The 57671-nt window shown below is 73.0% G+C and carries 50 protein-coding genes and 1 pseudogene (1 of these 51 running past the window's edge); 30 read left to right on the top strand and 21 right to left on the bottom strand.

Translation table 11 applies throughout. The features are described 5' to 3' along the window. Positions 1–177: the 3' portion of an FAD-binding oxidoreductase gene (locus tag AB0H57_RS21480; protein WP_357509028.1), read on the top strand. Its footprint begins 1176 nt before the window's first position; 177 of the gene's 1353 nt are visible here — the last part of the coding sequence; its start codon lies off the left edge, out of view; it ends in the stop codon at positions 175–177. Positions 178–219: 42 nt separating this feature from the next. Here the strand turns inward: AB0H57_RS21480 and AB0H57_RS21475 are convergent, their stop codons facing one another. Together AB0H57_RS21475 and AB0H57_RS21470 are read right to left on the bottom strand one after the other, a co-directional pair. Then, the gene (locus AB0H57_RS21475; RefSeq protein ID WP_357509026.1) at positions 220–807 is read right to left on the bottom strand and encodes a carboxymuconolactone decarboxylase family protein; all 588 of its coding nucleotides are present in this window, start codon (positions 805–807) and stop codon (positions 220–222) included. Between the two features lie 132 nt (positions 808–939). After that, positions 940–1644, bottom strand: coding sequence for a hypothetical protein (locus tag AB0H57_RS21470; RefSeq protein WP_357509024.1), 705 nt, complete (start codon positions 1642–1644; stop codon positions 940–942). Positions 1645–1804: 160 nt separating this feature from the next. Between AB0H57_RS21470 and AB0H57_RS21465 the strand changes: the two genes are divergently transcribed. From AB0H57_RS21465 to AB0H57_RS21450, 4 genes are all read left to right on the top strand, one after another. Next, on the top strand, positions 1805–2275 hold the full coding sequence (locus AB0H57_RS21465; protein WP_357509022.1) for a hypothetical protein: 471 nt from the start codon (positions 1805–1807) through the stop codon (positions 2273–2275). Positions 2276–2421: 146 nt separating this feature from the next. After that, on the top strand, positions 2422–2892 hold the full coding sequence (locus AB0H57_RS21460) for a hypothetical protein (protein WP_357509020.1): 471 nt from the start codon (positions 2422–2424) through the stop codon (positions 2890–2892). A 318-nt stretch (positions 2893–3210) separates the two neighbouring features. After that, positions 3211–3387, top strand: a complete 177-nt coding sequence (locus AB0H57_RS21455) for a hypothetical protein (RefSeq protein ID WP_357509018.1) — start codon at positions 3211–3213, stop codon at positions 3385–3387. 64 nt (positions 3388–3451) lie between these two features. Continuing rightward, positions 3452–4327: an alpha/beta hydrolase gene (locus AB0H57_RS21450; RefSeq protein ID WP_357509016.1), complete on the top strand. Its 876-nt coding sequence runs from the start codon at positions 3452–3454 to the stop codon at positions 4325–4327. Positions 4328–4370: 43 nt separating this feature from the next. Here AB0H57_RS21450 and AB0H57_RS21445 read toward each other — a convergent pair whose 3' ends face one another. From AB0H57_RS21445 to AB0H57_RS21425, 5 genes are all read right to left on the bottom strand, one after another. Continuing rightward, a complete protein-coding gene (locus AB0H57_RS21445; protein ID WP_357509014.1) occupies positions 4371–5159 on the bottom strand; it encodes an SDR family oxidoreductase in 789 nt (262 codons plus the stop codon). Beyond that, a complete protein-coding gene (locus AB0H57_RS21440) occupies positions 5156–6136 on the bottom strand; it encodes an LLM class F420-dependent oxidoreductase (protein WP_357509064.1) in 981 nt (326 codons plus the stop codon). The genes AB0H57_RS21445 and AB0H57_RS21440 overlap by 4 nt, the downstream gene beginning before the upstream one ends. 580 nt (positions 6137–6716) lie before the next feature. Next, positions 6717–7625 carry an alpha/beta hydrolase gene (locus AB0H57_RS21435; RefSeq protein ID WP_357509012.1) on the bottom strand — a complete coding sequence of 303 codons (909 nt, stop codon included), beginning with the start codon at positions 7623–7625 and terminating at the stop codon, positions 6717–6719. Further along, positions 7618–8085 carry a hypothetical protein gene (locus AB0H57_RS21430; protein ID WP_357509010.1) on the bottom strand — a complete coding sequence of 156 codons (468 nt, stop codon included), beginning with the start codon at positions 8083–8085 and terminating at the stop codon, positions 7618–7620. Before AB0H57_RS21430 ends, AB0H57_RS21435 begins: the two co-directional genes overlap by 8 nt. Before the next feature lie 128 nt (positions 8086–8213). Further along, positions 8214–9167, bottom strand: coding sequence for an AraC family transcriptional regulator (locus AB0H57_RS21425; RefSeq protein ID WP_357509062.1), 954 nt, complete (start codon positions 9165–9167; stop codon positions 8214–8216). Between the two features lie 90 nt (positions 9168–9257). On the opposite strand from AB0H57_RS21425, the gene AB0H57_RS21420 reads away from it, so the two are divergent. Further along, a complete protein-coding gene (locus AB0H57_RS21420; RefSeq protein WP_357509008.1) occupies positions 9258–10127 on the top strand; it encodes an NAD(P)H-binding protein in 870 nt (289 codons plus the stop codon). Between the two features lie 52 nt (positions 10128–10179). Here the strand turns inward: AB0H57_RS21420 and AB0H57_RS21415 are convergent, their stop codons facing one another. Further along, on the bottom strand, positions 10180–10851 hold the full coding sequence (locus AB0H57_RS21415; protein ID WP_357509006.1) for a maleylpyruvate isomerase N-terminal domain-containing protein: 672 nt from the start codon (positions 10849–10851) through the stop codon (positions 10180–10182). 120 nt (positions 10852–10971) lie between these two features. Here AB0H57_RS21415 and AB0H57_RS21410 point away from each other — a divergent pair, with 120 nt between their 5' ends. Continuing rightward, entirely contained in the window at positions 10972–11424 is a 453-nt protein-coding gene (locus tag AB0H57_RS21410) for a YbhB/YbcL family Raf kinase inhibitor-like protein (protein WP_357509004.1), read from the top strand. 7 nt (positions 11425–11431) lie between these two features. On the opposite strand, the gene AB0H57_RS21405 is transcribed toward AB0H57_RS21410, so the two are convergent. Beyond that, positions 11432–12319, bottom strand: a complete 888-nt coding sequence (locus tag AB0H57_RS21405; protein ID WP_357509002.1) for a phosphatase PAP2 family protein — start codon at positions 12317–12319, stop codon at positions 11432–11434. 203 nt (positions 12320–12522) lie between these two features. Here AB0H57_RS21405 and AB0H57_RS21400 point away from each other — a divergent pair, with 203 nt between their 5' ends. Beyond that, complete coding sequence (locus AB0H57_RS21400) at positions 12523–13245, top strand: DUF3159 domain-containing protein (protein ID WP_357509000.1); 723 nt, start codon at positions 12523–12525, stop codon at positions 13243–13245. A gap of 285 nt (positions 13246–13530) precedes the next feature. Here the strand turns inward: AB0H57_RS21400 and AB0H57_RS21395 are convergent, their stop codons facing one another. Beyond that, the gene (locus AB0H57_RS21395; protein ID WP_357508998.1) at positions 13531–16437 is read right to left on the bottom strand and encodes a glycoside hydrolase family 48 protein; all 2907 of its coding nucleotides are present in this window, start codon (positions 16435–16437) and stop codon (positions 13531–13533) included. Positions 16438–17319: 882 nt separating this feature from the next. On the opposite strand from AB0H57_RS21395, the gene AB0H57_RS21390 reads away from it, so the two are divergent. Further along, a complete protein-coding gene (locus AB0H57_RS21390; RefSeq protein WP_357508996.1) occupies positions 17320–18822 on the top strand; it encodes a GH1 family beta-glucosidase in 1503 nt (500 codons plus the stop codon). 114 nt (positions 18823–18936) lie between these two features. On the opposite strand, the gene AB0H57_RS21385 is transcribed toward AB0H57_RS21390, so the two are convergent. The 3 genes from AB0H57_RS21385 to AB0H57_RS21375 all read right to left on the bottom strand — a co-directional run bounded on the left by AB0H57_RS21385 (position 18937) and on the right by AB0H57_RS21375 (position 23597). Further along, a complete protein-coding gene (locus AB0H57_RS21385) occupies positions 18937–19350 on the bottom strand; it encodes a roadblock/LC7 domain-containing protein (protein ID WP_357509060.1) in 414 nt (137 codons plus the stop codon). A gap of 5 nt (positions 19351–19355) precedes the next feature. Continuing rightward, on the bottom strand, positions 19356–22097 hold the full coding sequence (locus AB0H57_RS21380) for a nitrate- and nitrite sensing domain-containing protein (protein WP_357508994.1): 2742 nt from the start codon (positions 22095–22097) through the stop codon (positions 19356–19358). A gap of 96 nt (positions 22098–22193) precedes the next feature. Then, positions 22194–23597, bottom strand: coding sequence for an FGGY family carbohydrate kinase (locus tag AB0H57_RS21375; protein WP_357508992.1), 1404 nt, complete (start codon positions 23595–23597; stop codon positions 22194–22196). A 243-nt stretch (positions 23598–23840) separates the two neighbouring features. Between AB0H57_RS21375 and AB0H57_RS21370 the strand changes: the two genes are divergently transcribed. Then, positions 23841–25823, top strand: coding sequence for an anthranilate synthase family protein (locus tag AB0H57_RS21370; RefSeq protein WP_357508990.1), 1983 nt, complete (start codon positions 23841–23843; stop codon positions 25821–25823). Positions 25824–25895: 72 nt separating this feature from the next. On the opposite strand, the gene wrbA is transcribed toward AB0H57_RS21370, so the two are convergent. Beyond that, positions 25896–26516 carry an NAD(P)H:quinone oxidoreductase gene (wrbA, locus tag AB0H57_RS21365; RefSeq protein WP_357508988.1) on the bottom strand — a complete coding sequence of 207 codons (621 nt, stop codon included), beginning with the start codon at positions 26514–26516 and terminating at the stop codon, positions 25896–25898. 97 nt (positions 26517–26613) lie between these two features. Between wrbA and AB0H57_RS21360 the strand changes: the two genes are divergently transcribed. Further along, positions 26614–27102, top strand: a complete 489-nt coding sequence (locus AB0H57_RS21360; protein WP_357508986.1) for a GNAT family N-acetyltransferase — start codon at positions 26614–26616, stop codon at positions 27100–27102. Between the two features lie 278 nt (positions 27103–27380). Further along, positions 27381–28439 carry a winged helix DNA-binding domain-containing protein gene (locus AB0H57_RS21355; protein WP_357509058.1) on the top strand — a complete coding sequence of 353 codons (1059 nt, stop codon included), beginning with the start codon at positions 27381–27383 and terminating at the stop codon, positions 28437–28439. Between the two features lie 240 nt (positions 28440–28679). Here the strand turns inward: AB0H57_RS21355 and ugpC are convergent, their stop codons facing one another. The 4 genes from ugpC to AB0H57_RS21335 form a co-directional block, all read right to left on the bottom strand. Next, positions 28680–29888: a sn-glycerol-3-phosphate ABC transporter ATP-binding protein UgpC gene (gene ugpC, locus AB0H57_RS21350; protein WP_357508984.1), complete on the bottom strand. Its 1209-nt coding sequence runs from the start codon at positions 29886–29888 to the stop codon at positions 28680–28682. A gap of 9 nt (positions 29889–29897) precedes the next feature. Continuing rightward, positions 29898–30734: a carbohydrate ABC transporter permease gene (locus tag AB0H57_RS21345; protein WP_357508982.1), complete on the bottom strand. Its 837-nt coding sequence runs from the start codon at positions 30732–30734 to the stop codon at positions 29898–29900. A gap of 1 nt (position 30735) precedes the next feature. Continuing rightward, positions 30736–31731, bottom strand: a complete 996-nt coding sequence (locus AB0H57_RS21340) for a sugar ABC transporter permease (protein WP_357508980.1) — start codon at positions 31729–31731, stop codon at positions 30736–30738. 76 nt (positions 31732–31807) lie between these two features. Next, positions 31808–33097: an ABC transporter substrate-binding protein gene (locus AB0H57_RS21335; RefSeq protein ID WP_357508978.1), complete on the bottom strand. Its 1290-nt coding sequence runs from the start codon at positions 33095–33097 to the stop codon at positions 31808–31810. 232 nt (positions 33098–33329) lie between these two features. Here AB0H57_RS21335 and AB0H57_RS21330 point away from each other — a divergent pair, with 232 nt between their 5' ends. The 4 genes from AB0H57_RS21330 (at position 33330) to AB0H57_RS21315 (ending at position 35873) form a co-directional block, all read left to right on the top strand. Further along, positions 33330–33908 carry a DsbA family protein gene (locus tag AB0H57_RS21330; protein WP_357508976.1) on the top strand — a complete coding sequence of 193 codons (579 nt, stop codon included), beginning with the start codon at positions 33330–33332 and terminating at the stop codon, positions 33906–33908. A 257-nt stretch (positions 33909–34165) separates the two neighbouring features. Then, positions 34166–34870, top strand: a complete 705-nt coding sequence (locus AB0H57_RS21325; RefSeq protein ID WP_357508974.1) for a VOC family protein — start codon at positions 34166–34168, stop codon at positions 34868–34870. A 247-nt stretch (positions 34871–35117) separates the two neighbouring features. Beyond that, on the top strand, positions 35118–35549 hold the full coding sequence (locus tag AB0H57_RS21320) for a hypothetical protein (protein ID WP_357508972.1): 432 nt from the start codon (positions 35118–35120) through the stop codon (positions 35547–35549). Positions 35550–35597: 48 nt separating this feature from the next. Further along, the gene (locus AB0H57_RS21315) at positions 35598–35873 is read left to right on the top strand and encodes a hypothetical protein (protein ID WP_357508970.1); all 276 of its coding nucleotides are present in this window, start codon (positions 35598–35600) and stop codon (positions 35871–35873) included. Between the two features lie 354 nt (positions 35874–36227). Here the strand turns inward: AB0H57_RS21315 and AB0H57_RS21310 are convergent, their stop codons facing one another. From AB0H57_RS21310 to AB0H57_RS21300, 3 genes are all read right to left on the bottom strand, one after another. Beyond that, positions 36228–37016: a DUF4184 family protein gene (locus AB0H57_RS21310; RefSeq protein ID WP_357508968.1), complete on the bottom strand. Its 789-nt coding sequence runs from the start codon at positions 37014–37016 to the stop codon at positions 36228–36230. Positions 37017–37026: 10 nt separating this feature from the next. Continuing rightward, on the bottom strand, positions 37027–37743 hold the full coding sequence (locus tag AB0H57_RS21305) for an HAD family hydrolase (protein ID WP_357508966.1): 717 nt from the start codon (positions 37741–37743) through the stop codon (positions 37027–37029). Between the two features lie 67 nt (positions 37744–37810). Then, a complete protein-coding gene (locus AB0H57_RS21300) occupies positions 37811–40543 on the bottom strand; it encodes a glucosidase (RefSeq protein WP_357508964.1) in 2733 nt (910 codons plus the stop codon). Between the two features lie 42 nt (positions 40544–40585). Between AB0H57_RS21300 and AB0H57_RS21295 the strand changes: the two genes are divergently transcribed. The 14 genes and pseudogenes from AB0H57_RS21295 to AB0H57_RS21230 all read left to right on the top strand — a co-directional run bounded on the left by AB0H57_RS21295 (position 40586) and on the right by AB0H57_RS21230 (position 57516). Next, positions 40586–42526, top strand: a complete 1941-nt coding sequence (locus tag AB0H57_RS21295; RefSeq protein ID WP_357508962.1) for an amylo-alpha-1,6-glucosidase — start codon at positions 40586–40588, stop codon at positions 42524–42526. A 148-nt stretch (positions 42527–42674) separates the two neighbouring features. Continuing rightward, positions 42675–43001: pseudogene (locus AB0H57_RS21290) on the top strand (glycogen/starch synthase); the annotation flags it as partial. 561 nt (positions 43002–43562) lie between these two features. Next, entirely contained in the window at positions 43563–44141 is a 579-nt protein-coding gene (locus AB0H57_RS21285; protein ID WP_357508960.1) for a DUF1707 domain-containing protein, read from the top strand. A 154-nt stretch (positions 44142–44295) separates the two neighbouring features. Further along, a complete protein-coding gene (locus AB0H57_RS21280; RefSeq protein ID WP_357508958.1) occupies positions 44296–46374 on the top strand; it encodes a protein kinase in 2079 nt (692 codons plus the stop codon). 236 nt (positions 46375–46610) lie between these two features. Then, positions 46611–47420, top strand: a complete 810-nt coding sequence (locus AB0H57_RS21275) for a metal-dependent hydrolase (RefSeq protein WP_357509056.1) — start codon at positions 46611–46613, stop codon at positions 47418–47420. Positions 47421–47435: 15 nt separating this feature from the next. Further along, on the top strand, positions 47436–48341 hold the full coding sequence (locus tag AB0H57_RS21270) for an amidohydrolase family protein (RefSeq protein ID WP_357508956.1): 906 nt from the start codon (positions 47436–47438) through the stop codon (positions 48339–48341). A gap of 156 nt (positions 48342–48497) precedes the next feature. Then, entirely contained in the window at positions 48498–49673 is a 1176-nt protein-coding gene (locus AB0H57_RS21265; protein ID WP_357508954.1) for a LacI family DNA-binding transcriptional regulator, read from the top strand. Next, positions 49597–50901 (top strand): extracellular solute-binding protein, encoded by a 1305-nt coding sequence (locus tag AB0H57_RS21260; RefSeq protein ID WP_357508952.1) that lies wholly within the window; start codon positions 49597–49599, stop codon positions 50899–50901. The genes AB0H57_RS21265 and AB0H57_RS21260 overlap by 77 nt, the downstream gene beginning before the upstream one ends. 55 nt (positions 50902–50956) lie before the next feature. After that, complete coding sequence (locus AB0H57_RS21255) at positions 50957–51916, top strand: sugar ABC transporter permease (protein ID WP_357508950.1); 960 nt, start codon at positions 50957–50959, stop codon at positions 51914–51916. A 1-nt stretch (position 51917) separates the two neighbouring features. Continuing rightward, a complete protein-coding gene (locus tag AB0H57_RS21250; RefSeq protein WP_357508948.1) occupies positions 51918–52793 on the top strand; it encodes a carbohydrate ABC transporter permease in 876 nt (291 codons plus the stop codon). Continuing rightward, positions 52790–55027, top strand: coding sequence for an alpha-xylosidase (gene yicI / locus AB0H57_RS21245; RefSeq protein ID WP_357508946.1), 2238 nt, complete (start codon positions 52790–52792; stop codon positions 55025–55027). Before AB0H57_RS21250 ends, yicI begins: the two co-directional genes overlap by 4 nt. Further along, complete coding sequence (locus AB0H57_RS21240) at positions 55024–56418, top strand: GH1 family beta-glucosidase (RefSeq protein WP_357508944.1); 1395 nt, start codon at positions 55024–55026, stop codon at positions 56416–56418. Before yicI ends, AB0H57_RS21240 begins: the two co-directional genes overlap by 4 nt. Before the next feature lie 56 nt (positions 56419–56474). Next, positions 56475–57035, top strand: a complete 561-nt coding sequence (locus tag AB0H57_RS21235; protein ID WP_357508942.1) for an isochorismatase family protein — start codon at positions 56475–56477, stop codon at positions 57033–57035. A gap of 43 nt (positions 57036–57078) precedes the next feature. Further along, on the top strand, positions 57079–57516 hold the full coding sequence (locus AB0H57_RS21230) for a hypothetical protein (RefSeq protein WP_357508940.1): 438 nt from the start codon (positions 57079–57081) through the stop codon (positions 57514–57516). Positions 57517–57671: the final 155 nt, after the last annotated feature.

The raw sequence follows: 57671 nt of genomic DNA, 5'->3' as shown, positions 1-57671 counted from the left end.
CTCGACCCGTACGCCAATGGCGTCTACGTCAACTCACTCGCCATCGACGAGCAGCAACGCGGGGTACGCCGTGCCTACCCACCCGCCAAACTCGCCAGGCTCGCGGCGCTCAAGACCGTCTGGGACCCACACAACGTCTTCCGCCTCAACCACAACATCCGGCCCAGCCACGCCTGAGCCGACACCCTGCCGCCAGACCGGCGACGAAGGGCTCCTCGCTCACGACGCGGACGCCACTTTCGGTCGCTCGGCCAGCGGCTTCAAGCCGCACGCGGCGGCGAAGCCGTCGGACTCGATGCCGAGCGCTACGTTGCCACGCGTGGTCATGTTCGCGAACGCGATCACCGAGGTGAGCTCGACGAGGGCGGGAGATCCCAGCGCGGCGTGCAGCCGGTCCACCAGCTCGTCGGTCACGGTCGGCGGTGTCTGGCTCATCGCCTCGGCGTACTCCAGGACGTCCCGCTCCAGCGCAGTGAAGACGTCCACCTCCCGCCACCGCGGGATCTCGCGTGCCTTCTCCACGTCGAGCCCCTTGTTGCGGGCTTCGAAGTAGTTGAAGTCCAGGCACCACGTGCAGCCGACCAGGGACGCGACCGCCATGTGGGCGAACGACTTCAGGTTCTCGTCACAGGCGTCCCACTTCTGCAGCTTGCCGCCGAGGCCGGAACTGGCGAACAGGACCTTGGGGTTGTGCCAGAAGACGCCCAGCGCCGTCGGCACCCTGCCCAGCCTTTTCTGGACCATCCGCTTGATCAGTGCTCCCTTGACGCCGGTGATCTCGGCCGGGGGGATGCGGGTGGTGTGCATGTCTCCTCCTGTGTCGGTGGTTCCGCCCACGGGTTGGTAGGTCGTCACGCCATGAAGACACCGGCCGCGCCTCGGCTGTGACACCGAGCGGGGGAACGCGAGTGCAGCCCGTCCGGTCACCCCACGTCGGGCTCACGCGCCGAGCACGGTGAGCCACTCGGCGCCCCGGGGGCGGTAACCATGCCGGTCCGCGAGTCCCCGCACGATCGCTGGCACGTGACCGGCACCGTAGACGACCGCGACGTCGATCCGTTCCGACGAACGCGTACGGATCAGCTCGGACAGCGTGGCAAGCAACCGCTCGTCCCGTTCGCCGCCGAACGTGCGCTCGAAGTGCTCCACGAACTCATCGTCCGAGTACATCTCGTCCTTCGCGCTGGGCAGGTCGTTCACCTCGACCTCAGGCGAGAGCAGCCATCGGGTACCCCCGAAGAATTGGGCTATAGCCACGATCGGAATGAGACACCACATGAACAGCCGGTATCGCAGCGGCATGGCCCGCCAGCCCTCAGCGAACTCCGTTGTCGTCACGTCCGGGTTGATCAGCTCGACGCCGAGCGACCGGTAGGGGATGTTGTCGACCACGAGTCCGGAACGCTTGTTGGCTGGCATGACCCGGTAGGTGAGCGTGATGGCCCACATGATGACCGAACGCCCGCTGACGCCTTCGACGACGAGCAGGTCACACCGCCGCAGCCGCTGCGCCACCGCCGCGTAGAACTCCGGGCTCGCCACATGAAGCATGGGAAACAGCACGAACTGCAACTGGCTGCCGGGGCGCCGCAGGCGCAGCACCGCAGAGCGGGTCCCGATGATGCTGTGCTCGATGATCTGCATGCCCGACCACCTGGCGTCCGCCGGCTGAACTTCTTCACAAGGTATGCCTGGAGAGCAACCGGACGACCCGCCGACATCGCGGCAGGAGTTCCTGAAGCCTGCCGGTGGCGAGGGTCGTTGGCAGGTCGACATCAGTTGATCGCCGATCCAGACTTGGTGCGTGGCAGCCGATGGGTCTGAGCGGTCCGACCGATCCCGCGCGGGTTCGGTGGTGCCCGGCTGGTCATACGACCGAGTCGGGCGTCTTGTCTTCACGGGTGAGTCGGGAATTCCCGACGCGCCGCTCGCCACGGCGTTGCGCGCTGCCATCTCCTCCTCGCTGGTCGGCGTCCTCGTCGGTGTGGTGGTCGTCTTCACGGCCGTTGGCATCGGGTGGGAAGAACCCGCTATTGGCGTGGCCGCCCTCGGCGCCCTCGGAATGCCACCGGTCCGACGGGGTTACCGGCTGCGAGCAGCTCTCGCCCTGACGGTCACCGCCGTCGGTTGCCTGGTGGCTGGCATCTTTCTCGATCGCTGGCTGGCAAGTCCGTGGGACTTCTTCGTCCCGCTGGCCCTCGCCCTGACCATCGGCAGTCTGGCGGGGACCGCCGTCGCCTACCTGCCGTGGCAGTCTGACGAACGGAGAGGTTGAAGGGATTCCAACCGGGGGCGGATGCCGGTGCGCGCAGCCGCCGCAGGTCAACAATTCGACGAACGTGGCGTGCCATTGATGAGCTGGGCGGCCGAGCACGGTCTACGACTGCAGACCGAAGGCTCCGATCAGGCCCAAGGAGACTCATGACCGCCGCAGCTCTACCCCCCGTTGTGGACGCCGACACGTGGCGGCGCGAGCTCGACGCATTGCGCGCACGGTTGATCGCCTCCGACCAGGCCGCGGGCGTCGTGGTCACCACCGATCTGGGCGGCTGGCCGACATTGGAAAGCGTCCTCCTCGGCGCCGATGCCGGCGCCGCCACGCGAACGGTGGTGGAGGTCGGCGTGGCCGTCGGGCGGCTGCACGCCGGCACTCGCGCAGCGGGTGAGGGATACCGGCTGGCGCTGGCCGGGCTCGGCGCGCCGGAGGCGGATGCCGGCCCCGGACTGCCCTGGCCCGGCGTGGACAGGTGGCGCAACGTCGAGGTCGCCTGCGCCGATCTGGGCCCGCCGGACGCGCACATTGCGGCTGGCGACGCCGCGTTCGTCCAGGACCGGATCGCCGCCCCCCTGCCCGTTCGCGGCACTAACGCACACCGACCTCAATCCGGGTAACGCGCTGGTGACGCCGCACGGCTTACGGATCGTGGACTTCGAAAGCGCAATCTTCGGGCATCTCGGCTTCGACGCATCGTTCCTGTCGTTCCCCTTCCCCACCTACAGCGCCCACTGGACGACGCTGCCCGACAGCGTGGTGACCGAGGCCGATCGTGCCTACCGCCGCGAACTTGCCGAGGCCATGCCCGGTGACATCCTCGGACGCCTTGACCAGGCGCTCGCGGTCGGTGCTGCGGCGGCCCTTGCCGTTCGGGTACAGCGGCTGCCGCTGCTGGCCGCCCCGGCCAGCCCGCGCACACCCGCTGGCGCCGTCGAGTGCAGCTCGGGCAACAGATCCGGGTGGTCACCCGGCTCGCCGAACGGGCCGCGACGCTGCCTGCGATGGTGGACTGGTATGCCCGGCTGGCCGACGCGATGTCCGCCCGGTGGCAGGACGCGACAACCCCGCCACCGGCAGCGTTCCCCGCCTTCCGGTCAGCCAGGGACCGGTGACGCCCGGGCCCGCGCACGGAGACCCATGGATGATCGTCGCCAACGACGCCAGGAGGAGGATGCCATGCGGGCGATCCAGAAGATCCGTCATCGACAGGCCCAGGTCGGCGGTCTGGAGGTGTTCTTCCGCGAGGCCGGGCGCCCCGGTCAGCCGACCGTGCTGCTGCTGCACGGATTTCCCAGCTCGTCGCACACATTCCGCGAGGTCATGCCCACCCTCGCTGACGCCGCGTACGTGATCGCGCCCGACCTGCCCGGCTTCGGGATGTCCTCGTCGCCGACCATCGGCACCTACGACTACACCTTCGAGAACCTCTCCCGAACGATCGAGAAGCTACTCGACCAGCTCGGCGTCGAGCGTTTCTTCGTCTACCTGCACGACTTCGGCGCACCGGTGGGATACCACCTGGCCACCCGCGCCCCGGCTCGCATCCGCGGCCTCATCGTCCAGAGCGGCAACGCGCACGACGACGGCCTCGGCGAGCAGTGGGACACCGCCAGGGCCTACTGGGCCGACCCGACCGACGACAGGCGCGCCGAACTGCCGGACTGGTTGAACTTCGCCGGCACCCGTGACCAGTACCTCGCCGGGCTGCCCGAACACCTGCGTACCCTGCACGCGCCCGAGTCGTGGCACCTCGACTGGGAGCGGATGAGGCGACCCGGCAACATCGACGCGCAGTTCGCGCTGTTCACCGACTACGCCAACCACGTCGCCCGCTTCGATGAGCTCGCCGAATACCACCGCGCTCACCAGCCGCCGGCGCTCGTGCTGTGGGGACGACACGACGGGTTCTTCGACGTCGACGAGGTCCTCGCCTACCACCGCGCCCTCGATCGCCTGGACGCGCACATCTACGACGGCGGGCACTTCCTGCTGGAGACGCACGCGGCCGAGTGCGCCGCGCTCATGCGGGCATTCGTGCTCGACAACGCCTGACCTGACTGCTGCGCAGGGACGGGGACCAGGCCGGCGGGCGAGGTCAGCTCAGCCGGCGGACCAGTTTGCGCAGCCCGGACTGCCAGCCGTCCGGGTCCTCGGCGCGCCGCCGGGCGTAGTCGGCCACCTCGGGGTGCGGCAGGATCAGGAACCGCTCGTCGGCCAGCCCGGCGACGGTGGCCTCGGCGACCTGGTCCGGGGTGAGGACCGCGCCGGAGGCGGCGATCACCCGGGCGCCCAGATGTCCCTCGGCCAGCCCCTCGGCGAGCATCGGCGTGTCCACTCCCTGCGGGCAGAGCGCGCTGACCCGCACCCCCCGGTCCCGGTAGGTGATCGACAGCCACTCGGCGAAGCCCACCGCGGCGTGTTTCGTCGCCGTGTACGGGGCGTCGCCCACCGCGGTCAGCACCCCCGCCGCCGAGCAGGTGAACAGCAGGTGCCCCCGCCCGCGGGCGAGCATCGCCGGCAGGACGGCCCGGGCCGCGTACACGTGGGACAGGACGTTGACCCGCCAGGCGCGGTCCCAGTCGACGTCGGCGGCGTCCAAGCCCCGCCCGACCGCGACGCCGGCGTTGGCGCAGAACAGGTCGATCCGCCCGTGCCGCCGCTCGGCGTCGGCCACCAGCGCGCGGACCTGCTGCTCGTCGGTGACGTCCAGCGCCTCCGCCCGGGCCACCGGGCCGATGCCGTCGGCCACCGCGCGGGCCCGGTCGACGTCGAGGTCGGCGACCACCACGGCGGCGGCGCCCTCGGCGGCGAACCGGCGGGCCAGCGCCGACCCGATGCCACCTGCCCCGCCGGTGATCACCGCGACCCGGTCGGTGAGGTTCACCGGTCCACCCCCTCGGTGTGGCCCAGCCGGGCGATCAGCGGGCCGAGCGCGGCGGCCCCACCGGTGGCCAGCTCGGGGGTGGGCAGCAGGGCCAGCACCGGCACGTCCACTCCGGCGTCGACGTACCGGCGGACCTGTTCGCGGCAGCGCTGCGGCGAACCGTGCAGCACCAGCGCGTCGACCACCTCGTCGGGCACCGCGGCGTTCGCGCCCCGCCGGTCGCCGGCGGCCCACGCCGTCCACATCGGGCCGAGCACCTCCGCGCGGCCCAGCCAGCGGTGGAACGCGGCGTACGCGGGCACGGTGAGGTAGCTGGTGATCAGCCGGCGGCCCAGCGCACGGGCGTGCCCGGCGTCCTCGGTGGGGCAGACGAAGATCCGGGCGGTGACCTCGAAGCCGGGCCGGCGCTCCCCCAGCTCGGCCAGCGCGCGGGGCACGTCGGCGGCGGCGAGCCAGTTGAGGATCACCCCGTCGGCCTCGGTGGCGGCCAGCCGCAGCATGCCGGGGCGCAGCGCGGCCAGCTGCACCGGTGGCGGCACCGCCGGCGGGCGTTCCAGCGCGAACCGGCGCACGGTGAAGGTGTCGTAGACCTCGTCGACGGTCTCCCCGCGCAGCGCCGCCCGCAGGAAGCGCAGCACGTCGCGGGTGCGCCGCAACGGCTCGTCGAACCGGGCCGCGTTCCAGTCCCGGACCACCACCGGCGAGGAGGCGCCGATGCCGAGGGTGAACCGGCCCGGCGCGGCCTCGGCGAGCGCGGCGGCGCTCATCGCCAGCAGCCCGGGACCCCGGGTGAAGACCGGCGCGATCGCGGTGCCCAGGCGCAGCCGGGGCGTCCAGGCCGCGGCGAGCGCCAGCGGGGTGAACGCGTCAGCCCCGTTGACCTCGGACGACCAGACGTCGGTGAAGCCGGCGCGGTCCAGTTCCGCGTACACCCCGGCGTGGTCGGCGAGCGGGATGCCGCTCATCGGCACGGTCATGGCCCATCGATGCGTCACCGGTCGATCGTGCCCGGCGTCGGCGACGCCGGCAAGATCCGGCCGGGCGCGCGGTCCGCCCGACACGACCGGGCGGGCGGTGTACGGCCGGAAATCGGCGATCCGCGCCGGAGCCCGCCGCGGGAGTGTTACGACTGCCAGGTGAGCTGTGGGGGCGGCGGGGGCCACCGGCGATGAGAGCCGGGGGTGGCGGGGGCGCGCCGCCGACGGGCGGGGGCTGGCAGCGGGCGACGTTCCCGGAAATCTTCTTCGACCTGGTGTACGTCTTCGCGCTGAGCCGGATCGGCACCCGCGCGTTCGAGGACCTGGCGCCGTGGCGTTCGCCGTCGCGGTCCTCACCTCGGTGCTGCTCTGGCGCATCTACGTGCAGCGGGCCGGGCAGCTTCTCGCCGAGGCGGTGACCAGGGCCGCGCACCCGGCGGAGATCGGCCGATCGGCCGCCGAAACGCGCCTGATGATGGTGATCGGTCTCGACGGGCGCCACACCTCGGTCTCTCCCATGGCCCTCATGACCGCAGGCAGGTCCGACCTTCGCCAGGAGGCGGGCTGCTGCGGGTCGCCCTCAGTCGTGAGGGCTGAGGAAGTCGGTGATGAGGGTGGCGAGTTCCTGTGGGCGTTCGGCGACCATCGCGTGGCTGGCGCCGGCGAGATGCCACACCCGCAGAGACGAGTTGTCCACCGTGGCAAGCCGTTCGGCGATGACCTTGCGGTACGCCTCGTACAGGCTGTGGAACGGCTGTTGTTCGGGCAGGTCCTCGGTGGCGAGAACGAGCAGCAGCGAGCAGCGGACGTCGCGGTAGGCGGGCATCAGGTCGAGGGAGTCCATGGCGTCCCGGAGCTGCCGGGTGAGGTCCGGGACGGGCCGCAGCCGCCTGCGGCCGTCGTCGCCGGGCACGAGGTTGCGTTCGAAGGCCGCCACCCAATCGTCGGGTGCGGCGCCGTAGCGCTGGGCCATGGCCCGCTGCCCCGCCAGCATCGCGGCCACCTGTTCGGCGGTTAGCGGTTCGGCCAGCATCGCGGCCATCCCGTCGAAGACGGCCCGCAGCTTGGCCAGGTCGGTCTCGGCCTGCTCCGGATCCAGCCCGGCGAGCTGGTCCGGACGGTTCAACGGCGGATTGCCGTCCAAGCTGACGGCACCGGGGCACTCCGGGTGACGCTGCGCCCACAGGGTGGCGAGCATGCCGCCGAGGGAGACGCCGACCACCGCTGGGGAGGTGAGGCCGAGGTGGTCGGTGACGGCGGCCAGGTCGGCCAGTACGTCGTCCCAGCGCCACGGGCCGTCTCCGGACCGGCCGTGACCGCGCAGGTCGACGGTGACCACCCGGTGGGTCGGGCGCAGGTACTCGGCGAGGGTGGTCATCTGGGCGAGGTTGCCGCCGGCGCCGTGAAGGAGCAGCAGCGGTTGTCCGGGTCCGCCGAAGTCGCGGATCGCGATGGGCACGGTCCCGGAGTCGATGATGGTCTCAGACACGTCGGGTTCCTTCCTTGAGCAGTCGGTCGCGTACGGAGGCGGAGCGCACGCCGCCTTCGGGGTGGCGGGCGAGCTTGCCGCGGGAGACCAGGTCGTGGACGCCCTGGCGGGTGATGCCGAGCATGGCGCCGGCCACCGCGTACGACACGGATTCGGCGGTCGGGTGGCCGACCCGTCGCGCGACGGCCTGGCCGAAAGGGCTGCGCCACCAGTCGAGGGGTGGGTCGAACGGCCCATCCCCCGGGTAGAGGGTGGAGATGGCGCGCATGACCACGCTGACGGCGGCCCGGTCGTCGCCGCTGACGATCGTGGTGGCCCAGGATCGGGCCCGCTCCTGGATGACGGCGCGCAGCGGGTCGATGGCGTCGTGGCCGTCGACCAGGATTTCGAGGGGGTCGAGCAGGCGGATGTCGATCAACCGGATGAGCTGCTCGGTCAGTTCCTCGTGGGTTGGCGACATGCCGCCTCCTCCGCTACTTGACACCCATCGTCAAGTACTTGACGTCGAGTGTCAAGCACGATGGCGCGAGCACGGTTGGCGGTACGGCCGGCGCCCGGGCAACGACGGCCCCCGCCCGCCGCGCGCCGCTACCCGGCTGCCGGGGCGCCGTCCGGCAGCCGGCCAGCCTGCCGGAACGCGCGGGGCGCGGTGCCGTGGCGACGCCGGAAGGCGGTGCTGAACGCGAACGGGTTGGCGTAGCCGACCTGCCGGGCGACGGTCTCCACGCTGACGGTGGGGTCACCCAGCAGGTCGGCCGCCAGCGACATCCGCCACTCGGTGAGGTACGCCATCGGAGGCTGGCCGACGAGGGTGGTGAACCGGCGGGCGAGGGTGGCGCGGGACACCGCGACCGCCGCGGCCAGCGAGCTGAGGGTCCACGGCTGGTCCGGGCGGTCGTGCATCAGCCGGAGCACGTCGCCGACGACCTGGTCCTCCTGCGCCCGCCACCAGGCCGGCGCCCGGCTGCCGGGGCGGGCGAACCAGGCCCGCAGCGTGCCGACCAGGACCAGGTCGACGAGCCGGTCGAGCACCACGTCCTGCCCGGGGGCGTCCCGGGCGAACTCGTCGGCGAGCACCCGCACCACCGCCGCGTCCCGCTCGGCGCCGGTGCGGACCACGACGTCGGGGATCGCCGTCAGCAGCCGCCCGGTCACCTGCCCGGGCAGCTCGTAGGTGCCGGTGAGGAAGGCGCACGGCCCGTCCGGGCTGTTGCCCCAGCTGCGCAGACCCAACCCGAGGGTGGCGCTGACCTCGGCGCCGTCGAGGGTGCGGCAGCGTTGGCCGGGGCCGACGACCACCGACGCCGGGGTGCCCGGAGCGTCGGCGAGGGTGTAGGGCCGGGTGCCCTTGACGATCGCCACGTCGCCGGCGTCGAGCCGGACCGGCTCGTCCCCGTCGCGCAGCAGGACCGCGTGGCCCCGCACCATGACCAGCAGGCCGACGGCCGCCCGGTCCTCGATGCGCACCGACCAGGGCGGCGCCATCACGCACCGCAGCACGAACGCGCCGCGCGCGCGGTGCCCGTCGAGGATGGCGCTCATCGCGTCCACCCGGCCAAGCTTAGACGATCACGAAGGAAAACGAGTGGATCACCCATGTCATCGTCTCGCCGGGTGGGCTTTGATCGGTGCATGACCGACAGCACCTTCCCACGTCCCCACCGCGTCCTGGTCACCGGTTCGACCGGCAAGACCGGCCGCCGGGTCGCCGCCGCCCTCAGCGGGCGGGGCATCCCGGTCCGGGCGGCGTCGCGCCGGGCGGCGGACCCCGACGACCGGTTCGACTGGTACGACGAGAACAGCTGGCGGCGCGCCCTTGCCGGCACCGACGCCGTCTACCTCACCTACCAGCCGGACCTGGCGGTCCCGGGAGCGGCGGACGCCGTCGGCGCCTTCGCCGCGCTGGCGGCGGCGCACGGCGTCGGCCGGGTCGTCCTGCTCTCCGGCCGGGGCGAACCGGGGGCCGCCGCGAGCGAGGCGGCGCTGCTGGCCGCGGTGCCGTCGGCGACCGTGCTGCGCTGCTCCTGGTTCGACCAGAACTTCACCGAGGGAGCCCTGCGCGACGCCGTCACCGCAGGTGTCCTGGCGCTGCCCGCGCCGGCACACCGGCGGGAGCCGTTCCTCGACGCCGACGACATCGCCGACTGCGCGGTGGCCGTCCTCACCGACGCGCCCCGGCCGGGGGCGGTGTTCGAGCTGACCGGCCCCGACTCGCCGACGCTGGCCGAGGTCTGCGCGGTACTCGGCGCGGCGGCCGGCCGGCCGGTCGCGTACCAGGCGGTCGGCGCGGCGGAGTTCACCGACGCCCTGGCGGCCCAGGGGCTGCCCGACGTCGAGGCGGCCTTCCTGGCCGGGCTCTTCGCCGAGGTGCTGGACGGCCGCAACAGCGCCACCACCGACGGCGTCACCCGGCTGCTCGGCCGGCCCGCCCGCTCGTTCGCCGAGTTCGCCCGGGCGGTGGCCCGGTCCGGGGCGTGGGCCACCGACGCCGCGCGCGGCTGATCGGCCGGCCCCGCGCGACGGCCCCGGCCGGCGGGCGTCCGCCCCGCGCCGGTCAGCCGGAGAACGACAACCGGCGCAGGCCGGCCGCCCCGCTCACGGCACGTTCGTCGGGGGTGAGCGGGGCCCGGCCGGTGGCCTTGCGGATCAGGGTCAGGTCGTCCCAGTCGAGACCGGCGGGGACGGGCCGCCCGCCGGTGAGCAGGTCGGCCACCACCCGGCCGGCGGCGGGCGTCAGCCACGGCCGCCGGTCCAGCGCGTCGGCCAGGTCCAGGCCGTGCACCGCCACCTCCACCACCCGGGTACGCAGGAACTCCGCCAGTGTCATCGGGTCGCCGTGCCGGGTGCGCACCACCCGGCCGGGTGGCGCCGCGCCGATCGCGTCGTCGGTGGCCCGCCAGGCCCGCGCGAAGCCCGCCGCCACCTCGGGTACGCCGGCCGGCGCGGCCGCCTCCCGCCGGGCGCTGTCCACCCGGGCCCGGTCCACCTCCGGGGTGAACTTCGCCGCGCCGAAGTACGCCGCGGCGTCGACCTCGGCGGCCGGCGGGGCGGGCGCGGCGAGCATGTCCACCAGCCGCCCCGCGCCGGTGCGCACGTGCGCCACGAGGTCCCGCACCGTCCACGGTGGGCAGCCGGTGGGCCGGTCCAGGTCCGCCTCCGCCAGCCCCCGCAGCACCGCCTCCAGCGCCGCGCACTCGTCCCGGAACGCCCCGCGTACCGCTCGCATGATCGCCTCCCCGCGTCGCCCCGCACTCTGCCACGGACGCGCCACCCGCCGCGCGCCCGGCCGTTTCGGCGCGGCGGAGCCGGGTACCCGCGCCCGACGACGAGAAGGGGGCGAAGGCAGATGGCTGGCATCATGCTGCGCAGCACCGCGTTCACCGATCACGATCTGCTACCCGGACGCTTCGCTCAGGATGGCGGAAACGTCTCCCCACCGTTGCAGTGGTCGGACGTGCCCGATCCGGCCGAGGAACTGGTCCTGGTGGTGGAGGACCCGGACGCCGGCCGGGCGCCGTTCCTGCACTGGCTGGTCACCGGCATCGCACCGGACTCCACCGGGGTGGCCGAGGGCGCCGTGCCGCAGGGCGGCCGGGAGTGGCCGAACGCCGCCGGCGGCACCGGCTGGAGCGGCCCGCTCCCGCCGCGCGGCGAGGAGGCGCACCGGTACTTCTTCCGGCTGTATGCGGTGAACCGGCCGCTGGAGCTGCCACCGTCGCCGCAGGCGGCCGACGTGCACGAGGCGCTCGCCGGCCGGGAACTGGGCAGCGGCACGATGGTGGGCACGTACCGCCGCTAGGGCGGTGTCAGCCCTTGTGGCTGGGCACCACCCGGTGCACCACGGCCAGCACCAGCGCGGCCACCAGACCCATCGTCCCGGCGATGCCGGCGGCGCTGCCCGCGTATCCGACGAAGAGTTCCCGGCTGCTGAGGTCGTCCACGGGCGCCCACGGCAGGTCGATCAGCCAGGACAGGGCCAGCCCGGAGGCGGTCACCGCGATCAGGCCACCGAGCAGCAGGAGCACGGCGGCGACCCGGTGCGCGTCGGCCGGGTCGACCAGCGCCTCCCGCCGCTGGAACAGCAGCAGGAAGAAGCCGGCCGCGGCCGCCCACACCCCGGTCACCAGGAACGCGGTGATCGCGTCGCTGGGCCGGTGCCAGCCGGCCGACAGGGTCGCCACGCCGGCCGCCGCGGCGTACCCTGCGCCGATCCACGCGCCCAGCGCGCGCACCTTGGGCGGCAGCACCAGGATCAGCGCCAGCGCGACCGACGCGGCGACGGCGCTGTGACCGCTGGGCAGGCTGTTGCCCGCCGCCGCCCGTTCCGGATCGATGCCGAAGTCGGGCCGGGCCAGGAAGTGCTTGAGCAGTTGCACGGTGACGTTCGCGCCGGCGATCAGCAGGGTGGCCGCCACGGCGAGCGCCTTGCGCCGCCGGGCCAGCGCGATGAAGCCGATCACCCCGGTGGCCACCAGCAGCGAGAAGAGCGACATGGCGTTGAGGAGCTGGTCGACCGGACCGTCGATGCGGTCCTGCCCGATCCGGTTGCCGGCCAGCGCCACCGTGTCCAGCCACTGGCCGGTGCGGGTGTGCAGGGCGAGCTGCCAGACGACCACGCCGGCGGCCGCCTGCGCCAGACCGAACACGACCAACCAGACCGCGGTCCACCCTCTTGCCGTCGCTCGCACCCGCACACGGTAGCGGTGCGCGGCCCTGCCCGCAGCGGCAGGCGGCCGGGTGCGTCGGCGGCGTGCCGGACGGGCTGGTCGCGGCCGTGGGGCCGCCCCGGGCGAGGGCGCCATGGTCGCCGCCGAACCCCCGGCGCGACGTCCTGCCGGGCGCCGGAGACCGCGGGAGGTACGGTCGCCTCGACGACCGGTTCGCGGCGGAGGTGGCGGTGAGGGGAGCAGCACCGGACGGGCGGCCGGCGCCGACCGAGCCGGGTCCGCCGGAGTCCCTGGCCGACCTGCTGGGCGGGCGGCGCGGCGCGGCCGACGCCACGTTGCCGCCGGTGGCGTTCGCGGTCGGCTGGCTGGCTGCCGGGCTGTGGGGCGGGGTGACGGCCGCGGTGCTGACCGCCGGCGGCCTGGCCGGCTGGCGGCTGCGCCGCGGCGACCGGCCCCGGGCCGTGCTGATCGGGCTGCTGGCCGTCTGCGTGGCCGCGCTGATCGCGTTGCGTACCGGTCGGGCGAGCGACTTCTTCCTGATTCAGTTGGTCTCCAACGCGGCCAGCGCGCTGGCGTGGCTGGTCAGCATCGCGCTGCGCTGGCCGCTGCTGGGCGTGGTGGTGGGCGCGGCGTTGGGGCAGCGCGGCCGGTGGCGGCGGGACCCGGCGCTGCTGCGGGCGTACGCGCGCGGCAGCTGGATCTGGGCGGCGACGTATCTGCTGCGTCTGGCGGTCTTCGTGCCGCTGTGGCTGGCCGGGCAGGTGCTGGGGCTGGTGGTGGTCCGGGTGGCGTTGACCTGGCCGCTGGTGGCGGCGGCGCTGGGGGTCAGCTGGTGGGTGATCCGGCGGTCGCTGCCGGCCGGTCACCCGGGGCTGCGTCACCCGGTGCCGGCCGCGACGGCGGGGCCCGGCGCGGGTGAGGCGGCGGGGCCGTCCAGCCGGGACGGAGAATAAGGGAGAGGCCGCCACGGGGGGAGCGGCCTCTCCGGTGATGTACGTTACTCCGTCCACGACCGGCGTGTGGTCCCGGGTGGCCGGGATTCTTTAGGGCTTTTTCGCGGCAAGTTCGTGTCCGGGCAACGGAGTGGACCGACCGACTCGGCACGATGGCCGGTCGGCCGGCCCACCCCTGGCCTGACCGTGGGATGTCAGGCCGCGCCGGCCAGTCCCCTCGTTCCCCCGGGACCGGTCGGCAGACCGGGTGGGTGGGGCTGAACCACCCACCCGGCGCTGTGGTGGTCAGCCGTTCGGGAACAGGTTGCCGTAGTCGGCGTACGCCATGGCGACGTCCGCCTGGGCCCAGAACCGGTGGTAGTTGAAGACCGGCTCGGCGCCGCCGTTGAGGTACGCCTGCACCTTGGGCCACTCCGGGTCGTTCTTGTAGAACGAGCGGATGTCCAGGAAGCTCTTGCCGGCGGCGATGGTGTCACCGTTGGGCATTTTCCCGGTCCAGCCCGGCGGCACGTAGAGGCCCTGGCCGTCGGCGGCGTTGTACACGTCGTCGAAGCGCTTGTAGTCGCCGCGCTTCTCCGGCATGGAGACGCCCTTGCTGTCGGCCGCGGCCGAGAGCGCGTCCAGCAGCCCCTTGGCGGTGTTCTTCGCCGCGGTGTTGCCGGACTTCGCCGCGTACGCGATCAGGGTCCGGGCGTAGGCCGCGGCGACGCCGACGTCCTGGCCCTTCACCGTAACCTCGACGTGCAGGTTGGTGTTCGGCTGCGGGTTGGTCGGGTTCCAGTTGGCCGGCTGCCCGGTCCACTTCATGTCCGACGGGATCGACCAGTTCGCGCCCGTCGTGGTGTTCGCGATGGCCCAGGGCACCCACTTGTCCAGCAGCGCCTTGGCCTTCGCGTTGCCGGTCTCCAGGTACAGCTCGGCGATCCGCTGCATCGACCAGGCCTGCATGCCGAACCACTGGTTGGACGGCGGGTCGTTGTAGACCGGGTCGACGTCGTAGAACATGCCGTAGAAGGTGGCGGTGCCGGCCGGCGGGGTGCCGTAGTTGCCGTCCCAGCTGTTGGTGGCGCCGCCGGCGATGCCGCCCTCGGCGGACTGGAGCCAGGTGTAGAACTCCAGCTGCCGGTCCATGCTCTTCTGCCAGTCGCTGACCGCGGTCGGCGACTTCGGCTTCAGCTCGGAGATGTTGGTCATCGCCCAGGCCGCGAACGGGTTCTGGTAGCCGAAGTGGCTGTGGCTGGAACCGATGCGCCACGACCAGTTCTGCGACGTGTCGTACGCCCCACCCCAGGCGTAGTACCAGGAGAGCAGGTAGTGCGCCGAGTCGCGGCCGCTGGCGGCCGGGCAGCTGGACGCGCCGACGCAGTTGCCGATCTTCTTGAAGTACTTGTCGAACAGGGCGTAGCGCAGGTAGTCACCCATCTTGGCGGCCTTGGCCACGGTGGCCGCCACGTCGGCCGCCTTGCCCTGCGCCTTGGCCCAGGTCAGCGCCCAGTACGCGGCCTGCACCGCGCGGGCGTCGGCGTCCGGGGCGTTGGTGTACTTCCACTGCTTGGCCGGCGCGTTCGACTCCTTGACGAACAGGTCGAGGTAGCCGTACTGGCCGCCGTGCTTGAAGGTGTCGCAGGACGGCTGCGGCACGGTCTCCCACACCGATTCCTGGGTGCCCCGCTGGAAGGTGTTGATGTACGCCGGCCGGGTGGTGCCGTCGCCGCAGCGGCCGTAGCCGTAGGTGTTGTCGACGTCGAGCAGCCAGTGCATGCCGTAGATGTCGCCGGTGTTGTAGGTGGACTGCAGCTCCGTGCGCAGCGGGTCCTGGCCGACCGGGACGTTGGGCTCCAGCGCCGACGGGTACTGGCTGGGCAGGTTGTGCTCGGCGGCGTACTGCGGGGTGCCGGGCGCGCCCGCGGTGGGCTGGTCGGCGTGCGACGGGATGATGTACTTCTCCATCACCGTCCAGGCGTTGTTGAACGGGGTCCAGTTCTGGGTGACCCGGCCGTACTGGGCCTCCAGCCAGAGCCAGAAGCTGAACGCCTCCGAGGTGGTCTCGTGGCCGTGGTCGGGCGCCTCGACGATCAGCGTCTCGACCGAGTGGTACGGCACGCCCTCCGGGCTGAAGTAGCCCGAGTTCTTGATCTTTCCGTACTGGTCGAGGAACTTCTTGATGTAGGCGTTGTCCCCGCCCGGGGTGTCGTTGTCGATCTCTGTGACGGTGACCGTCGCGGGCGAGACACCGGTCGCCGATGCGGTGATCGTCGCGGTGCCGCCGACCGTGTCGGCGTCCTCGGCGGCGGCGACGGTCACCGCGACCCCGGTGCTCCAGTTGGTCGGGGTCAGGGTGAACGTGGCCGGGGACGCGGTGATGTCGCTGTCCCCGGTGACGGCGAGGGTCACCGGGACGTTGCCGGACGGCGCCGCGCTGAGGGTGAACCGGACCGTGGAGGTGCCGCCCTCGTTGACGCTCACCGCCGAGGGGGCGGCGACCAGCCGCGGGCCGGTGGCCGGGTTGACCGTGAACGACCGCTCCGCCACGGCACTGGCACCGGCGTTGTCGTACGCCTTGGCCTGGACGGTGTAGCTGCCGGCCGGCAGGGCCTGCAGGGTGTAGGCGTACGGCGCGGTGGTGTCGGTGTTGACCAGCATGCCGTTGCGGTAGAACTCGACCTTGCTGACGGTCCCGTCCGGGTCGCTGGCGGTGGCGGTCAGCGGCACGTCCGCCGGCGCGGTGAACGGCCCGGCCGGCACCCCGAGGGAGACCGTCGGGGGTTGGTTGGTCGGCGTCCCGTTGCAGGCGACCCCGTTGAGGCTGAACGCGGTGGGCTTCGGGTTGCTGCCGCTGAAGGTGCCGTTGAACCCGATGGTGGTGGAGGCGCCGGTGGGCAGGCTGCCGTTCCACGACTCATTGGCCGCGGTCACCTCGGTGCCGGTCTGGCTCCACCTCGCCGACCACCCGTTGGTGACCTTCTGGCTGGTGGTCGGGAAGGCGAACTTCAGCGACCAGTTGTTGAGCGCGTCGCCCAGGTTCTTGATGGTGACGGTGGCGGTGAAGCCGTTGCTCCAGTCGCTGGTCACATAGGTCACGTCGCAGGCCGGGGCGGCCTGCGCGGCGCCGGCCGGCAGGGTGACCCCGCCGATGGCCAGCACGATAGCGGCGAGCATCGCCGTACGGCGACGTCGTGCCCAGAGTCTCATGTGCGCGGTGTCTCCTCGGACCGGGCCGGGACGTGGGCCCCGGCGGGGCGCCTCCACGCGGGACGGAGCACGCGGGGGGACGGAAGCGCCCGGGAAGGTGGGGTCGACCGGCCGACGGCCGGGTCGGGGACGGGTGGCCGGGGACGCCGGCCGGTCCGTCCCGCTGGGGCCCGCCGCGCCGGATGTCCGGCTGCCCTCGGCGGTCCGCGTCGCGCGAGCTGGCTCCGCTGCGGTGAATCGACAGTGTGCCATGGAAGCGCTCCCACAGCAACTACCAGGGCCACTCATGCACCCCGATGTTTCGATCTCATTTTGGGGCTTTCACAAAGCCGTGACGGGCGTTACAGTCGCAAGCATCGCCGATGGGAGCGCTTCCATCGACGGAGATTCACCGAACGACCGACCGGACGCACCCCGCGTTCCGGCGTACCAGCCCACGGGGCTGACGACGGGCCAGCCCGGACGCCGCCGTCAGCCATCACCCACCAGCACGGAGGGAGGTGGAACCAGAGCCACTCGCGTGGCCCGGCTCCCGCGCGACATGCACGACCGGAGACCCAATCCACTCGTGCGTGTGTGCATCGCAGTGGGGACGGGGGTTGCCCTCCCCCGTCCCCACACTAAACCCCCGTTCTCGACGGGAAAAGAGGCCGACGGGACAGGCGTGACGCGCCACCCGGACGGCCTCGCTCGCTGTCGGGGCCCGTGGCCGCCCGCAACTCGCCGCCACGCCCCGTGATCCCACCCAATCTCCCGCGCCCGAACGACACCGGGCGCCGGCCCACGGCCGCGCTCGACCCGCAGCGGCGCGGCGGGCTGCGCCTGCCCTATTATGGGAGCGCTCCCGGCCGTCCGGCGCGCCCCATCACGAGGAGACCGTCCATGTCGATACCCATTCGTCGGCACCTGCCGCGTCGCGCCGTGCTCACCGTCGACGCCTCCGGCGCCCCCGGCCCGACCCGGGTCCCGGCCGCCATGCCCGAGGAGACGCAGCCGGACGCCGGCCCGGCCGACGCCGAGGAGGGCGGCGACACCCCGCCAGCCGCCGCCACCGCAGCAGCCCCCGCCGGCCTGCGCTTCCCGGCCGGCTTCGGCTGGGGCGCGGCCACCTCGGCCTACCAGATCGAGGGCGCCGCCAAGGAGGACGGCCGCGGCGAATCGGTCTGGGACACCTTCAGCCGCACGCCGGGGCGTACCCGCAACGGCGACACCGGCGACGTGGCGGCCGACCACTACCGGCGCTGGCCGGAGGACCTCGACCTGATGCGCGACCTCGGCCTGCGCAGCTACCGGTTCTCCGTGTCCTGGCCCCGCATCCAGGCCGACGGCACCGGCCGGCCCAACCAGCGGGGCCTGGACTTCTACCGCCGGCTCGTCGACGGGCTGCACGAACGGGGCATCGCCCCGATGGCCACCCTCTTCCACTGGGACCTCCCCCAGGCGCTGCAGGACGCCGGCGGCTGGGAGAACCGGGACACCGCGTACCGCTTCGCCGAGTACGCCGACGCCGTCTTCCGCGGCCTCGGCGACCAGGTGCCGGCCTGGCTGACCGTCAACGAGCCGAAGACCGTGGTGCAGAACGGCTACCTGTCGGGGCACCACGCGCCCGGCCGGCAGGACCCGGACGCCGCGTACCTGGTGGCCCACCACCTCCAGCTCGCCCACGGCCTCGCCGTCCGCGCGCTGCGCGCCACCGGCCAGCCCGGGCGGATCGGCCCGGCCCTCAACCTGCACCCCTGCTACCCCGCCGACGACCGCGCCGAGACCGCGGCGGCCACCCGGCTCTACGACGGCTACGAGAACCGCCTCTACCTGGACCCGATCTTCAGCGGGGCGTACCCGGAGGACGTGCTGGCCGACCTCGGCCCGGACAGCCGGATGGCGCGCGGCATCCGCGACGGCGACCTGGCCGCCATCGCCAGCCCGGTCGACCTGCTCGCGGTGCAGTACTACACCCCGATCTACGTCACCGCCGACGGCGGCACCGTCCGGCGCTGGCCCACCTCGAAGGCCGACTGGCAGCAGATCTACCCGGAGGGCATGTACGACATCCTGACCCGGGTGACCCGCGACTACGGCCCGCTGCCGCTGACCGTGACCGAGAACGGGCTGCCCTGCCCCGACACGCTGGCCGCCGACGGCACCGTCGACGACGCCGGGCGGATCGACTTCCTGCGCGAGCACTTCGCCGCGGCGCACCGGGCCATCGCCGCGGGCGTGCCGCTGGAGAGCTACCACGTCTGGTCGCTGCTGGACAACTTCGAGTGGGCCGAGGGGTACGACGAGCGCTGGGGCCTGGTCTACGTCGACTACCCGACCCAGCGACGCATCCTCAAGCGCAGCGCCCACTGGTACCGCCAGGTGATCAGCACCAACGGCCTGTAGGTGAGCAGGGGCCCCTTGTTAACGCATTTCGCATAGCAGGGGCCCCTGCTTGACACCTCGCCGCGGTGCCGCCGACCGCGCCCGCCGAGCGCGCCACCGCCCACGGCGCCCCGGTCAGCGGGGCAGCGCCTGCTGCAACTCGGCCCGCAGCGCCGGGGTGAGCATCTCGCCGGCCTGCTTGGCGAGCCGGGCCATCTCGTACCCGACCACGCCGATGTCCGCCTCGGCACCGGCCAGCGTGGCCAGGATCGAACCGTCGCGGATCTGCATGACCAGGAAGTAGCCCCGGCCCATCTCCACCACGGTCTGCTTGACGACGTCCCCGTCGAACATCTGCGCCGCGCCCGCGGTGATGCTCATCAACCCGGACGTCACCGCCGACAACTTGTCCGCGTGGTCGCGCGGCAGGTGGGCCGAGATCGCCACCAGCAGGCCGTCGGAGGAGACCACCACCGCGTGCGCCACCCCCGGCACCCGCTCGGCGAACGCGGTCACCAGCCAGCTGAGATCCCGCGCCTCCTGGCTCAACGTCGTCACTGCCATCCTCCTTCACCGGGCCCGCCACCGGGCCGCATGACGATCTCCCTGGTCTCCTCGGCCTCGGCCCGCCGCACCCCGCTGTACAGCCGGGACAGCATGCCGCCCACCGCGTCCGGATCCGGTTCGTGGCGGGACGACGGGTCGGCCGGCCGCCGCGTCCGGTTCACCGCCGACAGCTGGGCCATCGGCACCCGCACCGGAAGTCCTCGGGAACTGGTGCCCCCGGTCACCGGCGTCTCCGGCGGCGCAGACGGCACGCCGCCCGGCACCGGCGGCACCGGCCCCTGCCGGGTGAACCAGCCACCGTCGGCCGGGCCGGGCGCTCCACCGGCCGGGCCGGGGGTACGCCCTGCCGGGCCACGCGGCCCGCCGCCCGGGACCGGCGGCCCGGCCACCGGCACGGCCGGAGCCGGGACAGCCGGGGCGGCCCGACCGGCAAGGACCACGCCGGCGGGGGCCGGCACGACCGGCGCGGCGGCGGCGGGAACGACCGGGGCTGCGGTTGCCGGCACGACCGGCGCGGCGGGGGCGGGTACAGCCGGTGCGGCGGGGGCGGGCACGAGCGAGCCGGCGGGGGCGGGCACGGCCGGTGCCGGCGCACCCCCGGACCGCGCCGACACCGGGTGGGCCGCGATCACCGACTGCGGCCGGCGGCCGGCCACCGGCAGCTCCGCCGGGACCGCCGAGTGGCCCCGACCCAGCCGCCGCGGCGAGGTCACCGGTTCCCGCTTCGGCGACGGACCCGGCGCGAGCAGGTCGCCCGGCACCCGGATCAGAGCCACCAGGCCGTGCCGGCCGCCGTCGAGCCGGACCCGCAGGCCCAGCCGCGCGGCGAGGTGGCTGACCACGAACAGACCCATCCGCTCGGACGCGGCGACGTCCGCCGCCGGCGGGCTGGCCAGTACGCCGTTCGCCTGCTCCAACGCGGTCGGGCTCATGCCCAGCCCCTCGTCGGCGATCTCGACCAGCGCGTCCCCGCCCTCCGGTCGCACGGTCACCCGCACCAGGGTGTCCGGCCGGGAGAAGGCGGTCGCGTTCTCCAGCAGCTCGGCCAGCAGGTGCACCAGCTCGCCCACGGCGTGCCCGACGACGTACAGGTCGGCCACCTGCTCGGGCCGGACCCGCTGGTACTGCTCGATCTCCGCGCTGGCGGCCAGCAGCAGCGCCCCGAAGCCGACCGGCCGGTTCCACCGGCGGGTCGAGTCGGTGCCGGCGAGCACCAGCAGGCTCTCGTCGTTGCGCCGCATCCGGGCGGCCAGGTGGTCCAGCTTGAACAGGTTCTCCAGCTGGTCCGGGTCGTTCTCCTCCCGTTCCAGCTCGTCCAGCAGCTCCAGCTGCCGCTCCACCAGCACCTGGCTGCGCCGGGCCAGGTTGACGAACATCGCGTTGACGGTGCGCCGCATCGTCGCCTGCTCCACGGCGACCTCGACGGCGCTGCGGTGCACGGCGACGAACGCCTCGGCCAGCTCGCCGATCTCGTCCTGCGAGCGGACCACCGGCGGCGGCACCGCGATCTCGGGTTCGCCGCCCTGCACGGTGCGCAGCCGGGTCAGCGCGTCCGGCAGCTCCAGTTGGGCGATGCGCATCGCCTGGTCGCGCAGCTGCCGCAGGGACCGGGCGACGGACCGGCCGACCAGCAGCGAGATCAGCACCGCGATCAGCAGCACGCCGACCACCGCGCCGGCCGCCAGCAGGGTGGTCCGCAGCTGCCCGGCCGCGGTCTGCTCGGCCTGGCGCACCGCGTCGTCGAGGACCGTGCGCTCCAACTGCCGCAGCAGCTCCTGCCGCTGCTCACCGGCCGCCCACCACTGCGCCGCGGGCAGCACCGCCGGCGGCGCGGTGCCGACCGGCAGGCTCTTCTCCTCCAGCTCGACGGCGGCGACGAACGCCGGGTCGGCGGCGAGCCGGTCGTAGTCGCGGGCCTGGGCAGCGGTCGCGACCACCCGGAACGCCCCGAGCGCGGTGAGCTGCTGGGCCCGCAGGCCGGTCAGGGTCGCCTCGTCGTTCGGGGCGTACCGGCCGGCGCGGGCGGCCGCGTAGAGCTGCGCGTGGACCCGGGAGGAGAGCTCCTTGAGCCGGGCGAGCTGGACGTAGCGCAGCACGGCGTCGCTGAGCGCCTGCCGGTCGGCACCCGGCGACGGCTCGGCCAGCAGCATCAGCAGCGCGTCGACGGTGCGGTGGTAGTTGCCCAGGATCGTCTCGCTGCTCAGCACCGCCGGCGGAATGGCCGCCCGGAGGTAGACCATCTGGTCGTACGCGGCCTGTACCTCGGAGTAGGCCACCCGCCACGCCGCGTCGGAGTCGGCCAGCGGCTCGGCCGCCCGGCGCAGCTCCCGCATCGCGGCGTCGGTGGCGGCCTGCACCGGCTTCAGCGCGGCGATCGCGGCGTCCCGGTCGCCCCCGGCGCCGGCCCCGTGCAGCTCGCCCAGCTCACCCGCGGCGCGGTCGCGTTCCTGCTGGACCTGGTTCATCGCGGCGGTGATCTCCCGGCCGATGCCCACCTGCCGGGCGAAGCCGCTGAGCTCGGTGGTCTGCACCACCAGGCCGCGAGTGAGCACCCCGGACACCACCAGGAAGGCCACCGTGGGCACGACCAGCACCGTGGCGAGCTTGGTGCCGATCCGCCAGTCGGGCAGCCGCAGCGCGGAACGCCGCCGGTGCGGGACCACCCGGACGTCGAAGCGGCTGCGCGCAGTGGACGCCGCGCCGCGCGACGGGTCGGGACCTGCGCCCACTCGTGCCTCCTCGGTCCCACGCCGGCCACCTCGCCGATGCGGAGTCCATCCAATCAGGCCGGAGAGCTGTGTCAACGGCCTGGCCTGAGGAAAGACTCAGGAAGGGTACTGCCGTGGGTGGCCGCTCGGTGGGGCCGTCGGGTCCGTCCGGCCGACGGTGGCGAGCGGTCCGGCCTCCGCGATGCCGCCCAGCGCCACCAGCGCGGCACCGATCGCGCCGATCTCCGGGTCGGGCTGGTGGCGGACCAGGCGCGGCGCGAGCACCGCGGCGAACGCCTGTCGCCACCACCGGGACGCGGTCATCGCACCCCCGCCGAGCACCACCTCGACCCGGTGCCCGGCGGCCGACTCCAGCAGCGTGAGGTCCTCGGCCACCAGCCGGCACAGCCCGGTCATCATCCCGGCCAGCAGCTCGACCGAGGTGGTGCCGAAGCTGAGCCCGCGCAGCTGCCCGGAACCGGCCGGGGCGCGCCCCGGCGGCCGGTCGCCGCCGAACCGGGGATCGGCCGGCACCCCGCCGGCCGGCGGCAGCGCGGCCAGCGCGGCCTCCAGCGCGGCCCCCTCGGGCAGCCGCAGCTCCCGGTTGGCCCAGGCGAACAGGTTGCCGCCGCAGGAGTACGCGGCCCCGGTCACCACGTGCTCGTGGTCGACCCGGTACCGCCACAGCTGGTCGGGCAGATGCGGCAGCGGCCCGCCGGCCGGCGCCCACTGGATGACGCGTACGGCGGCGGAGGTGCCGACGGTGACCGCGGCCCGGCCCGGGTCCACGCAGCCGGAGCCGACGTTGGAGGCGGCGCCGTCACCGACCGGCGCGGCCCACCGGGCGCGGGCCAGGTCCGGCCAGCGGCGGGCGTGCGTGGCGCGCAGCCGGCCGTGCCAGTCCGCCGGCGCCAGCACGGGCAGCTCGGCCGCGCCGACGCCGGCCAGCTCGCACGCCTCCGGATCCCAGGTCAGCTCCCGCAGGTCGAGCAGCCCGGTGCCCGAGGCCTGGGAGATCGACATCGGCGCCTCGTCGAGCAGCGCACCCAGCACGTACTCGGCCAGCCCGACGAAGCGGGCCGTCCGGCCGTCGACCCGCGCCCGCAACCAGGGCAGCCGGGCGGTCCAGTAGCAGCGGTGCCACCACCCGCCGGTGCGCTGGTGGAAGGCCTCCCGATCGGCCGGCCCGATGGCGCCGACGGGCGGTTCGGGCCGGGTGTCGAGCCAGGTGAGCACCGGGCCCAGCGGCTCACCCCGGTCGTCGAGGGGCACCACCGAGTGCCACTGGGCGGAGACCGCGACCAGCTCCACCCCGGCGAGGTGGCCGGCGGCGGCCAGCTCGTCCAGGCACTCGACCAGGCAGGCGAGGTACCGGGGGCCGTCCAGGGTGCCCGCGCCGGGCTCGCCCAGGCCGATGCGCACCTTGCGCCGGGCCAGCGCGCCGGGCAGCGGGGTGGCCCGCGCGTCCAGCACCAGCCCTCGCACCGACGAGGTGCCCAGATCCAGAGCCAGAATGTTCATCGCGGGTCACCGTACCCGCGAAAGCGGCCGGCAAAGCCAAGATCCGCGTCGGGGCACCGCGCCAGGCCCGGGCCGCGTACAGTGACCTCATGCTCGCGCGCATGTCCTGCTGGTGGCCCGCCGATCCGGCGGCCCATCCCCGCGCGTAGCTCCAGTCACGCGGCCGCCCGTCGAGGCGGCCGCCGACCTCTCCGGTTCCCGGTCCCGCCCCGCCGGCGGCTCCCGGCCACCGAGGAGAGACCGATGATCCGACCGCCCGACCCGCTCGCCGCCGCCCGCGAGGGCCTCGATCCGGGCCCGTTCGCGCTCGTGCGCCGCGCCGACGCCGACCACCTCGACCTGTTCACCGGCACGGTACGGGCCGTGCCGCGGCTGGCCGACATCCCGCTGCCCGCGGGCGGGGCCGGCCCGCGCACCCTGGCCCTGGTGCCCTACCGGCAGCTCGCCGAGCGCGGCTTCGCCCACGTCGACGACGGCACGCCGCTGGAGTGCCTGGAGATCGACGAGCACCGCCGGGTCGCGCTGGCCGACGCGCTCGCGGCCCTGCCGCAGGCCCCGGTGGTCACCACCGGCGCCGCGTTCGACGTCCCCGACGAGGAGTACGCCGAGACGGTCCGCCGGGTGCTCACCGAGGAGATCGGGCGGGGCGAGGGGGCGAACTTCGTCGTGCACCGCACGCTGCGGGCCACCGTGGCCGGGCCACCCCTGTCGGCGGCCCTGGCCGCGCTGCGCCACCTGCTGTGCCGCGAGCGCGGCGCGTATTGGACGTTCCTGGTCTGGACCGGCACCCGGATCCTGGTCGGGGCCAGCCCCGAGCGGCATGTCAGCGTCGCGGACGGCCTGGTCATGATGAACCCGATCAGCGGCACCCTGCGGCACGCCGGGCCGCCGGACCGCGCGGCGCTGCTGCGCTTCCTGCGCGACCCGAAGGAGGTGGAGGAGCTGTACATGGTGCTCGACGAGGAGCTGAAGATGATGGCCACCGTCGCCGAGCACGGCGGCCAGGTGGTCGGGCCGGACCTGAAGGAGATGGCCCACCTGACGCACACCGAGTACCTGCTCGCCGGGCGCGCCTCCCGGGACGTGCGGGAGGTGCTGCGGGAGACCATGTTCGCCCCCACGGTCACCGGATCCCCGATGGAGAACGCCTGCCGGGTGATCGTCCGGCACGAGCCGGCCGGGCGGCGCTACTACGCCGGCGTGCTGGCACTGCTGGGCCGCGACGAGCAGGGCCGGCAGACCCTCGACGCGCCGATCCTGATCCGCACCGCGGAAATCTCCCCCACCGGCGAGCTACGGGTCCCAGTCGGGGCCACCCTGGTGCGGCACTCCACGGCCGCCGGTGAGGTGGCGGAGACGCACGCCAAGGCCGCCGGGGTGCTGGCCGCCCTGGGCCTCGGGCCGGACGCCCCGACCGCCGGGCCCGGGGACGCCGGGCCGCCGTCACACACCCACGACCCGGAGGTACGCGCCGCGCTGGCCGAGCGCAACACGCCGCTGGCCCGGTTCTGGCTGGACCAGCGCCGCGCCGACGCGCCACCGCTGCCCGGCCTCGCCGGCCGCCGGGCGCTGGTGCTCGACGGCGAGGACACCTTCACCGGCATGCTGGCACACCAGCTACGCGCCCTGGGCCTCACCGTCGAGGTGCGCCCCTGGCAGCGACCGGGCCGCCTCGACGGGCACGACCTGGTGGTGGTCGGCCCGGGACCGGGCGACCCGCGGCGGGAGGACGAGCCGAAGATGGCCGCCCTGCGCGCGGCGCTGACCACGCTGCTCGCCGACGGCCAGCCCACCCTGGCGGTCTGCCTCGGCCACCAACTGCTCGCCGGGCTGCTCGGGCTGCGGCTGCACCGGCGGGACGCCCCGTACCAGGGGGAGCAGCGCGAGGTGCGGCTCTTCGGCACGCCCCGGCTGGTCGGCTTCTACTCGACCTTCACCGCGTTGGCCGGCGCGGACCGGCTGGCCACCCCGTACGGTCCGGTGGAGCTGAGCCGGGACGCCGCCGACGGGGCGGTGCACGCGGTCCGTGGTCCAGGCTTCGCCGGGGTGCAGTTCCATCCGGAGTCGGTGCTCAGCCAGGACGGGATGGCGGTCCTCGCCGACCTGCTCGGCCACCTGCTGGCACAGCCGATCCGTACCGGCGGGACGGCACAGCCGATCCGTACCGGCGGGACGGCACAGCCGGTCCGTGCCGGCGGGACGCACACTTCCCCGGTTCACGGGTAGGGCGTACCCGACCGGTGGTCCGGGCGGGCCGAGAGCCCCCGCCCGGCCACCGGTCCCCGGTGTCCGGCCGGGTCAGCCCGCGGTCAGGCCCCGCTTGAGCGCGGTGCCGATCTCCACGGCCCGCTGCGCGGTCAGCGCGGTCGCGCCGAGCGCCAGCTGGTCCGGCGGCACCTCGCCGTTGTTGCTGGTGTGCGACGCGCCGTACGGGTTGCCGGAGGCGAACTGGCTGGGATCGGTGTAACCGGGGGTCACCACGATGCCGCCCCAGTGGTAGAAGACCGTGTACAGCGACAGCAGCGTCGCCTCCTGCCCGCCGTGCGCGGTGGCCGTCGAGGTGAAACCGCTGTACACCTTGTTGGCCAGCGCGCCCCGGGCCCAGAGCGGGCCGGTGGTGTCGATGAACTGCTTGAGCTGGGCGGCCACCATGCCGTACCGGGTGGGTGAGCCCATGATCACCACGTCGGCCCAGGACAGGTCGTCCGGTTCGGCCTCCATCACGTCCTGGGTCTCCAGGCGGTGCGCCTGCCAGCCCGCGTTGGAGCGGATCGCCTCGTCGGGCGCCAGCTCACGTACCTTGCGCAGGCGGACCTCCGCGCCGGCCTTCTCCGCGGCCTCGCTGGCCGCCCGCGCCATCTGGTAGGTGATGCCGGTCGCGCTGTAGTAGATCACCGCGACCTTGGTCTGGCCGTCCATCAGATGTCCCCTCCTCATTTCGGGTCAGCTCCGGCGACTACCCGTTAGTTGCGGCGACAAACTCCAGGGGTCCGGGCGGGCGTGCCATGATCGACCGATGGAGATCAGGCCGGCCACCGACGACGACTGGCCCGCCATCTGGCCGTTCCTGCACCGGATCATGGCCGACGGCGAGACGTACACCTGGCCCCGGGACGTCACCGAGGACCAGGCCCGCGGCAGGTGGCTGGCGCCGCCCCCGGCCCGGGTCCTGGTCGCCGTCGACGACGACGGCACCGTGCTGGGCACCGCGAAGCTCACCCCCAACCAGCTCGGCCCCGGCGCGCACGTGGCCAACGCCAGCTTCCTGGTGGCGCCCGCCGCCGCCGGCCGTGGCGTGGGCCGCGCCCTCGCCGAGCACGTGCTGGACCTGGCCCGCGCCCTTGGCTACCGGGACATGCAGTTCAACGCGGTGGTGGCCACCAACACCCGGGCGGTCGGGCTGTGGCGGTCGCTGGGCTTCGCGGTGGTCGGCCGGGTGCCGGAGGGCTTCCGGCACCCACGCGAGGGATACGTGGACCTGTTGGTGATGCACCGGCGGCTGTGACCGGCCGGCTCAAGTTTTCCGCAAGTTCCGCCCCGCAGCGGTGCCCCTCGGCGGGCCCGCCCGGGATCCTGAGGCATCGGGCGCGGCGAATCGATGGCGTGGCACCGCACCTGAACGGGGGATCGCGCTTCGGCCGCAGCGCGGCGGGCGAAGCGCGATCAGGGCCGCTTCCTGTCACATCCCGGCCCTAACCTGATCGCGAACCTCAGGGAAAGGCGGTCAGGGCGGTGCAACTCACCGGGGCACGACTTACCGGGGCGCAGGCGCTGGCCCTGCGGATGACGAGCCTGCTGCTGCGGGAGCACCCGCGCGGCCATCCGGACAGCGTGGCCGGAGTCGTCGAGTGGTTCGGGGCCATGCAGGCGCAGGACCCGGCGAGCGGCCTGTGGTCGCTGGGCGTCCGGCTGCCCGAGCAGACCGAGGCCGACGTGCGGGCCGCGCTGGAGCGCCGGGAGGCGCTGCGCACCTGGCCGATGCGGGGCACCGTCCACCTCGTCCCGAGCCGGGACGCCCGCTGGATGCTGGACCTGACCGGCGTACGCGTGCTCGGCGGCACCGTGCGCAGCTGGGCCGCGCGCGGCCTCACCGAGGCGGTGGCGGACAGGGCGGCCGACGTGCTCGGCACGGCGCTGGCCGGCGGCGGCCGGCTCACCCGCGCCCAGTGCCTGGCCGCGCTCACCGCCGCCGGCATCGACGTCAGCGGGCAACGCGGCTACCACCTGCTGTGGTACGCGAGCCAGCGCGGGGTCACCTGCATCGCCCCGCACGTCGGCAAGGAGCAGACCTTCGCGCTGCTCGACGAGTGGGCGGGCGAGCCGCGCCGCCCGGAGCGCGACGAGGCGCTGGGCATCCTGGCGCTGCGTTACTTCCGCAGCCACGGCCCGACCACCTGGCGGGATTTCGCCGGCTGGACCCGGCTGACCGCCGCCGACGCCCGCCGCGGCATCGCGGTGGCCGGTGACGCGCTGGCCACCGTGTCGGTCGACGGGGTGGAGTCGGTGCTGGACGCCGCGCTGCTCGACGCGCCGCTCGACGCCCTCGACGAGGTGCGCACCCTGCCCGGCTTCGACGAGTACCTGCTGGGTTACAAGGACCGCGAGTTGATGCTCGACCCGGCGCACCAGCCGGCGGTGATCCCCGGCAACAACGGCGTCTTCCAGTCCACCGTCGTGCGCGGCGGCCGGGTGGTCGGCACCTGGAAGCGGACCGTCGGCAAGACCCGGGTGAGCATCGCGGTGCGCCCGCTGGCGCCGGTCGACCGGGCCGCGGTCGAGTCGGCGCTGGCCGGCTACGGCCGTTTCCTCGGGCTGCCGGCGACGGTCACCTGGGCGGCCTGACCCGCCGAGCCTCCCGCGCCGCCACCACCCTTCACCCGATGCGACCGTCATGAGCTCCAGCGGCACAACACCGGTGCGAGCGTGATACCTCAGAGGTATTTCTATGACTCTGAGGTATCACGCTCGCGGGAGGCGTCGCCCGGCCCGTCCGACACGCCGACCGACCGCCGACCGACCGCCGGTTGCCGGTGCGGGCGGTCGCCGGTCCGCCGCCCGCACCCCGCAGACGTCGCAGCCGGTTCAGTCGCCCAGGGCGCCGGCCGCCCGCCCCTCGTGCAGGGTCAGGTTGCGGCCGGTGGACGGGTCGAACAGGTGGATCTTCTCCAGGTTGAACCAGACCCGCCGGTTCTCCCCCTCGCGTACCGGCGACTCGGCGGAGAGCCGGGTCACCAGGTTGGCGCCGGCACCGGTGAAGTCGGCGGCACCGGAGTCGGCGGCCAGTTCCTCCAGCTCGGCCGCGGTGGCCCGCTCCCCCTCGACGGTGAGGTACACGTACTTGTCGGAGCCCATCGACTCGACGATGTCGACCGGCGCCTCGAACTCCATGCCCCGGCGGCGGGTGTCCTCGTCGACCAGCTCGGCGTCCTCGAAGTGCTCGGGCCGGATGCCGAGGATCAACTCCCGCGGCGCGTCGCCGCCGGAGAGCTGGCGCTTGATCCGCTCACCGATCGGCACGTCGCCCAGCGCCGTGCGCAGGTGCCCCTCCTCCACGGCGGCGTGCAGGAAGTTCATCGACGGGGAACCGATGAACCCGGCCACGAAGAGGTTGCGGGGGTGGTCGTACAGCTCCTGCGGCGGGCCGACCTGCTGCACGGCGCCGCCGCGCATGATGACCACCCGGTCGCCGAGGGTCATCGCCTCGGTCTGGTCGTGGGTGACGTACACGGTGGTGGTGCCCAACTGCTTCTGCAGCCGGGAGACCACCGTACGCATCTGCACCCGCAGCTTGGCGTCCAGGTTGGACAGCGGCTCGTCCATCAGGAACGCCTTCGGCTGGCGCACGATGGCCCGGCCCATCGCCACCCGCTGGCGCTGGCCGCCGGAGAGGTTGGCCGGCTTGCGGTCCAGCAGCGAGGTCAGCTCCAGGACCTTGGCCGCCTCCTCCACCTTGGCGTCGATGGTCTCCTTGTCCAGCTTCGCCAGCCGCAGCGGGAAGGCCATGTTCTCCCGCACGGTCATGTTCGGGTAGAGCGCGTACGACTGGAACACCATGGCGATGTCCCGGTCCCGGGGCGCCTTGTCGTTGACCCGCTGGCCGCCGATGCGCAGCTCGCCGGAGCTGATGTCCTCCAACCCGGCGATCATGTTGAGGGTGGTCGACTTCCCGCAGCCCGACGGGCCGACCAGGATGACGAACTCGCCGTCGGCGATCTCCAGGTCGACGTCGGAGACCGCGACGGTGCCGTCCGGGAACCGCTTGCTCACCTTGTCCAGCACGATGTCAGCCACTGTTACCACCTATCCCTTGACTGCGCCGGAGGTCAGGCCGGAGACGATGCGGCGCTGGAAGAAGAGCACGAACAGGATGATCGGAATCGTGATCACCACGGCGGCGGCGCAGATCGCCCCGGTGGGGTCCTCGAACTGCGACTCGCCGGTGAAGAACGACAGCGCCACCGGGACCGTACGGGCCCGCTCGGTCGAGGTGAGCGTGATGGCGAACAGGAAGTCGTTCCAGCAGAAGATGAAGACCAGGATCGCCGTGGTGAACACCCCCGGCGCGGCCAGCGGGGCGATGACCCGACGGAACGCCTGGGCCTGGGTGGCGCCGTCCATCTTCGCCGCCTTCTCCAGGTCCCACGGGATCTGCTTGAAGAACGCCGACAGCGTGTAGATCGCCAACGGCAGGGCGAAGGTGATGTACGGCAGGATCAGCCCCGGCCAGGTGTCGAAGATGCCGAGCTGCCGCTCGATCTCGAACAGCGGCGACACCAGCGACACCTGGGGGAACATCGCGATCAGCAGGGAGACGCCGACCAGCAGCTTCTTGCCCGGGAAGTCCAGCCGGGAGATCGCGTACGCGGCCATCGCGCCGAGCACCACCGCGATCGCGGTGGCGATGAGCGCGATGCCGATGGAGTTGATCAGCGCCCGGACGAACTGGTCGGTGTCGAAGATGGTGCGGTAGTTGTCCAGCGTCCACTCCCGCGGGATGAACTTCCCGTCGGTGAGGGTGCCCGGGGTCTTGAACGACAGCGAGGCGATCCAGAGCACCGGGATCAGCGCGAAGACGACGACGATGACGTCCAGCAGACCCCAGCGCAGCCGCGCCCGCGCGGTGGTTTCGGTGGCCATGTCAGCGCCTCTCCCCATCGTCGCTGCCCGGGGCAGCGGTACCGAACAGCTTCACGAAGACGAACGCGATGATCGCCACGGTGAGGAAGATCAGCACCGACATGGTGGAGCCGATGCCGAGGTTCAACCCCCGGATCAGGTTGTTGTAGGCGAGCATCGACACCGAGGACGTGTCGTTGGCCCCGGCCGTCAGCACGAAGATGTTGTCGAACACCCGGAACGCGTCGAGCGTGCGGAACAGCAGCGCGACCAGGATCGCCGGCTTCATCACCGGCAGCATCACCTTGGTGAACCGCTGCCAGGCGGTGGCGCCGTCGGTGGAGGCCGCCTTGAGCAGGTCCTCCGGTACCAGCGCCAGCCCGGCCATCAGCAGCAGCGCCATGAACGGGGTGGTCTTCCAGATCTCGGCCAGCATGATGATCGCCAGCGCGCTGCCCCGCTCGGTCAGCGGGGCGCTGCCGTCGAGCAGGTTCGCCAGGTAGCCGGTGCCCGGCGTCCAGGCGTACCGCCAGGAGAAGGCCGCGACGACCGTGACGATCCCGTACGGGATCAGCGCCGCGGTCCGGACGATGCCCCGGCCGACCAGCGTACGGTGCATGACCAGCGCGAGCCCCATGCCGAGCACCAGCTCGACCGCGACCGTGACCACCGTGATCAGCATGGTCACGCCGAACGCGGTCCACCAGAACTCGTTGGTCAGCACGGTCACGTAGTTCTCCAGCCCGATGAACTCGCGTTCGTCGGGGAAGCGCAGGTCGAAGCGCTGCAGGGAGAGCCAGACCGAGTAGATGATCGGGTACGCGGTGACCGCCAGCATCACCAGCGCGGCCGGGGCGCAGAGCAGCCAGCCGAGCTTGCGTTCGGCCCGCTTGTTCTCACTCAGCGGGGCCTTGCCCCGCCGGTTGGCCCGCTGGGCGGGCACCGCCGCGTGCCGGCCGGTCGAGCTCTCGGCGTCGGCGGCGACGTCGGCGCCGGCGGGGGTGGCGTTGATGCTCATGCCGTCCCCTCCCTTCGGTCGGGGCCGTCATGAGACTCCATGGCGCTGAGCTCGCTGGTTCGCTCGCTGCGCTCGCTCACGGCAAGACTCCCTTCGACTCGAGGGCGTCGGAGACGGCCTTGCGCAGGTCGTCCGCGGTCTGCTGCGCCCGGATGCCGGACGGCGGCGACAGGTACGCCGACATGACGGTGGAGATGCTCTGGTAGGCAGGGTTCAGCGGGCGCACCGCCGGCTCCTTGAGCTCCTCGAGGATGGTCTCCTTCATCGGGTACGCCTCCTCCATCTCCGGATCGGCGTAGATCTTCTCGATGGTGGGCGGCACGCCGTCGTTGATCGCGGAGAACTTCTGGTTCTTCTCGTTGCGGATGCACCTGGCGGCGTCGAAGGACTCCTCCGGGTGCTTCGAGTACGCGCTGACCGCCATGTTCACCCCGCCGATGGTGACCTTGCTCGGGGTGTTCTCGTCGATCGCCGGGTAGCGGGCCCACTTGACGTCCTTCGCCAGCTCCGGCGCGGCCTCCTGCATGGCCGGGTAGACGAAGGGCCAGTTGACCTGGAAGGCGCCGTTGCCGGACTGGAACTCCAGCCGGGTGGGGTCCTCGACGGCGTTGCTGAACGACGGGGAGGTCACGCCCGACGTGGCGAACCGGTGCAGCTGTTCCAACGCTTTGATGGCGCCGGAGTCCATCACCGCCCGCTTGCCGTCGTCGCTGAGGATCTTGCCGCCGGCGCTGGCCACCAGGCTGTTGTAGAGCACCACCAGGCCCTCGTACTGCGCGCCCATGGTGAGCACCTGGTACGGCTTGCCCTGGTCCTTCAGCTCCTGAGCCATCTCGATCATCTGGTCCCAGGTCTTCGGCGGCTCCGGCACCAGGTCGCTGCGGTACCACAGCAGCTGGACGTTGGTGTTCTTCGGCGCGGCGTAGAGCTTGTCCTCGTACCGGGCGGTCTCCAGCGGACCGGCGAGGGTGCCCTGCTCGACGTCGGCCTTGTCCTGGCCGGTCCACTCCCGGATCCACTTCGCGCTGGCGAACTCCTGGGTCCAGGTGACGTCCAACCCGAGCAGGTCCATCCCGCTGTCCTGCGCGGCCAGCCGGCGCACCATCTGCACCCGCTGGTCGTCGGCCTCCCGCGGCAGCACCCGGTAGGCGATCCGGTAGCGCCCCTGGGCCTGCGCGTTGCAGTCGTCGACCACCTTCTGCAGGTTCTGCTCCGGCGGGTAGTACAGGTTCAGCGTGGGCGTACCCCCGGATTCGTCGGAACCGCAGGCTGCCAGCGGTGCGACCAGGGTCAACGCGGCGGCGGCCGCGGCCAGGCGGGCCCGTGGCCGGCGCCGGCGGCGCGGGTCGTCGGGGTCCGTCGTCATCGCCCTCCCCTTCCTTCGGCGAGAGCCGGGGGGAGCCGTCCGTGCCCCGGCGCACGGCGGAACGCCGGGGCGCCGACCGTGCGGTGGTCGAGCATCCCTGGACGTTTCGTGCGCTAACACTGCCCGACCTGCGAACTGACGAAACATGATCTCCGTGGCGTGCCCGTCGGCGCCGGCCTGTGACCGAGGTCACCGCGCTGCGGGACGGCCGGCGGGGTCGTACGCTCGGCCGATGGACGTGACCTTCTTCTTCGACCCGGCCTGCCCGTGGACCTGGCGCACCTCGCGCTGGTTGGAGACCGTGGCGCGGGAGCGCGGCCTGAGCGTCGAGTGGCGGGCGTTCAGCCTCACCATCCTCAACGGCGGCGAGACACCGCCGGAGTTCGCCGAGGCGATGGCCGCGTCCGGGCGGGCGCTGCGGCTGGTCGAGGCGCTGCGCGCAGAGGGCCGGCACTCCGACGTCGGTCGCTTCTACGCGGAGCTGGGCACGCGCACCCACGACGCGGGCAACCCGCCGTCGGACAAGCTGGTGGCGGCGGCCGTCGAGGCGGCCGGGCTGGAGTCGGCGGCGCCCGCCCTCGACGACGAGCGCTGGGACGAGCAGGTCCGCGAGTCGCACGCCACGGCGTACGCCTCCGCCGGCCCGGACATCGGCTCGCCGGTGCTCACCGTCCCGGGCGTCGACCGGGGGCTGCACGGGCCGATCATCACCGAGGTGCCCGGCACCGATGACGCGTTGACCATCTGGGACTCGCTGCTGCCCCTGCTGCGCCTGGACGCCTTCCACGAGATCAAGCGCGGCCGGCGCTGACCCGGCCGGCCCGGCTTGCGGCAGATCGCGGTCACCCACCGACGGATGGGCGCCGTTTGCGGCAGATCGCGGTCATCCCGGGCGGGTGGCCGCCGCCATGCGGCACATCGCCGGCCGGACGGCCACATAGGCGGGCCGGGTCGGCCCGCCGCGGCTTGCGGCAGTCCGCGCTGTTTCGGTGACAAGTGAGCCCTGGTTGCCGTATATCGCGCCAGGCGACGCGGGCGATGTCGGACCCGACCGGCATAGTGGGCTGCATGATCGCGCGCTTCAAGGATCTCTGCCTGGACGCCACCGACGCGCATGCCCTGGGCGCCTTCTGGGCCGGGATGCTCGGCGGTGACCTGGTCGACACCGGCGACGGCGACACCCGGGTGGACCCGCGGGGCACCCGCTCCGGCGCCGAGGCGGTGTGGGTCAACACCGTGGCCGAGCCGCGCACCGGCAAGACCCGGGTGCACCTGGATCTCCGGCTGCCCACGGCCGACCCGGGGCCGCTGATGGCCGCCGGCGCACGGCTGGTCCGCGAGCCGGACGCGGAGATCGGCTGGTGGGTGCTGGCGGACCCGGAGGGCAACCAGTTCTGCGCCTTCCCGCCCGGCGACAACCCCCGCCCCGGGGTTTTCGAGCTGGTGGTGGACAGCGCCGACCCGGTGGCCCAGGCCACCTGGTGGGCGAGGGTGACCGGCGGCCGGGTGGAACCCACCGAGGAGGGGTACGCGTCGGTGGTCGGCGCGGCCGGTTTCCCCTGGGATTACTGGGTGTTCGATCCGGTGCCCGAGCGCAAGCGGGTGAAGAACCGGATGCACTGGGACGTCGACCTCACCCGCCCGGAGCCGACGGAGCTGATCCGCGCCGGGGCGACCCTGCTGCGCGAGCCCGACGAGCGGATCAGCTGGTGGATCCTGGCCGACCCGGAGGGCAACGAGTTCTGCGCCTTCGCCCCGAAGCCGAACGCCTGACCACATCTCACCTGGTGACCGGGTGGCTACCCAGCGCGCTCCCGGTCGACTAGCGTGTGACCTGCCGCCCAGCCGGCGCGTCGCCGTCGATGTCGATACGCCTCTCGACCCGCTTGGCCTCGGCCTGATTGACCTCGGGCCGCTCAGCCTCGGGCCGACCCGGCCTGCCCGATCGGTTGGTTCTCGCGGAAGTACCCTCCGCCCGGCCCTCGGTCGGTCAGGATCGTTCCCACGAGGAGGTGCCGTCGTGCAGGACACCCGCGCTCTCGCCCTGACGTTCGAGGTGAGCGGCCTGCCCCCGGTCAAGACCGAGGCGCTGTCCGTCTTCGCCGCCGGGCACCGGCAGGCGGCGAGGGTCCGCGCCCTGCTCCAGGCCGCCTGCGCGGCCGCCCAGGAAACCGGTTGGACGCCACTGGACGGCCCGGTCGAGGTCGACCTGACGCTGCGCTGCCCACCGGGGCACCGCACCTCCGACGCCAGCACCCTGCTGGGCGGGGTGTGCGCGGTGCTCCAGGACAAGAAGCGGGTGGCGAACATCGGGCTGACCCATCTGGGCGTCCTCGTGGACGTCGCCCTCTACTCCGACGACCGGCAGATCCGGCGCCTGTCGTACCTGGAGGAGCCGGCGGAGGAGTTCTCCTATCAGGTGCGGGTCGCCGCCGTACCGGCCAGGGTTTGACCGACATCCGCGGCGGGGTACCGCGGTCGCCGACGAAGGGAGCGCCGAATGTCGGAGCCACATGTCACGCTCGACCCGAGCGGGCTGGATCCCGTGCAGCAGAAGCTGCGCGGCCCGTTGGAGGATCAGCTGACCTCGGCTTTGCAGGCGGCGACCGAGCGGGTGCGCGCCCGCTACGCGGGCGAGCCGGTCGAGGTGGTCTGCCGGCAACTGCTCGACGAGACCCGAGCCGGCCTGCACCCGGACATCGCCGCCGGGTTCAACCCGGACATGGACGAGTTCTGCCGGGTGGCGGTGGCGATCGTCCGCGGCGGGGTCTCCTGAGGCGTCCGGCGGCCGGGTCAGCGGGCCCGGCGTAGAAACGGGTCAGGACCGGGTCCGCAACTCCCCGGTCCTGACCCCCAGCCGTCCGGCGGTGGTAGCGGAATTCGCCGTAAGGAGCACGGCAGGCGTGGCACGCCGCCAACGCCGGGCTCCTTACGGCGAGCCGGCCCGCTCTGCACTCAGCTCCACGGTGCCCACCTACCGGACTTCGGCACGCCCCGCGAACTCACCCCGAAGAGTCGTTGGACGCGGGCTCAGGTTAGGCATCCCGTCGCAGGCCGGACAAGCTTTTGACCGCCGACTCCGGGTGTGATTGACACCAAAGCCGAAACACGGCATGTCGGCGTAACGGGGTCAGTCGCTCCAGCGCTGTTCCTCCACGAGGCGGCGAGTGCGTCCGCCGTCCGGACGGCCCCCGGTGCGGGCGCCCACCGCCCCGGCACCGAGGATCAGCGCGAGCGCGGCCAGGTGCAGCAGCCGCACCCCCGCCGGAGCGGCCACCGTCGCGGCGGGCAGCCCCGGCAGGACCATGACACCCAGGCCGGTGACCGCCAGCGCCACCGCCCAGAAGACGCCCGGCCGGGCCGGCGGCACGGGCGGTGGCGCGCCGTCGAAGATCTTCCCCTGGCGGGCCCCGGCCAGGGCCAGGGCCAGCACGACCAGCGCCCCCACCGCGCTGCTGACCAGATCGGAGAAGGTCCACCAGGGCATGCCGGTGATCGCCTGCCAGTCGATGCCCAGGGCGCGCAGCCAGCGGTCGTCGTGGGTGACCCGGTCCAGGGCGACGTGACTGGCCGCGCCGATCACCGCCGAGCAGGCGGTGACCTGCCAGGGGTGCCGGACGCCGGCGAGGGCGGCGTGGTCGCGCCAGGCGAAGGCCCGGGCGAAGGGCAGGTGCGCCGCGATCCCGGCGATCACGCGGCGGACGATCCAGGCGTACGCGAGCGCCACCGGCAGCCCCCACCAGAGCACCCCGCCGAGGGTGTGGGTGCGCATGCCCGGGTCGAGGCGGGTGCCGGTGAACAGATATCCCACGTCCGGGGCGACGGCGCCGGTGGCCAGCGCCACCCCGTCGAACCAGTGCGGCCGCCACAGCTTCAGCGGCAGCACCGGCGCCAGGTGAGAGGGAAACGTCAGCGGCACAAGGCGGACATTACCGGCTCACCCCGGGCCGGAAGAGCGGAAGCAGCTCGCCGAATGTGGCCAGTTCGATCACCCCGGGATCGGCGGGGTCCAGCTCGTCGTGCTCCAGCACCCAGGTGTTCGCGTTGGGGATGAAGACCGCGTTCATCCCCGCCGCCCGGGCCGGCCGGATGTCCGACTTCGGGGAGTTCCCGATCATCCAGCCGGCGGCCGGGTCGAAGCCGTGCTCCCGGGCCAACCAGCGGTAGGTCTCGACGTCCTTCTCCGGCACGATGTGCGCCGCCCCGAAGTGGTGCAGCAGGCCACAGGCGTCCAGCTTGCGCTGCTGCTCCTCCCGCTCCCCCTTGGTGAGCAGCAGGAGTTCGTACCGGCCGGCGAGCGCGTCCAGGGTGTCCGCCACCCCCGGCATCAGCTCCACCCGGTGGGCGATCAGCGCGGCGGCCAACTCCTCGATGTCGCGCCGCTCCACGTCGGTGGCCGGGCGCTCCCGCAGCCGCTCCAGGCACTCGCCGAGGCTGCGCAGGAAGACCTTGCTGCCGTAGCCGTGCGCCACCGCGTTGGCCCGTTCGATGTCGTCGAGCATGGCCCGGATCTCGGCCCGGTCCAGGGTCGGGTGGTCGATCCAGCTCAGGAAGTCGTCGATCACCCGCTCGAAGACGACGTTGTTCTCCCAGAGCGTGTCGTCGGCGTCGAAGACGAGGACCTTCGCCTCCAGCGGCTGCGCCATGCTGCTCCTCCCAGGTGTCGGTGCCGGGTCACCGTACTCGGCGTGGCCCCGGCGCCTCACCCGCATTTCAGCGGCGCAGGGTGAGGATCAGGTCGGCGACCAGGGCGGTCCACCCGGTCTGGTGCCAGGCCCCCAGCCCGGCGCCGTTGTCGCCGTGGAAGTACTCCGGGAAGCAGATCAGGTCCCGCCAGTCCGGATGGGTCTGGAACAGCTGGGCGGCGCCGTAGATCGGCCGCCGGCCCCAGCCGTCACGGGTGAACAGGGAGATCAACCGGGCGGACAGGTCGTCGGCGATCTCGTCGAGGGTCCGCTTCACCCCGGACCGGGTCGGGTACTCGACCTGGAGGTCGTCGCCGAAGAACGCCGCGTAGTCGCGCAGCGCGCTGATCAGCAGGAAGTTCGTCGGCATCCAGATCGGGCCGCGCCAGTTGGAGTTGCCGCCGAACAGGCCACTGGTCGACTCGGCCGGCTCGTAGCCGACGCAGAACTCCTGGCCGCCGAGGGTCACCGAGAAGGGCTTGTCCAGGTGGGCGCGGGAGAGCGTACGCAGGCCGTACTCGGAGAGGAACTCGTCGGGGTCCAGCATCCGGGCGAGCAACCGGACCACCTGGTCCGGCCCGACCATGGACAGCAGCCGCTGCTGGCGGCCGTCGGGGCCGAGCCGGCGGGCGCCGATCACGTCGGCGTACTCGGGACGGTGGGTGAGGAACCAGCGCAGCCGGGCGCCCAGCTCGGGCAGCCGGTGCAGGGTACGCGCGGTGAGCCGGGTGGTCGCGGCCAGCGGCAGCAGCCCCACCACCGAGCGCACCTTCAACGGCACCTGGCTGCCGTCGGCCAGCCGCAGCACGTCGTAGAAGAACGCGTCCTCACCGTCCCACAGCCCCTGCCGGTAGGCGGCGCCGGCGATGTACGCGAAGTGCTCGAAGAACTTCGTGGCGGTGTCCACGTACGCCCGGTCGTGCTCGGCCAGCACGATCGCCATGTCCAGCAGGTTCAGCGCGTACATCGCCATCCAGCCGGTGCCGTCGGACTGTTCGAGGACCCCGGCCACCGGCAGCGCCGCCGACCGGTCGAACGGGCCGACGTTGTCCAGCCCGAGGAAGCCGCCCTCGAAGACATTGTTGCCGCCGGTGTCCTTGCGGTTGACCCACCAGGTGAAGTTGAGCAGCAGTTTGTGCATCACCCGGGCGAGGAACTCGTGGTCGGTGGAGCCGTCGATCTCGAACACCTTCAGCGCCGCCCAGGCGTGCACCGGCGGGTTCACGTCCCCGAACGCCCACTCGTACGCCGGGATCTGCCCGTTGGGGTGCAGGTACCACTCGCGCAGCAGGAGCAGCAGCTGCTCCTTGGCGAAGCCGGGGTCGACCCGGGCGATGGTGACGCAGTGGAAGGCCAGGTCCCAGGCGGCGTACCAGGGGTACTCCCAGGGGTCCGGCATGGAGATCACGTCGAAGCTGTTCATGTGCCACCAGGCGCTGTTGCGCCCGTGCCGGCGGCCGGCCGGCGGAGGCGCCGAGCCGGGGTCGCCGTCCAGCCAGCGCTGCACGTCGAAGTGGTAGAACTGCTTGCCCCACATCAGCCCGGCGATGGCCTGCCGGGCGATCAACGCCTCGTCGGCGCTGGCGGCGGCCGGGATGACGTCGGCGAAGAAGCGGTCGGCCTCGGCCCGCCGGGCCCACAGCACCGCGTCGAAGCCGTCGCCCAGGTCGGCGGGGCGGGGGGCGGCGTCGCCGGGCGGCGGGGCGGTACGGGTCAGCCGCAGCCGGATCTGCCGCTGCCCGCCGGCCGGGACGTCCAGCACGTAGTGCAGCGCCCCCTTGGTGCCCTCCCGGTCCGGGTTGACCGTGGCCGCGCCGGCCACCACGTGGTCGTTGATCCCGTCCTTCGGGTACGGCGACGCGCCGGCCAGCCCCCACAGCCGCTCGGCGTTCGTCTCGTTGTCACAGAGCAGCGGGACCGGGTCGCCGTCGCCCTCCAGCAGGATCTGCCCGAGCACCCAGTGCTCGCCGACCAGCCGCGCGCCGGCCCGGGCCCGGCCCCGCCGACCGGCCGGGGTGCCCACCAGCCGCGGGATCCGGTCGCCGCCGGGCAGCCCCCAGGCCCAGGTGTTGCGGAACCAGAGGCTCGGCAGCACGTGCAGGGTCTCGTCCCGGTCACCCCGGTTGGCGACGGTGACCAGGATGCACATGTCCGTCGGGGACGCCTTGGCGTAGTCGACGGTCACCGCCCAGTACCGGTCGTCGTCGAAGATCCCGGTGTCCACCAGCTCGTACTCGGTGTCGTCGCGGCCGCGCAGCGCGTTGACCGCGACCAGCTCGTCGTACGGGAAGGCGGCCTGCGGATAGTGGTAGCGCCAGCGCATCCAGGAGTGCGTGGGGGTGCTGTCGAGATACCACCAGTACTCCTTGACGTCCTCGCCGTGGTTGCCGCCGTCGCCGCCGAGGCCGAACATCCGCTCCTTGACGATCGGGTCCCGCCCGTTCCACAGCCCCAGCGCGAAGCAGAACGTCTGCCGGTCGTCGCAGACGCCCGCCATGCCGTCCTCGTTCCACCGGTAGGCTCGGGACCGCGCATGATCGTGGGGGAAGTAGTCCCAGGCCGTGCCGTGCTCGCTGTAGTCCTCCCGCACCGTCCCCCACGCCCGCTCGGACAGATAGGGACCCCATGCACGCCAGTCCTGCTCCCCGGCGTCGGCCTGGGCGAGCCGGAGCCGCTCGGGGTCGGGGGTCGCGAAAGTCGGGCGGTCAGTGATCACCTGCACATCTTCGACGCCGCCGGGGTACTTCACCACAGCGGCCATTGTCGTCGTGGCGTGTTACACCTCGCCGGTGGTGGAGGAAAGTTGATCGAGATTCGTTTCGGCCCGCAGGTCTGCGGCGACCTGACCAGCGCCGCCGCACGCGAGTGGCTGGTCCCCGACGGCCTCGGCGGCTACGCCATGGGTACGGTCGCCGGGCTGCGTGCCCGCCGCTACCACGGGCTGCTGGTGGTGCCGGGAGAAACCCCGGCCTCCCGAAAGGTGGGACTCGCCAGCCTCGACCCGACGGTGATCATGCCGTCCGGGGCGCGGGCCCGGCTCGGCGCGCACGAATGGGCCTCCGGTGACGTCGACCCGCGCGGCTTCGAACTGCTGGAGCGCTTCGACCTGACCGACGGGCTGCCCCGCTGGCGGTGGCGCATCGGCGAGGTGGTGATCGAACGGGAGCTGGCCATGCTGCCCGGCCGGTCCTGCGTCGCGGTGGTGCACCGCCTGGTCAGCGGCGGTCCGGTCGAGCTGGAACTGGCCGCCGCCGGCACCTGGCGGGACGCGCACGGCGAGCGGCGGGCCGACGGCCCGCCGCTGCGGATGGAACCGGTCGACGGCGGCGCGGTGATCGACGGGGCGTACCGGCTGTCCGGGCCGGGCTGGACCCCGCAGGGCCACTGGTGGCGCGGGGCACACCACCGCGAGGAGGCCACCCGCGGCCTGCCCGCCGCGGAGGACCTCTGGTACGCGGGCCGGTTCCACGACGTGCTGCGCCGCCCCGGCGACACCGTGTCGGTGCTGGCCTGGGCGCACGACCCGGCACCCGCCCCGCCACCGGCGCCCGAGGTGGTCGCCGCCGCCCGGCGGCGCAACCGCGCGGTGGTGGCGGCGGCCAAGCCCGACGACGACGTCGAGGCGACCCTGGCCCTGGCCGCCGACGCGTTCGTGGTGCGCACCAACGACGCCCCGGTGGACGTGGTCGCCGGCTACCCGTGGTTCGGCGCCTGGTCGCGGGACACGATGATCTCCTACGAGGGGCTGTTCCTGGGTACCGGCCGGGCCGACCTCGGCCGGGAGCTGCTGCGCTCGTACGCGGCGACGCTGTCGGAGGGGATGCTGGCCAACACGGCCGACACCGGCCGGGTCGAGTACAACACCGTGGACGGCACGCTCTGGTTCCTGCACGCGGTGAACCGGCACGTCGTCCGCACCGCCGACACCGACCTCGGCGCCGAGCTGCTGCCGGCGCTGCGCGGGGTCGTCGACGCGCACCTGGCCGGCACCCGGTACGGCATCGCCGTCGACCCGGCCGACGGGCTGATCACCCAGGGCGGTCCGCCGGACGTGGCGCTGACCTGGATGGACGCCCGGGTGCACGGGGTGCCGGTGACCCCGCGGGTCGGCAAGCCGGTGGAGGTCAACGCGCTCTGGGTCAGCGGCCTGGCCGGCCTGGTGGAGCTGGCCGAGCTGACCGGGGGGGACGCCGGCGAGCTGCCCCGGCTGCACGAGCGGGCCCGGGCGGCGTTCCGGGACCGGTTCCCCGCCCCGACCGGCTGGCTGTACGACGTGGTGGACGGGCCGGCGCCGGCGTACCCGCTGGGCAGGGCGGCGCGGCACGACGACGACCTGCTGCGCCCCAACCAGCTGCTGGCCTGGTCGCTGCCGTACGCCCCGCTGGAGCCGGACGAACCGGCCCTGCGCCGGGTGCGGGCCGGCCTGTCCACCCCGCTCGGCCCGCGCAGCCTCTCCCCCGACTCGCCGGGCTTCGCCGGCCGGCACCGCGGCGGCCCGGCCGACCGCGACGGGGCGTACCACCAGGGCACGGTGTGGCCGTGGTGGACCGGTCCGCTGGTCGACGCCCACCGGCGGGCCGGGCTGCCGACCGACGACCTGCTGGTCGGCCTCGAGGGTCACCTGACCGAGTACGGGCTGGGCTCGGTCAGCGAGACGGCCGACGGCCTCGCCCCGCACGCCGCGACCGGCTGCCCCTTCCAGGCCTGGTCGGTGGCGGAACTTCTCCGCGTGCGGCGACCCTGACAGGCGGGCTTTACATCGCCGCAACGGCGACGTCTCCGCTGGTTATCCACTCCCGGTAAGGATGGTGACGAACCCAGGCGACACCCCGGCACCCCCGACCAGGGCGCTCCGGGCGCGCCTGCGCGGGACACAACTCGAAGGGGGCCGTATGTCGCCGGAAGCCGCCGACGTGATCGACATCCACTCCGCCCGGCGCCAGCGGGTGCTGATGCTCTCCTGGGAGTACCCGCCGGTGCTCGTCGGCGGACTCGGCCGCCACGTACACGCCCTGTCGGTGGCGTTGGCCGCCGCCGGCCACAAGGTCACCGTCGTCACCAGGCACGCCGACGGCGCCACGCTGGAGGAACACGTCGACGGGGTGCGGGTGGTGCGCGCCGCCGAGGACCCGGTCACCTTCCCCCTGGCCACCAGCTCGCTGCTGACCTGGACGATGGCCTTCAACCACACCCTGACCCGCGCCGCCCTGCGCGCCGCCGACCTGCTCCGGCTACCGAGGTGCGGGCCGGTGCTCCGCCCTTCAGCTTCAGGGCGGGGGGGAAGGCCCGCGCTGGGAGGGCCGTCAAGGCCCGAGCCGTGCCGTTGACCTGACGTCAGCAGACGGTGATAAGGTGATCACGTGCGGGGCGAAGGGTAGTTCCGGAAGCTCCGAAGTGTCACGACCGACACAGCGTGACAACGTCGCCGCAGGGCTTGCGGAGACGGTAAACGCCTGTGGAGCGGACGTAAGACCAGGACTTGTCCCGGCTGGCCGCGGTGAAGCAGGAACCCGCCCGGGTGTTGCGCGTTCCGCGCGCAGCGCGGAGGGAATCCCTGCCATTTATGGCGGTGGAGGATGTCAAATGCGAGACCAGGTCACCACCACCCTGTTCGGCGCGCCCGCCGAGCAGGTCGAGGTGGTGCCCAACGGGGTCGACGACCGGGCCTGGCGCGTCCGCCCCCGCGCCGACGCCACCGTCGTGCCGAGCCTCTACGAGCCGTTCGGGATGGTGGCGCTGGAAGCGGCGGCTGCCCAGCTCAGCACCAGTAGGCTCGGCGCGTGGAACGGGAACGGTACGACGACGATGACCGGCTGCGCGTCTCCGACCGGGAACGGGAAGAGGTCGTGGAGCTGCTCGGCGCGGCCGTGGCCGAGGGCCGGCTCACCCTCGACGAGTACACCGAACGGGCCGGTGCCGCCCACGCCTCGGTGACCCGCGGCGAGCTGGCCAGGCTCACCACCGACCTGCCGGCCGCACCGGGCCGATCGCTCGCCCGCCCGGCCGCGTCGAAGCCGGAACGGCTTGTGGCGATCTTCGGCGACGAGCTGCGCAAGGGTGCCTGGCCGGCACCGGAACACATCGAGGCCCGCGCCGTCTTCGGCGACTGCCACCTCGAGTTGCACGAGACCCAGCTGCGCCGGCAGGTGACCACCATCGACGCGGTGGCGATCTTCGGCAGCGTGACGGTCGTGGTGCCGGAGGGCTCGGACGTCCGGCTGACCGGCACCGCCGTCTTCGGCAGCAGGCTGTCCAAGCTGCGCGGTCCGGTCGCACCCGACGCCGCGGTGATCGAGGTGCGATGCCGCGTGATCTTCGGCGACGTGACCGTCCGGCCGCCGCGCAAGCGCTGGCGGTAGCGCCCGCGCCGGTTCGACCTCGGCGACCGTCCACCGCGCGGCCCGTCGCCCGCGGCCACCGAGGCAGCGGTGCGCCCAAGATGAGATCCGCCGGCCGATAGGTCTGCTCCGATCCATTGGTTAACGTGTACGTCGGCCAACGGTGAGGAGAACCGTGCAGCAGGTAGTGATCGCCGGTCGGTACCGCCTGCTCGAGATGGTCGGACGGGGCGGAATGGGCCGGGTCTGGCGGGCTCGGGACGAGGTGCTGCACCGCGAGGTGGCGGTGAAGGAGATCGTCCCGCCGGCCTGGCTGGCCGAGGCCGAACGCGACGAACTGCGGCTGCGTACGCTGCGCGAGGCGCGCACCGCCGCCCGGCTCAGCCACGCCAACGTGGTCCGGGTCTACGACGTGGTCAAGGTGCACGACCACCCGTGGATCATCATGGAGTATGTTCCCTCGCGGTCCCTGCAGACGGTGCTGGACACCAGCGGCCCGGTCGACCCGGTCCGGGCCGCCGACATCGGCCTGTCCCTGCTGGCCGCGTTACGCGCCGCGCACGACGCCGGCGTGCTGCACCGGGACGTGAAGCCGCAGAACGTGCTGATCGCGCACGACGGCCGGGTGATGCTCACCGACTTCGGGCTGGCCACCTTCGACAGCGGGGACGGGCTCACCACGCGGCCGGGCATGGTGCTCGGTTCACCGCAGTTCGTCGCGCCGGAACGGGCCCGGGACGGGGTGTCCACCGTGGAGGCCGACCTGTGGTCGCTCGGCGCGACGCTGCACGCCGCGGTGGAGGGCCGCTCGCCGTACGCCCGCAGCACCGCGATGGCGACGCTGGCCGCGCTGGCCTCGTCGCCACCGGACCCGGCCCCGAACGCGGGTCCGCTGCGCCCGGTCCTCGAGGGGTTGCTGCGGCGGGATCCGCGCAAGCGGGCCCGGCACGACGGGACGGCCCGGGGGTTGGAGAGGGTCACCCGCCCGGTGCCGACCACCGAGCCGCCGACCGTGCCGCGGATGCCGGTCGCCCGCCCGGCGGCCGGGCTGGTCACCCCGCCGCCGGCCTGGCCGGGGCCGGCCCGGGCGGGCGCGGGCGCCGAGGCGGCCGACGCCGCCCCCACCAGCCCCGCAAGCCCGCCAACCAGCCCCGCACCGCCCGCCCCGCCGGCCCGGCCCGCGGAGCCCGCCGTGCCGCCGCTGTTCCACCCGGTCGGCGGCACGGGCACCGGCCGGCGGGGCGGACCGGCCCGGCCGCCCCGGGGCAGCGACGACCGGCTGGCCGCCGCGAACCCGGGGCCCGCCGCCGGGCCCGGCTGGCCGGAGACCGCGCCGGGTGCCGCCGGTGCGCAGCCGGCCACCCCGCCGCCGAGCAGCACCGGCCCCGGCTGGCCCACCGGGCCGCTCGATCCCGCCGTCGCCGGCGCACCGGGGCCGGGGCAGCGCCGGGCCGGCGAGCCCGGGTACGACCGGGCAGCCGCCGGCGGTCCGGCACACCGCCCGGCGGGCGGGCCGTTGCGGCGGCTGGCCGACGAACGGTGGGCGTTGCTGACGATGGCGCTGGTGGTGGCCGTGGCTGCCGGGGTGGGCACCGCGCTGGCGGTGACCCGGGAGGGCGAGGGCGGTGCACCCGCGCGGGGCGGCAGCGCCGCGCCGAGCGGCCAGCCGGACCCGCCCGGCGCCGGCCCGGACCGCGCCGGCCCCCGCGACGGGCGCAACCCGCCGCCGTTTCCCTGCCTGCGGCCGGACCCGGTGGGCAAGCCGATCGGCCGGGGCCCGACCACGATGGACCACGGCTTCCGCCCGCCGGCCGGCTGGACCTGGCAGAACGGCACCGGCTACCGGATCGCCGTGCCGGTCGGCTGGCTGCGCAGCCAGCAGGGCCGGGTGGCCTGTTTCCGGGACCCGGACAGCCTGCGCACGCTCAGCGTGGAGCCGCTCAGCGCCGACGCGGTGGACCCGCTGGCCCACCTGCGGGCCGAGGAACGGCGGACGATCGACGAGCGGGCGTTGCCCGGGTACGACAAGGTACGGCTCGGGGCGGACGGTGGCGACCGGGTGTGGGAGTGCCGGTGGGACGCGCCGTTCGGCGCCCGCCAGCGGGCGCTGCGCCTGCTGCCCGGCGGCGGCCTGCGCGGGTGGACGATCGGCTGGAGCACCACGGACGCCGACTGGGCGGTCGCGGCGGGGCAGCTCGGGGTGGTCCGGCAGAGCTTCCGCTCCGGCGGGTCGACGCAGGTGACCCCGGCCTGAGCCGGGGTGCGCGGCACGGTCGCCGTCCGCTGAGAAAACGCGGACCGCTGGATATCGTGTACCCGCGGTGACCGAAGGGTGCCAACCGCGAGTACTTCCTGATGATCCGGCAGAGGTTCGGCCCCGGAGGCTGAGCCACTTTCCTGTGTGGACGGTCGGCTGATTGCCCGCTCGAAACCGCTCTGGCACAGTGGCGTAGTTTGTGGATCAAGATCCTCTGGGGAGGCGAGAGCGGCATGATGGGACCGTCCCACGCGCTGTCCGGCGCGACGGTGTGGCTGGCCGGGTCCTGGGCGCTGGAGCACTTCGCCGACTACCACCAGTCGCCGCTGGCGCTGGCCGTGGGCACCGCCGTCTGCGCCGGCGGCGCGCTCTTCCCCGACCTGGACCTCTCCGGCAAGGTGACCCGCAACCAGGGTGGCGCGACGGTGGCCCGCACCTTCGGGGTGTTCTCCCTCTTCGTCGCCGAGGTGATGGAGAAGATCTCGCTGGGCGTCTACTACGCCACCAAGCTCAGCAAGGACCCGCGCCGCAACAACGGGCACCGGACGCTGACCCACACCATCCCGTTCACCGTGCTGGTCGGCTGGGGCACCACCGCGCTGTGCACCGCGTACGGCAAGTGGGCGGTGGTCGGCATCCTGTTCTTCATGATCGGCCTGGCGCTGCGCGGGCTGTTCGACGAGTGGGCCGAACGGGCCGGCTGGGTCATCGTCACGCTCACCTCGGCCGCCGCCGCCTGGTTCACCTTCGCCAACCTGCCCGGCGACCGGGGCTATCCGATGATCGGGCTGGCGGTCGGGGTCGGCTGTTTCGTGCACATCCTCGGCGACATGATCACCCGAGCCGGGGTGCCGATCCTCTGGCCCATCCCGATCAAACGGCGGATGTGGACGATGATCGGCCTGCCGAACAGCATCGCGCTGCGCACCGGCAGCAAGGCCGAGGTGGTGGTGCTGCGGGCCGCGCTGACGGTGGTGGCGGTGCTCGCCGCGGTCGGGCTGCTCGCGCCGGGCCTGCTGCGCCGCTTCGACATCGAGATCTGACGGTACGCCGTGGCGGTGCACCACGATCCCGGGTCACCGCCGGCGGAGGACGCCGCGGTGCCGGCGTTCTGGCGGGCGCTCGGCCTGCCCGGGCTGGCCGACGTGCACGTGCACTTCCTGCCGCCCCGGCTGCTGCGGCGGGTGTGGGCGTACTTCGACGCGGCCGGGCCGCTGGTGGGCACCGAGTGGCCGATCCGGTACCGGTGGGACGACGCCGATCGGGTGGCCCACCTGCGCCGGCTCGGGGTGCGGGCGTTCAGCGCGTTGGCGTACCCGCACCGGCCCGGGATGGCGGCCGACCTGAACGCCTGGACGCTGGAGTTCGCCCGGACCACGCCGGGCTGCCTGCCCTCGGCGACCTTCTTCCCGGAACCGTCGGCCGGGCGGTACGTCGCCGACGCCCTCGCCGCCGGAGCCCGGGTGTTCAAGGTGCACGTGCAGGTGGGCCGCTTCCTGCCCACCGATCCGGCGCTGGACGCCTGCTGGGGGTTGCTCGCCGAGGCGGGGGTGCCGGTGGTGGTGCACGCCGGGCACGCGCCGGTGGGCACCCCGCAGACCGGCCCGGAGCCGTTCGCCGCGCTGCTGGCCCGGCATCCCCGGCTGACCGCGATCGTGGCGCACCTGGGCGCCCCGGACTACGCCGCGTTCCTCGACCTGGCCGAGGCGTACGAGCGGGTGCGGCTGGACACGACCATGGCGTTCACCCCGTTCTTCGACCGGTTCGTGCCGTTCCCACCGGGTGAGCTGCCCCGGCTGCGCGACCTGGGGTTGGCCGGCAAGGTGCTGCTCGGCAGCGACTTCCCGAACATCCCGTACCCGTACGCGGCGCAGTTGACCGGGCTGGCCCGGCTGGAGCTGGACGACGACTGGCTGCGGGCGGTCTGCTGGCACAACGCCGCCACCCTGTTCGACCTGGACTGAACGGGGGTCCGGCTCAGCCCCGGGTCCGCGACCGCCCGGGGGCGCCGGGTCGTCATCGGGTATTGACGGGCCGGTAACAGGTGCCCTACTTTCGTCGAAACGGTTAGTCGAAGCGTTTCGACAACCCCCGCCGGGAGCACCGAGGGAGGCGCGCGGATGGCCACCATGCACGACGTCGCCCGCCTCGCCGGGGTCTCGCTCAGCACCGTGTCGTACGTGCTCACCGGGGCCCGCCCGATCTCGCAGACCACCCGGGAGAAGGTCCTCGCCGCGATGGCGAAGCTGGACTACCAGCCCAACGCGATGGCCCGCGGGCTGGCCAGCCGGCGCAGCCGCATCCTCGGCCTGCTGCTGCCGATGGACGACCGGGGTCTCGGCGCCACCGAGACGGCCTTCGTCACCGGCGCCGCCGCCGCCGCGAGCGAGGCCGGCTACCACCTGGTGCTCTCCCCGGTCGGCGCCGAGGACGCCGAGGACCTGCGGCGGCTGGCCAGCCAGCGGATGCTCGACGGCGCGCTGCTGATGGAGGTGCGCCTCGACGACGCCCGGGTGCCGGTGCTGCGCGAGGCGGGGGTGCCGTTGGCGCTGATCGGCCGGACCGCGGACACCACCGGCCTGTCCTACGTCGACATCGACTTCGCGCAGACCGTGACGGACGCCGTCGTGCACCTGGTCGGCCTCGGCCACCGGCGGATCGTCTACGTCAACCACTCGGCGGACACCATCGCCACCGGCTACGGCCCGGCCGCCCGCACCGGCGAGGCGTTCGCCGCCGCGATGGCCGAGCACGGCCTCGCGCCGCTGATGATCCCGGCCGAGGACAGTGCGGCGGGCGGACGGCGGGCGCTCACCGAGGCCCTCGCCCAGGCCCCCGACCTGACCGCGGTGCTGGCCATGAACGAGCGGGCCATCTTCGGCATCCTCGGCGAGCTGGCCGGGCGGGGGCTGACCGTGCCGGACGACGTCTCGGTCGTCTCGATGGTCACCTCGCCGCAGGTCGCCGAACTGGCCACCCCGGCACTGACCGCGATGGCCTCCCCCGGTTCGGCGATGGGCCGGACCGCGGTGCAGACCCTGCTGCGCAACCTCGACGTCGATCCGGACGAGGTCCGCCAGCAGTTGCTGCCGTGCGCGCTGGAGGTCCGGGGCTCCAGCGGTCCGGCGCGTACCAGGAACGGGACAGCCCGCCGCCGCGCTGCCACGCAGCGGCGGGCCAGGAGGAGTACCGGCTCGATACTCACCGAGGAGACTAGCAATGCGACGAATCCGCAGGATCGCGGCGGCGGCCCTGGTGGCCGCGCTCGCGACCACGGGGCTGACGGCATGCGGTGACGACGACGGCGGCGAGGGCGCCGACGCCACCAGCCTGAAGCTCTGGCACTACGAGGGCGCCAACAGCGCGATGGGGGTGGCCTGGGACCGGGCCATCGAGATCTTCAAGCAGGAACACCCGAACGTCACGGTCACCTTCGAGCGCAAGGCGTTCGAGCAGGTCCAGCAGAACGCCGGCATGATCATCAACTCGGCCGAGGGCCCCGACGTGATGGAGTACAACAAGGGCAACGCCACCGCCGGCCTGCTCTCCGCCCAGGGCCTGCTCACCGACCTGACCGACGAGGCCACCAGGCGGGGCTGGGACAAGGCGCTCAGCCCGAGCCTGCAGACCACCGCCCGGTACGACGACAAGGGCGTGATGGGCTCCGGCAAGTGGTTCGGCGTGCCGAACTACGGCGAGTACGTGATGGTCTACTACAACAAGGACCTCTTCGCGAAGCACGGCGTCACCGTGCCCACCACGCTGGACCAGCTGACCGCCGCGATGGACACCTTGGTGGCCAAGGGCGTCACCCCGCTCGGCACCGCCGGCGCCGAGTACCCGGCCGGGCAGCTGTTCTACCAGCTCGCCCTCGCGAAGGCCGACCGCGCCTTCGTCGACAACTACCAGCTCTACAAGAACCCGGTCGACTTCCACGCCGACCCGCTGAAGTACGGCGCCGACACCTTCGCCGAGTGGGTGCGCAAGGGCTACGTCGCCAAGGACTCCGCCAGCGCCAAGGCGGAGGACATGGGCACCGCGTTCATCGCCGGCAAGACCCCGATGATCGTCTCCGGCAGCTGGTGGTTCGGCCGGTTCAAGAGCGAGATCAAGTTCAACTGGGACACCTTCCTGTTCCCCGGCAACACCCTCAACGCCGGCTCGTCGGGCAACCTCTGGGTGGTCCCGGCCAACAGCAAGGCCAAGAGCCTGGCGTACGACTTCATCGACATCACCATGCGGCCGGAGATCCAGGCGCTGATCGGCAACAACGGCGGCGTGCCGGTGGCCGCCGACGCGACGAAGATCAGCGACCCGAAGGACCGGAAGCTGATCGAGGACTTCAACCGGATCAGCTCCTCCGACGGGCTGGCGTTCTACCCCGACTGGCCGGTGCCCGGCTACTACGACGTGCTGGTCGCCGGGTTCCAGGGGCTGATCAACCAGTCCAAGACCCCGGACCAGGTCCTCGACGCGATCGCGAAGCCGTACGCCGACGGCGTCGCGGAGATCAAGCGCGGCTGACCTGTGGCGGGCGGGCCGGGCGACGGACCCGCCCGCCACCGGAGGGGATCTGGCAATGGCTTCCACCGACACCCTGGTCGCCCCACCGGCGACCCGCACCCCCACCCCACCCGGGCGCCGCCGGCGCCGCGACCTGACGTGGTGGCTGTACCTGCTCCCCGGCACGGTGCTCTTCGCGCTGGTCATCGGCGTCCCGCTGGGCTACACCGGGTACCTGTCGCTGACCCGCTGGTCGGGCATCGGCGACCCCACCTTCATCGGCCTGGACAACTACCGCCGGCTGCTGGACGACGAGGTGTTCTGGACCTCGTTCCGCAACACCCTCGCCATGATCGTGGCGATGGTGGTGGTGCCGACCCTGGTCGGGCTGGTGTTGGCCGCGGTGCTCTTCGACACCATCGGCCGCCGCTTCCGGCCGCGTACCGCCGCCGCGCTACGGGCCGCCTTCTACCTGCCGCAGGTGCTGCCGGTGGTGGTCGCCGGCATCGTCTGGGGCTGGATCCTGCGCCCCGACGGCGCGGTCAACGGCCTGCTCACCGCCGTCGGGCTCGACGGGTGGCGGCACGACTGGCTCGGCGACCCGGACACCGCGCTGCCCGCGGTGATGGGCGTGATGATCTGGGTGCAGCTCGGCTACCCGGTGGTGGTCTTCATGGCCGCCCTGCAGCGGGTCGACCCGGAACTGTACGAGGCGGCCGAGATCGACGGCGCCGGCTGGTGGCGCCGGTTCCGGGCGATCACCCTGCCACAGATCCGGCCGGAGACCTTCGTGGTGGCGCTGACCTGCACCATCGCCGCGATGAAGGTGTTCGGGCCGATCTACGCGCTGACCCGCGGCGGGCCCGAGAACGCCACCAACGTGCCGTCGTACTTCGCCTACTACACCTTCTTCAAGAAGCTCCAGGTCGGCTACGGCTCGGCGGTGTCGACCGTGCTGACGCTGATCATCGTGGTGGTGGCCCTGCTGTTCATCCGGGCCCAGCACCGCGCCGAACGACGCGACGGGGGTCGCTGACATGGCCGTCACGCTCACCCCGGCCGGCACCACCCGGCGCGCGCCGGACCGGCACCACCGCGGCGTCACCCGGTGGCTGGTGCTCGCCGCGGTCACCCTGGCCGCGCTGCTGATGCTGGTGCCGTTCGCCGTGATGCTGCTCAACGCCTTCAAATCCCCCGGCGACTACTCGACCAACGGCCCGTTGAGCTGGCCGAGCGAGTTCTACACCCGGGGCCTGGTGAGCTACTGGCGGGAGGCGGACTTCCCGGTCAAGCTGTGGAACTCCACCCTCATCGCCGGCTCGGTGGCGGTGCTGGCGGTGCTGGTGTCGCTGCTCAACGCGTACGCCCTGGGCATCGGCCGGGTCCGCGGCCGGCTCTGGATCGTCGGCGCGTTCCTGCTGGCCAACATGCTGCCGCAGGAGTCCCTGGTCTACCCGCTCTACTACTTCGCCAAGGAGGCCGGCCTCTACAACACCCGGCTCGCGGTGATCATCATCTTCACCGTCATCCAGAGCGCGTTCGGCACCTACCTGCTCGCCTCGGTGCTCGGCACCTTCCCGAAGGGCCTGCTGGAGGCAGCGGCGCTGGACGGCTCCGGCACGTGGACCACGCTGTGGCGGGTGGTGCTGCCCAACCTCCGGCCCACCCTCGCGGTGCTGCTGGTCTTCTTCTTCATCTGGACCTGGAACGAGTTCCTCATCCCGCTGGTCATGCTGATCGACAACGAGACCCAGACCGTCCCGGTGGCGCTCGCCTCGTTGCAGGGCGACCGGCTGATGGACGCCCCGACCACCAACGCCGGTGCGCTGCTCAGCCTCGTCCCGGCCATTTTGTTCTTCCTCATCTTCCAACGCACGCTGAGTCGCGGCATCACGGTAGGAGCCGAGAAGTGAAGTTCACCGACGGGTACTGGCAGCTGCGCCCCGGGGTCAGCGTGCTGCGCCCCGGCGTGGTGGAGTCGGTCGAACCGGACGAGCGCGGCTTCACCGTGTACGCACCCGCCGGCCGGATCACCGGCCGCGGCGACACCCTCAACCGCCCGGTGATCACCGTACGGTTCTTCTCCCCCGCCCCCGGGGTGGTCGGGGTGACCATCGGCCACCACAGCGGCGGGCTGCCCCGGGAACCCCGCTTCACCCTCGACAGCACCACCGACCACCCGGTCACCGTCGACGTCACCGGGCTCAGCGCGTCGCTGACCACCGGCGAACTCACCGTCCGGGTCGCGCTGGTCGACCGGTGGCGGGTGGACTTCCTGCGCGGCGACCGGCTGGTCACCTCGTCCACCGAGCGCAGCGTCGGCGTGGTCACCGACGCCGACGGCGGGGCGTACGTGCACGAACGGCTCGCGCTCGGCGTCGGCGAGACCGTCTACGGCCTCGGCGAGCGGTTCGGCGCGTACGTCAAGAACGGGCAGGTCGTCGACGTGTGGAACGCCGACGGCGGCACCGCCAGCGAGCAGGCCTACAAGAACGTGCCGTTCTATCTGAGCAGCGCCGGCTACGGGGTGTTCGTCGACCACCCGGAGCACGTCTCGTTCGAGATCGGCTCCGAGGTGGTGTCGCAGACCCAGTTCAGCGTGGCCGGGCAGGTGCTCACCTATCACGTGATCGACGGCCCGACACCGAAGGACGTGCTGCGCCGCTACACCGCGCTCACCGGCCGGCCGGCCCGGGTGCCCGCCTGGTCGTACGGGCTCTGGTTGTCCACCTCGTTCACCACCTCCTACGACGAGAAGACGGTCACCGAGTTCGTGGACGGGATGGCCGAGCGGGACCTGCCGCTGTCGGTGTTCCACTTCGACTGCTTCTGGATGCGCCAGTTCCACTGGGTCGACTTCGTCTGGGACCCGGCGACCTTCCCCGACCCGGAGGGCATGCTGCGCCGGCTGCACGAACGCGGGCTGAAGGTGTGCGTGTGGATCAACCCGTACATCGCGCAGCGGTCGTACCTGTTCGAGGAGGGCCGGCAGGCCGGCTACCTGGTGCGCAACCCGGACGGCTCGGTCTGGCAGTGGGACAAGTGGCAGGCCGGCATGGCGCTGGTCGACTTCACCAACCCGGACGCCGCCGCCTGGTTCGCCGGCAAGCTCAAGGTGCTGCTGGACATGGGGGTGGACTGCTTCAAAACCGACTTCGGCGAGCGGATCCCGACCGAGGTGAGCTGGCACGACGGCTCCGACCCGCAGCGCATGCACAACTACTACTCCTACCTCTACAACAAGACCGTCTTCGAACTGCTGGAGGCCGAGCGGGGCGAGGGCGAGGCGGTGCTGTTCGCCCGGTCCGCCACCACCGGCGGGCAGCAGTTCCCGGTGCACTGGGGCGGCGACTGCGAGTCGACCTTCACCGCGATGGCCGAGTCGCTGCGCGGCGGGCTCTCCCTGGCCGCCTCCGGCTTCGGCTACTGGAGCCACGACATCGGCGGGTTCGAGGGCACCCCCGACCCGGCGGTTTTCAAGCGGTGGATCGCCTTCGGGCTGCTCTCCTCACACTCCCGGCTGCACGGCTCCGGGTCGTACCGGGTGCCGTGGGCGTACGACGAGGAGGCGGTGGAGGTGCTGCGCCACTTCACCCGGCTCAAGCTGCGGCTGATGCCGTACCTGGCGGCGGCCGCGGAGGAGGCGCACCGCGACGGGGTGCCGGTGATGCGGCCGATGCTGCTGGAGTTCCCCGACGACCCGACCGCGGCGTACCTGGACCGGCAGTACATGCTCGGCCCGGACGTGCTGGTCGCGCCGGTGTTCAACGCCGACGGCGAGGTCACCTTCTACGTGCCGGCCGGCACCTGGACCCACCTGGTCACCGGCGAGCGGCTGACCGGGCCGGCCTGGGTGACCCAGAAACACGCCCCGGACAGCCTGCCCGTGCTGGCCCGGCCCGGCGCGGTGATCCCGTTCGGCGACCGGCACGACCGGCCGGACTACGAGTGGGCCGACGGGGTCCGGCTGCGGCTGTACGCGCCGACGCCGGGGCAGCGCACCCGGGTACGCATTCCCGCTCCGGGCGGCGGGCCGGGCGCGGAGTTCGCGGTACGGTACGCCGACGGTGCGGCGACCGTGGAGCTGGTGGCCGGCACGTCGTCGGGGTACGGCTGGGACGTGGTGGACTCGGAGGTGGCGCGATGACGGCACGGACCTTCCCGCCGGGCTTCCTGTGGGGGGCGGCGACGGCGGCGTACCAGATCGAGGGGGCCGCGGACGAGGACGGCCGGGCGCCGTCGATCTGGGACACCTACAGCCACACCCCAGGGCGGACGTTGAACGGCGACACCGGCGACGTGGCCGCCGACCACTACCACCGCTGGGCCGAGGACCTGGGCCACCTGACGGAGCTGGGCCTCGGCGGGTACCGGTTCTCCATCTCCTGGCCCCGGGTGTTCCCCGGCGGCAAGCGCAACACCGCCGGGGTGGACTTCTACTCCCGGCTGGTGGACGGGCTGCTGGAGCGGGGCATCCGGCCGGTCGCCACGCTCTACCACTGGGACCTGCCGCAGGAACTGGAGGACGCCGGCGGCTGGCCGGTCCGGGACACCGCGCTGCGCTTCCAGGACTACGCGGCGGACATCGTCGGCGCGCTCGGCGACCGGGTGGACACCTGGACCACGTTCAACGAGCCGTGGTGCTCGGCGTACCTCGGGTACGGCTCGGGGGTGCACGCGCCGGGGCGTACCGAACCGGCCGCCGCCCTGGCCGCCGTACACCACCTCAACCTGGCGCACGGCCTGGCCGGCCGGGTGGTCCGCGAGCTGGCGCCCCGGGCGCGGCTGTCGGTGACGCTGAACCTGCACGTGATCCGGCCGGCGTCGGACTCGGCGGCCGACGCCGACGCGGTACGCCGGATCGACGCGCTGGCCAACCGGGCGTTCCTCGGCCCGCTGCTGGACGGCGCGTACCCGGCGGACCTGCTGGCCGACACGGCGCCGGTTTCCGACTGGTCGTTCGTCCGCGACGGCGACGAGCGCACCGCCGCGGTGCCGCTGGACGTGCTCGGGGTGAACTACTACTCGACCACGCTGGTCCGGACCTGGGACGGGGTGTCGCCCCGGTCGGACGCCGACGGGCACGGCCGCTCCGCGCACTCCCCGTGGATCGGCGCCGGTGACGTCGACTTCCTCCCCCAGCCCGGCCCGCACACCGCGATGGGCTGGAACATCGACCCGAGCGGCATGACCGAGCTGCTGCTGCGGCTGCGCGACGAGTACCCGCACCTGCCGTTGATGATCACCGAGAACGGGGCGGCCTTCGCCGACGAGGTCGCCCCCGACGGGGCGGTGCACGACGACCGCCGGGTCGACTACCTGCGCCGGCACGTCGACGCGGTCGGCGCGGCGATCGACCAGGGCGCCGACGTGCGGGGCTACTTCGTCTGGTCGCTGCTGGACAACTTCGAGTGGGCGTGGGGCTACGACCGTCGGTTCGGCATCATCCGGGTCGACTACGACACCCAGGTGCGGACCTGGAAGGACAGCGCGCACTGGTACCGCGAGCTGGTGGCCGGCAACGCGCTGCCGGACTGAGAATGTCGGTGGGCGGGCCTAGTGTCTCCGTGAACCCCACGTGGAGAGGCAGACCCATGACCACGCTTGAGAACCGCCCGCACACCGCCCTGCTGGTGGTCGACGTGCAGAACGACGTCGTCGGCGGGGCACACCGGCGCGACGAGGTGGTCGCGAACATCGCCGGCCTGGTGCAGAAGGCCCGCCGGGAGGGGGTGCCGGTGGTCTGGGTGCAGCACTCCGACGACGGGCTCGTCCGGGGCAGCGACGACTGGCGGATCGTGCCGGAGCTGGTGCCGGCCGACGGCGAGCCGGTCGTGGAGAAGCACTACGGCGACTCGTTCGAGGACACCACGCTCGAGTCGGTGCTCGCCGAGCGCATGGTCGGCCGGCTCGTCGTCACCGGCGCGGAGACCGACGCCTGCATCCGCTCGACGCTGCACGGCGCCTTCGTCCGCGGCTACGACACCACGCTTGTGGGGGACGCGCACACCGCCGGCGACAAGACGGCGTGGGGTGCCCCGCCGGTGGAACAGGTCGTCGCGCACACCAACCTGTACTGGCGCTACCAGGCGGCGCCGGGCCGTACCGCCGGCACCGTCGAGACCAAGGAGGTCCAGTTCAACACCCCGTCCTGACTTTCGTTCGCCGGGTGGCGTCATGCCAAGGAGGGCAGAAGCGATGAACAATCCCCAGCTCAAGGCACTGGAACCGCTCGTGGGCCGGTGGCGGTCGTCCGGCCGTACCGTCCCCGGCCCCTTCGGCCCGGCCGTCACGATCAGCGGGACCGACACCTACGAGTGGCTCGACAACGGCTTTCTCGTCCATCACGTCGACGTGCTGATGGGCGATCAACGGGTGCGGGTCATCGAGCTGATCGGCGAGCATGATCCGACAGACGGCACCTGGGCCATGCGGGCGTTCGATGGCCAGGGAACGTTCAGCACCATGCGGGCGAGCGTGGACGCCGAGGGCGTTTTCACCTTCACCGACGGGACGATGCGGGCGACGCTCACCGTCGCCGACGACGGCCGCACGATGTCGGCCAGGTGGGATCGCTCCGACGGTGGTCCCGGCTGGCAGCACTGGATGGACATGAGCTTCGTCCGGGCCGACTGAACGGGAACAGCGTTCTGGCCGAGATCACCGTTCACCCGGTGAACTTTCGTCGATACCGCACTAGACGAGTAGTTCCGAAGCCGGTCAGTGGTCGTAGGCGATCAGGGATCGGGTGACGGGTGCGCCGGTTTTGTTGTTGTGCCAGATGGCGGCGG

Source organism: Micromonospora sp. NPDC050686 (assembly GCF_040654475.1).
Lineage (GTDB): Bacteria > Actinomycetota > Actinomycetes > Mycobacteriales > Micromonosporaceae > Micromonospora.
Note: the sequence above shows the minus strand (reverse complement) of the source record. Positions and strands in the feature narration are given on the sequence as shown.

Excerpts from the sequence above, each read along its gene's own strand:
- AB0H57_RS21255 (WP_357508950.1), top strand. The coding sequence starts at position 50,957 with ATGGCTTCCACCGACACCCTGGTCGCCCCACCGGCGACCCGCACCCCC.
- AB0H57_RS21300 (WP_357508964.1), bottom strand. The coding sequence starts at position 40,543 with ATGGCCGCTGTGGTGAAGTACCCCGGCGGCGTCGAAGATGTGCAGGTG.
- AB0H57_RS21370 (WP_357508990.1), top strand. The coding sequence starts at position 23,841 with ATGATCCGACCGCCCGACCCGCTCGCCGCCGCCCGCGAGGGCCTCGAT.
- AB0H57_RS21425 (WP_357509062.1), bottom strand. The coding sequence starts at position 9,167 with ATGAGCGCCATCCTCGACGGGCACCGCGCGCGCGGCGCGTTCGTGCTG.
- AB0H57_RS21460 (WP_357509020.1), top strand. The coding sequence starts at position 2,422 with ATGACCGCCGCAGCTCTACCCCCCGTTGTGGACGCCGACACGTGGCGG.
- AB0H57_RS21250 (WP_357508948.1), top strand. The coding sequence starts at position 51,918 with ATGGCCGTCACGCTCACCCCGGCCGGCACCACCCGGCGCGCGCCGGAC.
- AB0H57_RS21355 (WP_357509058.1), top strand. The coding sequence starts at position 27,381 with ATGACGAGCCTGCTGCTGCGGGAGCACCCGCGCGGCCATCCGGACAGC.
- AB0H57_RS21390 (WP_357508996.1), top strand. The coding sequence starts at position 17,320 with ATGTCGATACCCATTCGTCGGCACCTGCCGCGTCGCGCCGTGCTCACC.
- AB0H57_RS21260 (WP_357508952.1), top strand. The coding sequence starts at position 49,597 with ATGCGACGAATCCGCAGGATCGCGGCGGCGGCCCTGGTGGCCGCGCTC.
- AB0H57_RS21265 (WP_357508954.1), top strand. The coding sequence starts at position 48,498 with ATGGCCACCATGCACGACGTCGCCCGCCTCGCCGGGGTCTCGCTCAGC.
- AB0H57_RS21340 (WP_357508980.1), bottom strand. The coding sequence starts at position 31,731 with ATGAGCATCAACGCCACCCCCGCCGGCGCCGACGTCGCCGCCGACGCC.
- wrbA (WP_357508988.1), bottom strand. The coding sequence starts at position 26,516 with ATGGACGGCCAGACCAAGGTCGCGGTGATCTACTACAGCGCGACCGGC.
- AB0H57_RS21275 (WP_357509056.1), top strand. The coding sequence starts at position 46,611 with ATGATGGGACCGTCCCACGCGCTGTCCGGCGCGACGGTGTGGCTGGCC.
- AB0H57_RS21375 (WP_357508992.1), bottom strand. The coding sequence starts at position 23,597 with ATGAACATTCTGGCTCTGGATCTGGGCACCTCGTCGGTGCGAGGGCTG.
- AB0H57_RS21470 (WP_357509024.1), bottom strand. The coding sequence starts at position 1,644 with ATGCAGATCATCGAGCACAGCATCATCGGGACCCGCTCTGCGGTGCTG.
- AB0H57_RS21345 (WP_357508982.1), bottom strand. The coding sequence starts at position 30,734 with ATGGCCACCGAAACCACCGCGCGGGCGCGGCTGCGCTGGGGTCTGCTG.
- AB0H57_RS21450 (WP_357509016.1), top strand. The coding sequence starts at position 3,452 with ATGCGGGCGATCCAGAAGATCCGTCATCGACAGGCCCAGGTCGGCGGT.
- AB0H57_RS21230 (WP_357508940.1), top strand. The coding sequence starts at position 57,079 with ATGAACAATCCCCAGCTCAAGGCACTGGAACCGCTCGTGGGCCGGTGG.
- AB0H57_RS21420 (WP_357509008.1), top strand. The coding sequence starts at position 9,258 with ATGACCGACAGCACCTTCCCACGTCCCCACCGCGTCCTGGTCACCGGT.
- AB0H57_RS21330 (WP_357508976.1), top strand. The coding sequence starts at position 33,330 with ATGGACGTGACCTTCTTCTTCGACCCGGCCTGCCCGTGGACCTGGCGC.
- AB0H57_RS21430 (WP_357509010.1), bottom strand. The coding sequence starts at position 8,085 with ATGTCGCCAACCCACGAGGAACTGACCGAGCAGCTCATCCGGTTGATC.
- AB0H57_RS21235 (WP_357508942.1), top strand. The coding sequence starts at position 56,475 with ATGACCACGCTTGAGAACCGCCCGCACACCGCCCTGCTGGTGGTCGAC.
- AB0H57_RS21335 (WP_357508978.1), bottom strand. The coding sequence starts at position 33,097 with ATGACGACGGACCCCGACGACCCGCGCCGCCGGCGCCGGCCACGGGCC.
- AB0H57_RS21440 (WP_357509064.1), bottom strand. The coding sequence starts at position 6,136 with ATGACCGTGCCGATGAGCGGCATCCCGCTCGCCGACCACGCCGGGGTG.
- AB0H57_RS21395 (WP_357508998.1), bottom strand. The coding sequence starts at position 16,437 with ATGAGACTCTGGGCACGACGTCGCCGTACGGCGATGCTCGCCGCTATC.
- AB0H57_RS21325 (WP_357508974.1), top strand. The coding sequence starts at position 34,166 with ATGATCGCGCGCTTCAAGGATCTCTGCCTGGACGCCACCGACGCGCAT.
- AB0H57_RS21360 (WP_357508986.1), top strand. The coding sequence starts at position 26,614 with ATGGAGATCAGGCCGGCCACCGACGACGACTGGCCCGCCATCTGGCCG.
- AB0H57_RS21315 (WP_357508970.1), top strand. The coding sequence starts at position 35,598 with ATGTCGGAGCCACATGTCACGCTCGACCCGAGCGGGCTGGATCCCGTG.
- AB0H57_RS21475 (WP_357509026.1), bottom strand. The coding sequence starts at position 807 with ATGCACACCACCCGCATCCCCCCGGCCGAGATCACCGGCGTCAAGGGA.
- AB0H57_RS21240 (WP_357508944.1), top strand. The coding sequence starts at position 55,024 with ATGACGGCACGGACCTTCCCGCCGGGCTTCCTGTGGGGGGCGGCGACG.
- AB0H57_RS21415 (WP_357509006.1), bottom strand. The coding sequence starts at position 10,851 with ATGCGAGCGGTACGCGGGGCGTTCCGGGACGAGTGCGCGGCGCTGGAG.
- AB0H57_RS21410 (WP_357509004.1), top strand. The coding sequence starts at position 10,972 with ATGGCTGGCATCATGCTGCGCAGCACCGCGTTCACCGATCACGATCTG.
- AB0H57_RS21305 (WP_357508966.1), bottom strand. The coding sequence starts at position 37,743 with ATGGCGCAGCCGCTGGAGGCGAAGGTCCTCGTCTTCGACGCCGACGAC.